This window comes from Enterococcus sp. 5B3_DIV0040 (assembly GCF_002140755.1).
GTDB classification, from domain to species: domain Bacteria; phylum Bacillota; class Bacilli; order Lactobacillales; family Enterococcaceae; genus Enterococcus_D; species Enterococcus_D casseliflavus.
In genome coordinates this window covers 1,721,244-1,773,401 of sequence record NZ_NGLC01000001.1, presented here as the reverse complement: position 1 = coordinate 1,773,401, position 52,158 = coordinate 1,721,244, and the positions used below count along the sequence as shown (strand labels likewise).

53 protein-coding genes (1 of these 53 cut by a window edge) are annotated in these 52,158 nt (G+C 41.2%); 43 read left to right on the top strand and 10 right to left on the bottom strand.

The annotated features are described in order from the left end of the window. Nucleotides 1-82 precede the first annotated feature (82 nt). Nucleotides 83-643 carry a TetR/AcrR family transcriptional regulator gene (locus A5883_RS08405; protein ID WP_086338320.1) on the bottom strand — a complete coding sequence of 187 codons (561 nt, stop codon included), beginning with the start codon at nucleotides 641-643 and terminating at the stop codon, nucleotides 83-85. Between the two features lie 130 nt (nucleotides 644-773). On the opposite strand from A5883_RS08405, the gene A5883_RS08400 reads away from it, so the two are divergent. After that, entirely contained in the window at nucleotides 774-1,748 is a 975-nt protein-coding gene (locus A5883_RS08400) for an NAD(P)H-dependent flavin oxidoreductase (RefSeq protein ID WP_086338319.1), read from the top strand. Between the two features lie 571 nt (nucleotides 1,749-2,319). Here the strand turns inward: A5883_RS08400 and A5883_RS08395 are convergent. After that, nucleotides 2,320-2,997, bottom strand: a complete 678-nt coding sequence (locus tag A5883_RS08395; RefSeq protein ID WP_086338318.1) for a response regulator transcription factor — start codon at nucleotides 2,995-2,997, stop codon at nucleotides 2,320-2,322. A gap of 18 nt (nucleotides 2,998-3,015) precedes the next feature. After that, nucleotides 3,016-4,161, bottom strand: coding sequence for a sensor histidine kinase (locus A5883_RS08390; protein ID WP_086338317.1), 1,146 nt, complete (start codon nucleotides 4,159-4,161; stop codon nucleotides 3,016-3,018). 244 nt (nucleotides 4,162-4,405) lie between these two features. On the opposite strand from A5883_RS08390, the gene A5883_RS08385 reads away from it, so the two are divergent. Genes A5883_RS08385 through A5883_RS08370 form a run of 4 tightly spaced genes read left to right on the top strand, consistent with a single transcriptional unit; the run spans nucleotide 4,406 to nucleotide 8,072 of the window. Continuing rightward, nucleotides 4,406-5,635: an efflux RND transporter periplasmic adaptor subunit gene (locus tag A5883_RS08385; RefSeq protein WP_086338316.1), complete on the top strand. Its 1,230-nt coding sequence runs from the start codon at nucleotides 4,406-4,408 to the stop codon at nucleotides 5,633-5,635. Next, nucleotides 5,619-6,293, top strand: a complete 675-nt coding sequence (locus A5883_RS08380; protein ID WP_086338315.1) for an ABC transporter ATP-binding protein — start codon at nucleotides 5,619-5,621, stop codon at nucleotides 6,291-6,293. Before A5883_RS08385 ends, A5883_RS08380 begins: the two co-directional genes overlap by 17 nt. After that, nucleotides 6,290-7,495 (top strand): ABC transporter permease, encoded by a 1,206-nt coding sequence (locus A5883_RS08375; RefSeq protein ID WP_086338314.1) that lies wholly within the window; start codon nucleotides 6,290-6,292, stop codon nucleotides 7,493-7,495. Before A5883_RS08380 ends, A5883_RS08375 begins: the two co-directional genes overlap by 4 nt. A gap of 16 nt (nucleotides 7,496-7,511) precedes the next feature. Beyond that, nucleotides 7,512-8,072 (top strand): hypothetical protein, encoded by a 561-nt coding sequence (locus A5883_RS08370; protein ID WP_176323963.1) that lies wholly within the window; start codon nucleotides 7,512-7,514, stop codon nucleotides 8,070-8,072. A gap of 71 nt (nucleotides 8,073-8,143) precedes the next feature. Here the strand turns inward: A5883_RS08370 and rlmD are convergent, their stop codons facing one another. After that, nucleotides 8,144-9,520, bottom strand: coding sequence for a 23S rRNA (uracil(1939)-C(5))-methyltransferase RlmD (gene rlmD / locus A5883_RS08365; RefSeq protein ID WP_060792780.1), 1,377 nt, complete (start codon nucleotides 9,518-9,520; stop codon nucleotides 8,144-8,146). Nucleotides 9,521-9,634: 114 nt separating this feature from the next. On the opposite strand from rlmD, the gene recX reads away from it, so the two are divergent. The 4 genes from recX to A5883_RS08345 all read left to right on the top strand — a co-directional run bounded on the left by recX (nucleotide 9,635) and on the right by A5883_RS08345 (nucleotide 13,323). After that, on the top strand, nucleotides 9,635-10,429 hold the full coding sequence (recX, locus tag A5883_RS08360; RefSeq protein WP_176323962.1) for a recombination regulator RecX: 795 nt from the start codon (nucleotides 9,635-9,637) through the stop codon (nucleotides 10,427-10,429). Then, nucleotides 10,422-11,573, top strand: coding sequence for an A/G-specific adenine glycosylase (gene mutY, locus A5883_RS08355; RefSeq protein ID WP_086338311.1), 1,152 nt, complete (start codon nucleotides 10,422-10,424; stop codon nucleotides 11,571-11,573). The genes recX and mutY overlap by 8 nt, the downstream gene beginning before the upstream one ends. 93 nt (nucleotides 11,574-11,666) lie before the next feature. Beyond that, the gene (gene ntdP / locus A5883_RS08350) at nucleotides 11,667-12,200 is read left to right on the top strand and encodes a nucleoside tri-diphosphate phosphatase (RefSeq protein ID WP_005225863.1); all 534 of its coding nucleotides are present in this window, start codon (nucleotides 11,667-11,669) and stop codon (nucleotides 12,198-12,200) included. 160 nt (nucleotides 12,201-12,360) lie between these two features. Further along, on the top strand, nucleotides 12,361-13,323 hold the full coding sequence (locus tag A5883_RS08345) for an N-acetylmuramoyl-L-alanine amidase (protein WP_086338310.1): 963 nt from the start codon (nucleotides 12,361-12,363) through the stop codon (nucleotides 13,321-13,323). A 67-nt stretch (nucleotides 13,324-13,390) separates the two neighbouring features. Here the strand turns inward: A5883_RS08345 and A5883_RS08340 are convergent, their stop codons facing one another. Then, nucleotides 13,391-13,825 carry a GNAT family N-acetyltransferase gene (locus tag A5883_RS08340; RefSeq protein WP_086338309.1) on the bottom strand — a complete coding sequence of 145 codons (435 nt, stop codon included), beginning with the start codon at nucleotides 13,823-13,825 and terminating at the stop codon, nucleotides 13,391-13,393. Nucleotides 13,826-13,969: 144 nt separating this feature from the next. On the opposite strand from A5883_RS08340, the gene A5883_RS08335 reads away from it, so the two are divergent. The 8 genes from A5883_RS08335 to A5883_RS08300 all read left to right on the top strand — a co-directional run bounded on the left by A5883_RS08335 (nucleotide 13,970) and on the right by A5883_RS08300 (nucleotide 23,184). Further along, a complete protein-coding gene (locus A5883_RS08335; RefSeq protein ID WP_010748066.1) occupies nucleotides 13,970-15,085 on the top strand; it encodes an AI-2E family transporter in 1,116 nt (371 codons plus the stop codon). Between the two features lie 112 nt (nucleotides 15,086-15,197). Then, nucleotides 15,198-16,574, top strand: a complete 1,377-nt coding sequence (locus tag A5883_RS08330) for a hemolysin family protein (RefSeq protein WP_005225867.1) — start codon at nucleotides 15,198-15,200, stop codon at nucleotides 16,572-16,574. A gap of 239 nt (nucleotides 16,575-16,813) precedes the next feature. Further along, the gene (locus A5883_RS08325; RefSeq protein WP_086338308.1) at nucleotides 16,814-17,830 is read left to right on the top strand and encodes a lipoate--protein ligase; all 1,017 of its coding nucleotides are present in this window, start codon (nucleotides 16,814-16,816) and stop codon (nucleotides 17,828-17,830) included. An 11-nt stretch (nucleotides 17,831-17,841) separates the two neighbouring features. After that, the gene (locus A5883_RS08320) at nucleotides 17,842-18,567 is read left to right on the top strand and encodes a methionine ABC transporter ATP-binding protein (protein WP_086338307.1); all 726 of its coding nucleotides are present in this window, start codon (nucleotides 17,842-17,844) and stop codon (nucleotides 18,565-18,567) included. After that, nucleotides 18,554-19,222: a methionine ABC transporter permease gene (locus tag A5883_RS08315; RefSeq protein ID WP_086338306.1), complete on the top strand. Its 669-nt coding sequence runs from the start codon at nucleotides 18,554-18,556 to the stop codon at nucleotides 19,220-19,222. Before A5883_RS08320 ends, A5883_RS08315 begins: the two co-directional genes overlap by 14 nt. Nucleotides 19,223-19,227: 5 nt before the next feature. Then, entirely contained in the window at nucleotides 19,228-20,043 is an 816-nt protein-coding gene (locus A5883_RS08310) for a MetQ/NlpA family ABC transporter substrate-binding protein (protein WP_016610206.1), read from the top strand. Between the two features lie 191 nt (nucleotides 20,044-20,234). Beyond that, a complete protein-coding gene (locus A5883_RS08305; protein WP_005225872.1) occupies nucleotides 20,235-21,815 on the top strand; it encodes a peptide chain release factor 3 in 1,581 nt (526 codons plus the stop codon). Between the two features lie 670 nt (nucleotides 21,816-22,485). Continuing rightward, nucleotides 22,486-23,184 carry a hypothetical protein gene (locus tag A5883_RS08300; RefSeq protein WP_086338305.1) on the top strand — a complete coding sequence of 233 codons (699 nt, stop codon included), beginning with the start codon at nucleotides 22,486-22,488 and terminating at the stop codon, nucleotides 23,182-23,184. A 181-nt stretch (nucleotides 23,185-23,365) separates the two neighbouring features. On the opposite strand, the gene A5883_RS08295 is transcribed toward A5883_RS08300, so the two are convergent. Both A5883_RS08295 and A5883_RS08290 read right to left on the bottom strand, forming a co-directional pair. Further along, nucleotides 23,366-24,424 (bottom strand): WxL protein peptidoglycan domain-containing protein, encoded by a 1,059-nt coding sequence (locus tag A5883_RS08295; RefSeq protein WP_086338304.1) that lies wholly within the window; start codon nucleotides 24,422-24,424, stop codon nucleotides 23,366-23,368. A gap of 19 nt (nucleotides 24,425-24,443) precedes the next feature. Beyond that, on the bottom strand, nucleotides 24,444-24,932 hold the full coding sequence (locus A5883_RS08290) for a hypothetical protein (protein ID WP_086338303.1): 489 nt from the start codon (nucleotides 24,930-24,932) through the stop codon (nucleotides 24,444-24,446). 1,028 nt (nucleotides 24,933-25,960) lie between these two features. Between A5883_RS08290 and A5883_RS08285 the strand changes: the two genes are divergently transcribed. Both A5883_RS08285 and A5883_RS08280 read left to right on the top strand, forming a co-directional pair. Continuing rightward, entirely contained in the window at nucleotides 25,961-26,428 is a 468-nt protein-coding gene (locus A5883_RS08285; protein ID WP_086338302.1) for a hypothetical protein, read from the top strand. Nucleotides 26,429-26,983: 555 nt separating this feature from the next. After that, nucleotides 26,984-28,303, top strand: coding sequence for a helix-turn-helix domain-containing protein (locus A5883_RS08280; RefSeq protein ID WP_254907853.1), 1,320 nt, complete (start codon nucleotides 26,984-26,986; stop codon nucleotides 28,301-28,303). 162 nt (nucleotides 28,304-28,465) lie between these two features. Here A5883_RS08280 and A5883_RS08275 read toward each other — a convergent pair whose 3' ends face one another. Further along, nucleotides 28,466-28,777 (bottom strand): DUF1827 family protein, encoded by a 312-nt coding sequence (locus tag A5883_RS08275; protein WP_005225878.1) that lies wholly within the window; start codon nucleotides 28,775-28,777, stop codon nucleotides 28,466-28,468. Between the two features lie 148 nt (nucleotides 28,778-28,925). Further along, nucleotides 28,926-31,190, bottom strand: coding sequence for an ATP-dependent Clp protease ATP-binding subunit (locus A5883_RS08270; RefSeq protein WP_176323961.1), 2,265 nt, complete (start codon nucleotides 31,188-31,190; stop codon nucleotides 28,926-28,928). Between the two features lie 270 nt (nucleotides 31,191-31,460). On the opposite strand from A5883_RS08270, the gene A5883_RS08265 reads away from it, so the two are divergent. From A5883_RS08265 to A5883_RS08230, 7 genes are all read left to right on the top strand, one after another. After that, complete coding sequence (locus A5883_RS08265) at nucleotides 31,461-31,652, top strand: hypothetical protein (RefSeq protein ID WP_005225880.1); 192 nt, start codon at nucleotides 31,461-31,463, stop codon at nucleotides 31,650-31,652. A 160-nt stretch (nucleotides 31,653-31,812) separates the two neighbouring features. Further along, nucleotides 31,813-32,079 carry a phosphocarrier protein HPr gene (locus A5883_RS08255; protein ID WP_003126335.1) on the top strand — a complete coding sequence of 89 codons (267 nt, stop codon included), beginning with the start codon at nucleotides 31,813-31,815 and terminating at the stop codon, nucleotides 32,077-32,079. Continuing rightward, on the top strand, nucleotides 32,079-33,806 hold the full coding sequence (ptsP, locus tag A5883_RS08250; protein ID WP_005225882.1) for a phosphoenolpyruvate--protein phosphotransferase: 1,728 nt from the start codon (nucleotides 32,079-32,081) through the stop codon (nucleotides 33,804-33,806). The genes A5883_RS08255 and ptsP overlap by 1 nt, the downstream gene beginning before the upstream one ends. 265 nt (nucleotides 33,807-34,071) lie before the next feature. After that, the gene (locus A5883_RS08245; protein WP_086338299.1) at nucleotides 34,072-35,082 is read left to right on the top strand and encodes a glycosyltransferase; all 1,011 of its coding nucleotides are present in this window, start codon (nucleotides 34,072-34,074) and stop codon (nucleotides 35,080-35,082) included. 31 nt (nucleotides 35,083-35,113) lie between these two features. After that, entirely contained in the window at nucleotides 35,114-36,346 is a 1,233-nt protein-coding gene (locus A5883_RS08240; protein WP_086338298.1) for a glycosyltransferase family 4 protein, read from the top strand. 74 nt (nucleotides 36,347-36,420) lie between these two features. Continuing rightward, on the top strand, nucleotides 36,421-37,296 hold the full coding sequence (locus A5883_RS08235) for an NAD(P)-dependent oxidoreductase (RefSeq protein ID WP_016610191.1): 876 nt from the start codon (nucleotides 36,421-36,423) through the stop codon (nucleotides 37,294-37,296). A gap of 83 nt (nucleotides 37,297-37,379) precedes the next feature. After that, nucleotides 37,380-37,610 carry a YkuJ family protein gene (locus A5883_RS08230; protein WP_005225886.1) on the top strand — a complete coding sequence of 77 codons (231 nt, stop codon included), beginning with the start codon at nucleotides 37,380-37,382 and terminating at the stop codon, nucleotides 37,608-37,610. 68 nt (nucleotides 37,611-37,678) lie between these two features. Here the strand turns inward: A5883_RS08230 and A5883_RS08225 are convergent, their stop codons facing one another. Continuing rightward, a complete protein-coding gene (locus A5883_RS08225; RefSeq protein WP_086338297.1) occupies nucleotides 37,679-38,620 on the bottom strand; it encodes a GIY-YIG nuclease family protein in 942 nt (313 codons plus the stop codon). 320 nt (nucleotides 38,621-38,940) lie between these two features. On the opposite strand from A5883_RS08225, the gene fabT reads away from it, so the two are divergent. The 17 genes from fabT to yhbY all read left to right on the top strand — a co-directional run. Further along, a complete protein-coding gene (gene fabT / locus A5883_RS08220) occupies nucleotides 38,941-39,381 on the top strand; it encodes a fatty acid biosynthesis transcriptional regulator FabT (RefSeq protein ID WP_008378199.1) in 441 nt (146 codons plus the stop codon). A 9-nt stretch (nucleotides 39,382-39,390) separates the two neighbouring features. Continuing rightward, nucleotides 39,391-40,353 (top strand): beta-ketoacyl-ACP synthase III, encoded by a 963-nt coding sequence (locus A5883_RS08215; RefSeq protein ID WP_086338296.1) that lies wholly within the window; start codon nucleotides 39,391-39,393, stop codon nucleotides 40,351-40,353. A 52-nt stretch (nucleotides 40,354-40,405) separates the two neighbouring features. Beyond that, the gene (locus tag A5883_RS08210; protein ID WP_005225890.1) at nucleotides 40,406-40,630 is read left to right on the top strand and encodes an acyl carrier protein; all 225 of its coding nucleotides are present in this window, start codon (nucleotides 40,406-40,408) and stop codon (nucleotides 40,628-40,630) included. Between the two features lie 123 nt (nucleotides 40,631-40,753). Further along, nucleotides 40,754-41,677, top strand: coding sequence for an ACP S-malonyltransferase (gene fabD / locus A5883_RS08205; protein ID WP_074536437.1), 924 nt, complete (start codon nucleotides 40,754-40,756; stop codon nucleotides 41,675-41,677). Between the two features lie 9 nt (nucleotides 41,678-41,686). Further along, nucleotides 41,687-42,424 (top strand): 3-oxoacyl-[acyl-carrier-protein] reductase, encoded by a 738-nt coding sequence (gene fabG, locus A5883_RS08200; protein ID WP_008378189.1) that lies wholly within the window; start codon nucleotides 41,687-41,689, stop codon nucleotides 42,422-42,424. 12 nt (nucleotides 42,425-42,436) lie between these two features. Next, the gene (gene fabF, locus A5883_RS08195; RefSeq protein ID WP_005235583.1) at nucleotides 42,437-43,675 is read left to right on the top strand and encodes a beta-ketoacyl-ACP synthase II; all 1,239 of its coding nucleotides are present in this window, start codon (nucleotides 42,437-42,439) and stop codon (nucleotides 43,673-43,675) included. Then, the gene (gene accB / locus A5883_RS08190) at nucleotides 43,676-44,146 is read left to right on the top strand and encodes an acetyl-CoA carboxylase biotin carboxyl carrier protein (RefSeq protein WP_086338295.1); all 471 of its coding nucleotides are present in this window, start codon (nucleotides 43,676-43,678) and stop codon (nucleotides 44,144-44,146) included. A 4-nt stretch (nucleotides 44,147-44,150) separates the two neighbouring features. Further along, nucleotides 44,151-44,579: a 3-hydroxyacyl-ACP dehydratase FabZ gene (gene fabZ / locus A5883_RS08185; protein ID WP_005225895.1), complete on the top strand. Its 429-nt coding sequence runs from the start codon at nucleotides 44,151-44,153 to the stop codon at nucleotides 44,577-44,579. A gap of 7 nt (nucleotides 44,580-44,586) precedes the next feature. After that, the gene (locus A5883_RS08180; RefSeq protein WP_005225896.1) at nucleotides 44,587-45,951 is read left to right on the top strand and encodes an acetyl-CoA carboxylase biotin carboxylase subunit; all 1,365 of its coding nucleotides are present in this window, start codon (nucleotides 44,587-44,589) and stop codon (nucleotides 45,949-45,951) included. 12 nt (nucleotides 45,952-45,963) lie between these two features. Continuing rightward, nucleotides 45,964-46,833, top strand: a complete 870-nt coding sequence (gene accD, locus A5883_RS08175) for an acetyl-CoA carboxylase, carboxyltransferase subunit beta (protein ID WP_005225897.1) — start codon at nucleotides 45,964-45,966, stop codon at nucleotides 46,831-46,833. Further along, a complete protein-coding gene (locus tag A5883_RS08170; RefSeq protein ID WP_015509573.1) occupies nucleotides 46,826-47,611 on the top strand; it encodes an acetyl-CoA carboxylase carboxyl transferase subunit alpha in 786 nt (261 codons plus the stop codon). Before accD ends, A5883_RS08170 begins: the two co-directional genes overlap by 8 nt. 190 nt (nucleotides 47,612-47,801) lie before the next feature. Beyond that, nucleotides 47,802-48,647 carry a transporter substrate-binding domain-containing protein gene (locus A5883_RS08165; protein ID WP_005225899.1) on the top strand — a complete coding sequence of 282 codons (846 nt, stop codon included), beginning with the start codon at nucleotides 47,802-47,804 and terminating at the stop codon, nucleotides 48,645-48,647. Between the two features lie 22 nt (nucleotides 48,648-48,669). Next, nucleotides 48,670-49,359, top strand: coding sequence for an amino acid ABC transporter permease (locus A5883_RS08160; protein WP_005225900.1), 690 nt, complete (start codon nucleotides 48,670-48,672; stop codon nucleotides 49,357-49,359). Between the two features lie 16 nt (nucleotides 49,360-49,375). Continuing rightward, the gene (locus A5883_RS08155; protein WP_005225901.1) at nucleotides 49,376-50,101 is read left to right on the top strand and encodes an amino acid ABC transporter ATP-binding protein; all 726 of its coding nucleotides are present in this window, start codon (nucleotides 49,376-49,378) and stop codon (nucleotides 50,099-50,101) included. A gap of 359 nt (nucleotides 50,102-50,460) precedes the next feature. Then, nucleotides 50,461-50,985: a YqeG family HAD IIIA-type phosphatase gene (locus tag A5883_RS08145; RefSeq protein ID WP_005225903.1), complete on the top strand. Its 525-nt coding sequence runs from the start codon at nucleotides 50,461-50,463 to the stop codon at nucleotides 50,983-50,985. Between the two features lies 1 nt (nucleotide 50,986). Continuing rightward, nucleotides 50,987-52,105 carry a ribosome biogenesis GTPase YqeH gene (yqeH, locus tag A5883_RS08140; protein WP_086338294.1) on the top strand — a complete coding sequence of 373 codons (1,119 nt, stop codon included), beginning with the start codon at nucleotides 50,987-50,989 and terminating at the stop codon, nucleotides 52,103-52,105. Nucleotides 52,106-52,120: 15 nt separating this feature from the next. Next, nucleotides 52,121-52,158, top strand: the 5' end (the start) of a protein-coding gene (gene yhbY / locus A5883_RS08135; protein ID WP_005225905.1) for a ribosome assembly RNA-binding protein YhbY. It continues 274 nt past the right edge of the window; only the first 38 of its 312 coding nucleotides appear in the window; the start codon lies at nucleotides 52,121-52,123; the stop codon falls past the right edge of the window.

Genomic DNA, 52,158 nt, shown 5'->3' with positions numbered 1-52,158 from the left:
TAGTGCCGCTCTATTTTTGAGGGGTTTCTTATGAAATTATAGGATCATGATAGAGACTTGAAGATTGCTTCCATGAAGTTTCTTATTTATAATACTCTTTTTTGGATTGATTAAAGACCGTATGATGGAGTATATCTTGTGCTTCTTCCAAAGATAAATCGGTTGTCAACCAAAAGTCAATAAATCCACATATTCCACTAGAAAAATAGACAACTAAGGGAATATTAGGACTAACGTTGAATGGTTTGGTATGTTCTATCATTGATTCAACCATGGTATGACTAAGGCATCTTAAAAAGTTCATCTGGTTTTGTTTCAAAAGAATACTGACAACTTTTTTATTTCTGTCAATTGCTTGAAGTATTTGATCAGTATACTTTCTGGACTCATTTTCACCAATTTTGTTTAGAGATTTGACAACGGGCTGGCAACTTTGCTGGATATTATCAGTGATTTCACGGACAATACTGCTTAATAAATGTTCTTTTGTTTCATAATGTAAATAAAATGCATTGCGTGAACAATCTGCTAGCTGACAAATCTCAGTAACCTTGATTTCCGCGTAAGATTTAGTTTCTAGTAATTCCAAAAATGCCTCTCTAATTATGCGTTCGCTTCTAGCAAACCGTTTATCTTGTTTCATTTTTCTCCTTGTTCGGTGACATTACTAACTATTATGTCACATAAATGACATTTTTCGTCAATTTGACTCTTGTGAAATTTAAGAGACAGATGTAACTTAAATATAAATGAATGATAAAGAGGTGTCAACTATGGTAAAAAGCGTTACGGAAGTTTTAGGAATAAAAAAACCGATTATCCAAGGTCCTATGAGTTGGCTGACAAATGGTGAATTTGTTGGTGCAATAAGTAAGACTGGAGCTTTAGGAGTATTGGGGATAAATGCTGGTCAAACAGAAGCCGCAACCACGATTGATAAAACGATTGAAAATATGCGAAAGGAAGTACGAATTGCCAAAAGTATTACGAATAACCCAATCGGAATTAATGTTGTTCCAATGGTTGAAGGATTTGATATGTATACGCAACCTATGCTTGAAATGATGGTTGAAGAAGGTGTTGAAGTTGCTGTTATGGTGGGGCAATTTTCAAAAGAATGGACGCAAAAGTTTAAAGCAAATGGTATTAAAATTGTTTATCGTGGGGCTCCAACTGTTGAGGACACTAATGTAGCAATAGAAGGTGGTGCTGATGTAATCGTAGCAACAGGTTTCGACGAGGGTGGGACAGTTCCAGATCAAGTTATTGGCACGTTTTCAATAGTACCTTTAATAGTTGATGTAGTGAAGGGAAGAGTGCCTGTATTAGCAGCCGGAGGGATTACAGATGCTCGAACGGCAAAAGCAGCGCTAGCATTAGGAGCGGATGGTATTTTTTCTGGAACCGCATTTCTAGCATCAAAAGAATCTCCATTAGCTGATAATATAAAACATCAATTAATATCGTCGAATGCAACTGATATGTTATTGTATCGGACTGTTCCAGCTTATTATCGCTCTTTACCTGGGTTGCTTCCTTATAAATTAGTTGCAATGGATGAAGCAGGAGAAAGCCGAGAAGCTATTCTTCAGGCTTCTGGAGGGGGAAATGGAATGAGAGATGGAATGCTTTTTGGAAATCTAGAAAAAGGGTTTGCATCAGTCGGTCTAGGAATTTCAATGATCCATCAAATTAATCCTGTTAAAACAATTGTAGATCAATTTATGCAGGGAATAATGAATAGCTGATGTTGTTTTTTTGTTAGATAAACTAATAACAAAAAAGAAAAATCAGGTAATAGTTTTATTGCAATGAACTTTGCTTTTCCTTATACACAGAAATTGAGTTGACAACAAATAAAACGCCAAGCAAAAACTAGTGAATAGGTTTTGCTTGGCGTTTTTTTCAAATCATGTGATTAGGATCAAATGTCGAAGAGCCCTTATTTCTGTACACTCTTTTTAATTACCGTAATTTATATGTATTACTCTATTTTTGTGTTCATAAACTCGTAACTAAATCATTGTTCAATTAAAATTTAGATTTATGAGTATTAGGACAAATATTGTATGTGGTCAGAAACTTAATAGTTTTTGATCCTGTTTTAATTTAGACATTTTACTTCTTTGGGATATTTTTACTCATTAGAAACGGTGATCTTTTCAATATAGTTGAGTGTTACGAGAAAGGGGGGGATCTGCGATGTTGTTTGTAGTTATTCTGATTTTAGGAAATGTGATCGCAGGAGCGATTGCGGTCAATTAGTTAATCAGAAATATCAAGGAGCCATAAAGCATAGAACCTAAAAATAAATTTATATCACATTTTATAGCCGATTCCCCAAACCGTTTTGATATAAGAGGACTTCTTGTGGGTATCGTGCATTTTTTCCCGAAGGTTTCGAACGTGGACCATGATGGTATTATTGGAAGACGTGTAATATTTTTCGCCCCAAACCTCTTGAAACATTTCCTCAGAGCTTACCACTTGGCCTTTTCGCTCCATCAATAATTTTAAAATGGAAAATTCGATGGGCGTCAGGGAAAGTTCTTCTTCTTGCAAGAAACATTTTCGCTTATTGACATCTAATTCCAACTCCCTCACGATCAATTTGTTTTGATCTGAGCCGTTGTATTGAGTCGAGCGGCGTATCTGAGCTTTCACCCGAGCGATCACTTCCAACGGACGAAAGGGCTTGGTGATGTAATCATCGGCACCAATTGTCAAACCAGTGATCTTATCGATTTCCTCAGATTTAGCTGTCAACATAATAATTGGGTAATGATGCTTCTTGCGGATGATTTTACACAGGTCAAAGCCTGTGATATCTGGCAGCATGACATCAAGAATCGCCAAAGAAAAGCTGTTTTGCTCGATCTGTACCTGAGCTTCATGACCATCTGCACAAGTGATGACAGAAAAATTTTCGTTTCGTAAATAAAAGGCAATCAAATCTGAAATTTCTTTTTCATCTTCAACTAAAAGTATCTTTTCCACTCGTATTGACCTTCCTTTTCAGTTAACTGACTTTCTAGTTTTTTCATGTTGATTTGTCGCTAAAGGCAATGTGACGATCATTTGAATCTCATTGTTCTTGCTAGCAGCTCGGATCGTTCCCTGATGCGCCAAAATAATTTCTTTGGCGATCGCCAATCCGAGACCTGCTCCACCTGTCTTGGTTGAACGAGCTTGATCCAGACGATAAAATTTTTCAAATAATGCCTCCAATTGTTCTTGTTCGATCGGCTCACTTTGATTCGCTAGGATAAAAGTTGCTGCTTGTTCGTCCACGGTTAGCTGCATTGTGATCGTGGTTTGATCAGGCGCATAGGCAATGGCATTTTTTAACAGATTGTTTAACACTCGCGCCAACTGTTCACTATCGGCTTTTAATTTCAAGCTCTCTGGTCCAGAGTAGCAGATGGTTTGTTCTTTTTCTTTCAGCAGCGGATAGAATTCTTCATGGATTTGCTTCAGTAAGAAGACGAAATCAAGTTCCCGTTGATACAATTGGATGTCTTGCAGATTAAAACGGGTGATGTCGAAAAATTCATTCATCAGCGTTTCCAAACGCTCAGACTTTTCTAAAGCAATCGTCAAGGATTGCGTCATTTGTTCATTGGTCAAGTTTTTCGTATCCAACAATAGATTGAGATAGCCGATCACTGAAGCTAAGGGAGTCTTTAAGTCATGTGCCAAATAGGTGATCAAGTCCTTGGTGCGCTGTGTTTCTTCCTTTAAAAGAGCCTCATTGCGGTTCATCGTATCTTCTATTTTTAATAATTCATGATCGATCGCTAGGCTGCCCGTCGAACTTGCTTCCGATTGAGAGAAAAAGAGCTGAATTCCTTCGGCGATCCTTGCAATTTTTTTCCTTGAAACATAACGATAACTAAAATAGCAAATCAAGGTAACGGCAAAAACGAGAAAGAAGGAGAATGCCAAGAACAATTGTTTAATAGGGCGCCAGTCGACAAAGGTACCAACGATCATCCCGCCTTCGCCATCACTTGTTTCTACAACGCCATCTGTAACAAGGTTTGACAAAAAATTATCCAGCACCATTTGAATGAGTCTCGTTTCCTTTAATAGCCATAAGGCTCCTACCAATAAGAAGAAGCCAACCAGAAAAAAGACAAATGAAGAATATTTACTACGCATGAAACAGTCCTTTCTAACTCGTTCTTGATTCTTTCTTGATTATAGCAAAGAGGAGTAGGAGCGAATAGCTAATTCTTCTTAAGAATTCTTCATATTAATAAAAAAAGAATGGAAAAATTCTATTTTCTTAAGAAATCTTCAGCAGATATTAAGAGAAACGTTCAAAACGCAAATTGATTCAATGGTTAAATAAAGGTGGTCATTCGATTAACCAATCAGGAAGGTGAGATGTTTGAGAAAGCATATGAACAAATCAAAAAAGAGTTTCATGATCATCAGTAGTTTACTGATCATCGGCAGTTTAGGCTGGACGAGTGCCTGGGGGATTGCTCGTCGTGAAGAACCTTCCATCACTCAAATAACTTTGCAAGATCTGCAACCGAGAGCAGATTTTTACTTAGTAGGAGTCGTTGAACCAGCAAGAACGGTTGAAGTCAAGGTGGATAGCTCAAGAGGATCAGTTGTTGAGAAAAAAGTAGAGGCAGGGGATCAAGTCAAAGCAGGGCAAGCTCTTTTTGTTTACTCTAACCCTGAGGGGGCTTTGGCCATTAAAGAAGCAGAACAGGCGACGGCAAATCGCTCGAGAGCTGTGGAACAAGCAAGACGGCAAACGAATCAAAAATGGGAACAATACAATAAGGTCACGAATCAGCTGGAGGAGACGAAACAAAAAATTGCCAGTGCGGAAGAAGAGGACAAAGAAGGGCTGGAAGATCGTAAAACCGATTTGGAAATGCAGCAAAGTCAATTACTGCTAGAAGCGCAAAACTTGGAAAGCAGCATTGGCGATGCCGAATTAGAGCTGGAACGGGCAGAATTAGAACTACGTTCAGTCAAAGAGCAACATGGCTCAGACGTCGTGGAAGCCGAAATTGATGGAATCGTTAAAGACGTGGACGAGCGACAAATGAATCGAAGCGCAAGTGAAGCGGCTCCAGAGAATCCTTTTATGACGATCGTTGATACCAGTCGGCTCTTTTTAAAAGGGACTGTGGATGAATTTCGCCGCAATCAACTTGAGCCTGGTCAAAAAGTTGAACTTAGAGACCGTAATGGCGGCAGTCAGCGATGGACTGGAAAGATCACCCGAGTTGGGGATATGAAAGAGCCTTCTGTAGTGGTTGAAGAACAAGGCGCAAACCCTAATTTGTCGCAATTTAGTTTTGAGGTCGTTTTAGATGAAAGTGAAGAGCCACCTAGTATTGGCATCCATTGTTTTGTAGAACGCATTGAGGAAGAGCAAACCGCGATCAAGCTGCCCAAATCTTTCGTATTTTATGAAGAAGATAGGCCCTTCATCTACGTCGTTGAGGACCATAAAATCAGTAAACTGTCCGTGGAAATCATGGAAGATGAAACGGATGAAGCCATGTATCTGTTAGAAAGTGAACTGGATATGCAAGTGGCGCTCGTCTTCCCAACAGTTCGGATTCAAGAAGGAATGGATGTGAGACCAAATGATCCAACTGATTGATGTCTACAAAACGTTCCCACAGGGCACTAGCGAAATTCAAGTTTTGAAAAAAATCAACTTAACAATCAATACTGGCGAGTTTGTTTCCATCATGGGCCGATCAGGATCAGGCAAGTCGACCTTGATGAATATCATTGGCTGTTTAGACACGCCAACAATGGGCAGCTATCTACTTGATGGTAAAAATACCAGTCAAATGAGTGAAGATGAACTGTCCGAAATCCGCAATCAAAAAATCGGCTTCGTGTTTCAAAATTTTGAACTGTTGCCCAAACTATCCGTTTTACAAAATGCTGCCTTACCGCTCTTGTATGCTGGTGTCAATCAGGAAGAACGAACGACTCGAGCAATTCACGCCTTAGAAAGTGTCGGATTGAGGGATCGGATCGATTTTAGGATCAATCAGTTGTCAGGGGGGCAAAAACAACGAGTAGCGATCGCTCGGGCATTAGCAGGAGAAGCAAATGTGATCTTAGCGGATGAGCCGACGGGTTCTTTAGATACCGCTAATAGTCATGAGATCATGGCGCTATTTACTAAGCTGAACCATCTAGGAAAAACAGTGGTTTTGATTACCCACGAACAAGAAGTCGCGGACTATGCAAAGCGGCAAATCGTCATTAAAGATGGTGAAGTTGTTGAGGAGGGCACAAGATGACCGAAAATATTCGCTTAGCCATTCACGCAATCTACCAGCATCGTTTGCGTTCCTTGTTGACGATGCTAGGAATCATTGTCGGGATTGCCTCCATCATTTCCATTGTGAGTATCATCAACGGAAATACTGAGAACATGAAAAAGCAGCTGATTGGTGGTGATACTAACTCGATGCGGATCGAATATGACGCCAGAAGTGCTTTTTTAGCGGGCGAAAGCGGCAGAAATGATCGTTTGCCTGATTACGCCCCGCAACTATCAGAAGGAGAGCTGCAAAAGTTGCTGACCATTGATCACGCCAAGAACGTTAGCTTGTTCTATGAAGCCAATCTGACAGTTTTCCAAAGAGACCAGCAAACCGATACGATAGTGCTAGGCATGGATCGCGGGTTCTTTGAAATTTTGCCCCATACGATCCTTGCTGGCAGAGCAATGACTGAAACCGAATTGCAGACACAAAAACAAGTTGCGGTGATTACGAAAGATTTGGCGGAAATTTTTTTCTCGTATCGTGATCCTATCAATCAACTGATTGAAATCAATGGGACACCCTTTCGCATCGTTGGCGTAGCTGTTTCTGACACGGAGCAACTGTCAGGGAAATATGTTTTCATCCCTCGAGGCAGCCAAAGTTTCGTCGAAGGAAAGCTCAACCAAAGGCCAACAGTGCTGTTTCAGGCGACGAATGCGGACGTCTTAGAATCAGCAGTCGTCCAAGCCAGCCATGAATTGACCAAGAGTATTCCGCCTTCAGATTTTGTTTTTTCCATCCGCAACTATGATGAAGTGCAGAAAATGACCGATGATATCAATCGATCGAATATGATTTTACTGGGGGGGATTGCTAGCATTTCCTTACTCGTCGGTGGGATCGGTGTAATGAATACGATGCTGGTCAGTGTGACAGAGCGTACCAGAGAGATCGGTTTGAAGAAAGCATTGGGTGCCAAACGTAAAGTAATTTTGCAGCAATTTTTGACAGAAGCAATCGTTTTATCGGTGATCGGCGGGCTGATTGGCATCTTCGTCGGTCTGTTGATCAGTCTGATCGCCTTGCGTCTGTTAGAGTATCCGATGACGATCTCATTGTTATCCATTTTGATCAGTGTGTCATTTTCAATGCTGATCGGTACTATTTTTGGTTACTTGCCCGCTTATAAAGCGTCGAAGTTAAAACCGATCGAAGCATTACGCTATGAATAAAAGGAAGGTGTTTTTTATGAAAAAAAGTCAAACAGCAATTATCTTGTTTGTGGCATTACTTAGTGGTTGCGGTGTTGCTGCGAATGACCCACAGACAAACAACGACAACGTACCCATCAACAACCAAATCAATACGCCGCAAACGCAAACACAATCGAGTCAAAGTGGAGACGAGACCCAAAATAATGACGATCAAACCGATCAGACAAAAGCACAACAAGTGACTCAGACAGATGCAGAGCGAGCGAATGAGGAATTGGCACAAGCAGATGAAACGGGCACACTCATTCTTATTGATGGTGATCGTTTTGAGATGGAGTTGACCAACATTTCTCAAGGAACAGGGGAAGACGGCGAAGTCTTTGATATGGCGATCGCATCTGAGGAAAGATTATCCTTTACGATTACTAGCGAGACTGAGATAAAAGTAATTCTATATGATGCACAATCGCATAATTCTCGAATCGTGGAGGGGTCTCGTGCGGATCTGCATCTTGAACGATCGGTAAGTCTTTATGGGCAGCGAGTAGGGGACACCTTTATTGCCACGAAAGTCCTCGTCTTACAAATCAATTAATCGTTATGCTTAAAAGACAACGAAAACAATATTCGCCTGACAGATCACAAGATGATTTGTCAGGCGAATGATTATTTGCGGGTCAATTTTACCACTACTTCGCAGCGGGCGGTTTGTGGAAACATATCTACTGATTGCAGATATTTTACGTGAAACACTTTGGCTAATTGGACCAAGTCTCTTGCTAAAGTAGAAACATTACAAGATATATAGACCATCTTCTTCGGTGGTTGTTTCAGCAAAGCTTGCAATAATCGTTCATCCAAGCCTGTCCTTGGCGGATCAACAATGATGCTATCAGGTTTGAAGCCTTCATTAAACCATTTTGGTAAGAGCTCCTCAGCAGTTCCCGTTTCATAATGGGTATTTTGGGCACCAATGCGGCGTGCATTTTCTTGGGCATTTTCAATTGCTTGAGGAATAATGTCCATGCCGCGGACTTCTTTGGCATATGGAGCCACGCTCAACCCAATCGTTCCCACACCGCAATAGGCATCAACGACTGTTTCATTTTTGCTCAAGTCAAGGGCTTTTAACCCTTCTTGATACAAGATGCTGGTTTGCTGTGGATTCAGCTGGAAGAATGCGCGGGCGGACAAGTCGAAGGTCAGTTCATTCAACCGTTCTTCGATCGCTTCTTTGCCCCAAAGATGAATCGTTTCCTCTCCCATGACGACGGACGTTTTTTTGTTTTGCACATTTTGCATGATGGAAACGACTTGCGGCAAGCGCTGATTGATCTCGCGAATCAGCGCATTTTTTTGCGGCAGTTTGACAGAGTTGGTAATAAACACGACTTGAACTTCGCCAGTCGCGATCCCGATACGAACCATCAATGTCCGTAGAATCCCGCTGTTCTTGCGTTCATCGTAAATCGGGATCTGGTATTTATTCAACAATTGGACGATGCCGTTGATCACTTTTTGCGTATCTTGTTCTTGTACGAGGCAATCATCAATGGCGACTAAGCGATGAGACTCCATTTCGTATAAACCCGCTTCGATTCGTTTGGTTTGACTGTTGTAACGCAATTGAAATTGTGCTTTGTTGCGGTAATGCCAAGGAACATCCATGCCTAAAGTATCCCTTAGTTCAAACTGTTGGTAGCCTTTTGGCTTAAATTTTTCAAGTGCTTGTTTCAATAGGTCTTTTTTGAAGTCTAATTGTTTGTCGTAGACTAAGTGCTGCAATTGGCAGCCGCCGCACCGGTCGTAAAACTTGCAGGGTGGTTGGATGCGATCGCTGCTTGGCTTGATGATTTTGGTCATCTTAGCTTCAGCAAAGCGGGGAGATGCTTTGGTGACTTCGGCAATGACCTGTTCCCCCGGTAGAACACGGGGAACAAAGATGATCAGCTTTTTGTAATACCCGATGCCTTCTCCGTTGATCCCCAAGCGTTTGATCGTTAGTTGTAGTTTTTGTCCAAGCTGGACTTGTGTATTTGCCATGTGAACTCCTTAAAAAAAATAGTCAGTTCATTTTACCACATTTTTTCAGCTTGATTAGAAGGAATTTCATCGTAGTTGTGGTAAAATAGAATGTACGTTCGCGAGGTGAAGAAGATGAATACAATTATTCGTATCAATAAAGGAAAAGGACCATTTTATGAAGTGGCGACATCAGAAGGTGAAACGCTGCGGGTCTCAGAAGATCTTTTGGTCCGTTTTCGGCTATTAAAAGGCAAGGAACTGAGTGAAGAAGAATTAAAAGAAATCAAAAAAAGTGCGGGGGTTGATTTAGGATTGCAGCAAGCCATGAACTATATCAGCTATCAGCTGCGTTCTGAAATGGAAGTCCGTACCTATTTGAAAGACAAAGAAATCGAAAAACAAGACCGAGACTTAGTCGTTGAACGTCTGAAAGAGCTGAATTTGATCGATGACAAAAACTACGGAGAAAGCTACATTCGCACCCAAGTCCGCATGAGTGATAAAGGACCCGTGGTCATCAGTCAGCAATTGAGAAAAAAAGGATTAAAAGATTCCGTGATTCAGGAAGTATTGCCTTTGTATACCGAGGAAATGCAGTTTGAAGTCGGTTATCATACGGCTGAAAAATCGATGCGTCGTTTTCACAACAAAAGCCATAAAGAAATGATCCAAAAGATAAAAATGCATTTGATGCAAAAAGGTTTTCATCAAGGAGTCATTCAGATGATTTTGGATGAATTACCGATGGAAAAAGATGAGGACCAAGAAAATGAAGCGCTCCAAAGAGAAGGGGCCCGACTTATGCGGCGGCATCAGCGGTTACCGTTGATGAAACGAAAAATGAAAATCAAGCAAGGCCTTTATCAAAAAGGGTTTGCCATCGATGATATACAACGATTTTTAGATGAGGAAGTAATGGATGAGTAAGCAATGGGAAACTTGGGATGAAGAAAAAATCAAGACGTTCCAAGAAACATTTTTAACTTGGTATCATAAAGAAAAACGCAATCTGCCTTGGCGGGCGACCAACAATCCGTATGCAATCTGGATCTCAGAGATCATGCTTCAACAAACACGAGTGGAAACAGTGATTGGCTATTTCTATCGTTTTATGGAACAATTCCCGACGATCCAAGACTTGGCGGCAGCCGAAGAACAAAAGCTTTTAAAAGTTTGGGAAGGTTTAGGTTATTACTCTCGTGCCCGTAACCTTAAGGCTGCCGCCCAGCAAATCGTTGCCGAATTCGACGGAGAAATGCCCCAATCAATTGAAGAGATTCGCTCATTAAAAGGAATTGGTCCCTACACAGCTGGAGCGATTGGCAGTATTGCTTTTGGCTTGCCAGAACCGGCAATCGATGGAAATGTGATGCGGGTCGTCAGTCGGTTATTTTGTATCGAAGCAGATATTGCGAAAGCTAGCAGCCGCAGACCATTTGACGAGGCGATGAGAACAATCATTTCCCCCGATGAACCTGGTGAGTTTAATCAAGCGTTGATGGATCTTGGCTCACGAATCTGTACACCCACTACACCGAAATGTGAAGAGTGTCCCATCAGTCAGTATTGTCTTGCTTATGCGGAGAATCGACAAACAGACTTTCCAGTGAAATCGAAAAAAGCAAAGCCAAAAGATGTCTATTACATCGCAGGCGCCATCGAAGATCAAGGCTCGTTTTTACTCGTGCAGCGACCTGAAACAGGCTTATTGGCTTCTATGTGGCATTTTCCTTTGGTAGAAGTGACGAAAGAACAGTACGAGGCTCTGCAGCGAACATGGGCAAAAGAGGAGCAACTGCAGTTGGACTTGATTGCCGAAGATGATGCGCTCGAGATTTTTCCTGATCTGCCTGTCGTTTGGCAAAAACGACATTTTGGCGAAATCACTCATATCTTTAGTCATTTGAAATGGCACGTCCTTTTATTTTACGGCAGAAAACGTGGAGAGCTCACGTTACAAGACAGCGAATGGGCAGCAAAAGAATCCTTTCAAAACTATGTTTTCCCAAAACCCCAGCAGAAATTGGTGGATCAATTAAAGAAATATCAGAAACTCGATAAAGATTTCTAGGCAAAGCTTTCTTTTATTGCTATAATATTAACGATGTCGGTGTAATGAACACCCAAACAAAACGCAAGTTTTCTTGCTGAGGGAAGGGTTGCTATGCGAGTTCCAAAAGAAGGAGAGTTTGTCAGCATTCAAAGCTACAAACATGACGGCAATTTGCATCGAACGTGGCGGGATACGATGGTCTTAAAGACCAGTGAATTCTCAGTGATAGGGGTCAACGATCATACATTAGTGACCGAATCAGATGGAAGACGCTGGGTTACCCGTGAACCAGCAATTGTATATTTTCATAAAAAATACTGGTTTAATGTTATTGCAATGATTCGAGAAAAGGGGGTTTCCTATTATTGTAATCTTGCTTCACCGTATTTACTTGATGAAGAGGCATTGAAATATATCGATTATGACCTTGATATCAAAGTATTTCCTGATGGCGAGAAACGTTTACTAGATGTGGATGAGTATGAATTGCACAGTAAGATTATGCAATATCCGCAAGACATTGATTTTATCTTGAAAGAAAATGTCAAAATTTTAGTAGATTGGATCAATAATGGCAAAGGACCCTTTTCGCAAGGGTATGTGGACATTTGGTATGATCGCTACAAGCAGTTGTCTCAAAAATAAGTGAAATGGGTCGGATCGCTCATTTTTCCCGAGAAACTTCAACCATTTCGGTTGAAGTTTTTTTGTGCTGTGAGAGGGTTGCTTCTAGCAGTTGCCTTTAAGTTCTGTTTAAGCTGCTAGTCCCATGATAGAAAGACCAAGAAAAAAGTGGGGGAAGCAAATGAAGAAAAAAGGGAAGCTTGTTATCGGTACTACCATGATTCTACTTTTTGCGGCAGGTTTTGCTGTGTTGAGAAATGATCATTTTGTTCAAGAAGAGACCCAAGAAAGCACGGCTCAAACCGAGTCGGACGCGCAAGCAGAAGAGGTCGCACAAACGGCAAGCATGTTCCAAATTTACGTGGATCCCTCAGAATACGATGCAGCGATTGAAAGTGAGAACGATTATGTATCGATCTATCAGACAACAAGTCAAGAAACCGTCATCGGGAAGATCCACCGTGGAAGTTGGGCAACCGTACTTAGTCAAACAGAAGAGATGGTTGAAATCCAAACTGACGATGGAATAACGGGTTACATTGAAAAGCATTCTGCATCCATCCAAGAAGTTCCACTTTCGGAGACTCCAAAAAAATTGTCAGACTTTATAGTCGTTCTTGATGCGGGGCACGGCGGCGAAGATTCTGGGGCACTGTCAACGGATCAAACGATCATGGAAAAAGATTTGACGTTAGCCACCGTCCAAACCATCGGCGAAGTACTGACCCAAGCGGGAATTCAAGTCAGATATACACGCACCGAAGATCGCTATTTAGCGCTGTCTGAAATTACTGCAGCTTCACTCTCGGAGGAACCAGATCTATTTATCAGCATTCATTTCGACAATTCAGAGCTACCAAACGGCAATCAAGGACTGACAACTTACTATTACTATACTGGGGCAAAAGAGATGGCAGAAACGATCACTTCCAGTTTGAGTAGTTCAGTGGCATTGAGTTCCAACGGCACTCGTTTTGGTAACTATTATGTTTTACGAGAGCAATATATTCCAGCAGTTTTGTTGGAGTTAGGCTATTTGAACAGTGACACTGATTTAGCGGTGATTACAAGTGAAGGCTATGATCAAAGGGTGGCGCAAGCGTTGCTGACAGCGATTGAAGAGATCGTTGAAGCAGAGGAATAAAAAGCAGCGACCCCAAAACAGAGGAAGAATCTGTTTTGGGGTCGCTGCTTTAAGTAATCACTGCTCGTTAAAAGGTTTTGCTCATTTTGATATGGGGCATATCCGCGTCTAAAAAGACATCGCCTTCAGGCTGATAGCCTAACTTCAAGTAAAATTCTTTGGCAGTTAACTGTGCCCCTAACGTGACTTTTTTGATTCCTTGTTTTTGAATGAAAGCTTCCGCTCCCTCGATCAACTGCCTGCCGTAGCCTGAACCTCGATGAGCAGCTGGCACCGCCATTCGCTGTAATTTCATCTCATGATCAGAGATCGGTAAAAAACGTAAGGTTGCGACTGCTTCATTGTCATCGTCATATAAGACGAAATGAACAGCCAATGCCTCATTTTCATCTACTTCTAATGCTAATGGAACCCCTTGCTCTTTCACGAACACTTGATTTCGTATTTTCAATGACGCCAAATAGATCTCACTTAGCGTATCTTTTGTTTGTGCGATATGCATAAAAAAACTCACCTCAGCTATGATTTCTCCGTTATTTTTATTAGTATACCACTTTTTTTACAAATTTCTTTTTTTTTGCGGCTAAAGTCGCAAGCTTTTTTTTACAAAATCAACTATAATGTTATAAAAAAGGGAGGGAATCTTTTGTTCGACAAATTCAAACAATCAAAACTGTTCTTTTGGTCATTGGAAGCATTGGTTTTAGTGACACTCGTGTTTGTGTTAAGTAAAGTCAATTTTCTATTTGCACCGATCGGCACGTTTTTTTCTACTTTATTTGCACCAGTATTGATTGCTGGCTTTCTGTATTATTTGCTAAATCCAATCGTCCTATTTTTGATGAAAACCACAAAAATAAAACGACTGTTTGCTGTCATATTGGTTCTATTGTTATTAGTAGCAGCAATCATCTTGATTTTCGTCAGCGTTATTCCTAATCTGGTGAGTCAGATTACTTCATTGGCGGAAAATATTCCAACATTTGCCAAAAATATGGAAAGCTGGATCTCAAGAATCGCAGATGATCCATTTTTCAAACAAATCGATATCGCGCAGCAGTTAGAAAACCTAAATCTTTCTTATGGTTCTTTGCTGCAGCAGTTTCTTAGTGGGTTATCCACTAGCTTAGGATCGATCGTCAGTACGATTGCTTCCGCGACGATGATCATCGTTACAGTCCCATTCATCCTTTTCTATATGTTGAAGGATGGAGAAAAGCTAGTTCCTAATCTGAAAACAGTCTTTCCAGAAAGAAGACGAGATCAGATTGTTGGGTTGCTAGGTGATTTAAACAAGACACTATCCAATTACATCAGTGGGCAAGCGATCGAATGTATTTTTGTCGCTACCTTCACGTTTATTGGGTACTGGATGATCGGCGTCAACTATGCCTTTCTTTTTGGGGTGATCGCAGGGGTCACAAACTTGATTCCTTATTTAGGTCCGTATCTTGGCTTGATTCCAGCAGTCTTAGTAACGGTCTTTGATGAACCGTTCCGCGCATTGCTGTGCTGTGTCGTGGTACTAGTCGTCCAACAATTAGATGGAAATGTTATCTACCCGAATGTGATCGGAAAATCATTAGCGATCCATCCATTAACGATCATCTTGGTTTTATTGGTCGCTGGAAATCTGGCAGGTTTGCTGGGAATTTTCTTAGGAGTACCGTTTTACGCAATTTGTCGGACGATCGTGGTCTTTATTGTTCGTCTGATCAAAGATGACAAAATCAAGAAAAATCAAGAACGGTTGATCGAGTAATCAATGACTGGTGTTTTTTATTGCAAAGAAAAAAACTTTGTGATAGGATTTTATCGTGGGCTAAGCCCGCGATTTTTTTTAGAATATGAAAAAATAAGGAGAGAATGCTATTATGAATGCTGACCCCGAGAGTCAGTCGCTTCTAGCGCAAATTTTATTATTGATCGTTTTGACATTGATCAACGCTTTTCTAGCGGCCTCTGAGATCGCAGTCGTCTCAGTCAACAAAAACCGTGTGGAGCAAAAAGCGGAAGAAGGAAATGTCAAATCACAAAAATTATTGAAAATCATTGATAATCCAACAAATTTCTTGTCAACGATCCAAGTTGGGATTACCTTGGTGAATATCTTATCTGGGGCATCTCTGGCAGATACCTTGTCGACCCGTCTGGCACCTTTATTAGGTGGAGGAACGGCGGCTAAAAGCTTAGCGAACATTATCGTTTTAGCGATCTTGACCTATGTGTCGATCGTTTTCGGTGAGTTGTATCCAAAACGTATCGCCATGAACAAATCAGAAGAAGTTGCCCAGTTCACTTCTGGTGTGATTCGAACGATCGGGATTATTGCAAAACCCTTCGTCTGGTTCTTATCTGCTTCAACAAGCTTATTGGCGCGGATCACTCCAATGGAATTTGACGATGAAGACACAAAGATGACCCGTGATGAAATGCGGTATATGTTGGAAACAGAAGGAGTCTTCGAAGAAGATGAATTAGAGATGCTGCAAGGGATCTTTTCATTAGATACGAAAGTCGCCCGTGAAGTCATGGTTCCTCGAACCTCTGCCTTTATGGTGGATATCAATGACTCAGTAGAAGAAATTTTGACTGAAATTTTAGCAGAAAATTATTCTCGTATTCCTGTATATAATGAAGATAAAGACAAAGTCGTTGGGATTTTGCATACCAAAAATCTTTTGAAATGTGCCTACAAATACGGCTTTGAAACAATGGACATCAAGCAGATCTTGCAAGAACCATTGTTTGTTCCAGAAACAGTCTTTATCGATGATTTGCTTTATGAATTAAAGAAAACCCAAAACCAAATGGCGATCTTGCTTGATGAATACGGCGGAGTCGTTGGGTTAGTTACGTTAGAAGACTTGCTTGAAGAAATCGTTGGTGAGATCGATGATGAATCCGATGAGGTCGAAGAGCTTTATGAAAAAATCTCTGATAAAGAATACGTGATCCAAGGTCGGATGCTGATCGATGATTTCAATGAAGCTTTCAATATGAGCTTGCATATGAGCGACGTCGATACGATGGCAGGCTACTTGATCACTGCTTTAGGAATGATTCCAGATGAAGGAGAGAAACTTTCCTTTGAAGTGGATAACGTGAAATTGATTTCTGAAGAAATGGAAGGATCACGTGTCTTGAAGATCCGTGTAATCTTCCATGATCCAGAAGAAGGCGAAGTGGAACCAGAAGAAGAACGCCGCTATTTCCGCAAAGATTTTGAGGAAGATGAGCCTCGCCGTTAAAGTTCCGCATGAATGAAATGAGAAAGACCAAGGCAACTGCTTTGGTCTTTTTTGTTCCTTTTTTTTACTTATTCCCCTTGATTTGTTTGTAAGAAACGGTTACGATAAATCTAATCAATAATACAGTTTAAAAACAGATAAAAAAACACGTGTATCTTATCGTTAAGCAGTTTGATTGCAATTTTCCGTAAGAAAAGCGAGAATATCCATAGAAATCTAATAAGAACGAGGGGCTTGAAATGAAATTTTACCGTATGCTTAGTGAGGATATCCGTTACAATTTGGCAACTGAAGAGTATTTAATGAATAACGTAGATGTTTCAGAACCTTGTCTTCTGTTATACATACAAAAACCATGTGTTATAATCGGCAGAAATCAAAATGCGTATCAAGAGATTGATTTTGACTATTTAAGGAGTCGCAATATCGTGTTGACTCGCAGGACATCTGGCGGTGGAGCAGTTTATGACGATCTAGGCAACATGAGCTTTAGTTTTGTCACCAAAAAAGATGCCACGAGTTTTGGTGACTACCAAAGTGCAACCCAACCGATCATGAAAGGCTTAGCGGCAATGGGAGCCAAGGAGGTAGAAGTACATGGCCGCAATGATCTGTTCATTGATGGGAAAAAATTTTCTGGCAATGCGATGTATACAAAAAAAGGTCGAACGTATTCTCATGGCACATTGATGTATGATGTGGATCTAGAAGAATTAACAAAAGTTCTACACGTTGCCCAAGAAAAAATTGCCTCTAAAGCAACGAAATCCGTACGGAAAAGTGTGACGAATATTAAACCGTATTTGGCAGAACAATACCAATCAATGGATACCAAGGCATTTCGAGACACACTCCTTTGCCGAATCTATGAAGTAGAATCGATTGATGAAATCAGTGAGCAAGAGATCGTCTTGACGGATGCGGATCGCCAAGCGATCCAAACGTTGTTTGAAGAACGTTACGCGAACAATGAGTGGATTTTTAATGAAGCGCCTGCTTTTGAATGGCAAAAAAGAAAGCGGTTTGCGCAGGTTGGGATCGCTGAAGTCGATTTTACTGTCAACAAAGGCAAGATTGCAGCGATTCAAATTACCGGTGATTTTTTTGGACAAAAAGAGATCAGTGAACTTGAAGCGATGCTGCAAGGTATTGATTTTGAACAAAACACCATCAGCCGCTTGCTAAAGGATATTGCCATCGAGCAATTTATCCATCAGATGACTAACGCTGAATTTCTTGCGTTGCTGTTTGATTAGGAGGAAAAAAGATGCTAGAAGCCATCAACATCACAAAGCGTTACGATCGAAACGTCCTAGATGGTCTCTCTTTTGCTGTTCAGCCGGGGGAAATTGTTGGGGTCGTCGGCAAAAGCGGCTCGGGGAAATCAACGTTGCTTCGGCTTTTGAACTTAATTGAGACACCTGACAGTGGGGAGCTGCTCTTTGACGGGAAACGAATCGATCCCTTAAACAAAAAGCAACTGCTACATGCGCAGCAGGAAATCGGCATGATTTTTCAAAATTACAATCTGCTACACAATCGAACCGTTTTTGAAAATGTCTATTTGCCCTTGAAGTTAATGGGGAAATCATCGGAGAAGGTGTTGGAGATGCTTTCATTTGTTGGGATGGAAGACAAAGCCGACAGTTATCCAGCCAAGTTGAGCGGTGGGGAGAAACAACGAGTAGCTATCGCACGGGCGTTGATCCGTGAGCCGAAAATCTTGCTGTGTGACGAACCCACTAGTGCGCTGGATGAAGATACGAAAGCCGATGTACTTGCTTTACTGCAAAAAGTTCAACAGACGTTTCAGCCAGCAGTCATTTTCGTTAGTCATGAGCTAACCGCAGTCAGACAAATTTGTCAACGTGTGTTTGTATTGGAAGATGCCGTCTTTGCGGCGGAATTTGTCAATCATCCGCAGCCAATTGTCCGCGAAGAAAGCTCTTATGTGGACAAAGTGGAGAGGAGTTTGTTGCATGACGATCAGTGAGAGTATTTTGTATTATCTGCCTGAATTACTTCAGTCTTTGAAAGAAACAGCGATCATGATGGGGATTTCGATGCTCGCAGCCATTGTCTTAGGACTACCGCTAGGTGTCTGGCTCTTTCTTAGCCGCAGTCGTGGAAAAAAAATCTCATTTCTTTATGAGGGTTTGAATCTCGTTGTGACGATCATCCGCTCGTTTCCGTTTCTATTATTTGTCGTAGCGTTGATCCCACTGACACGGATGCTTTTAGGCAGCTCATTTGGACCGATTCCCGCCAGTTTCCCTTTGAGCATCGTTGCTATGAGTATTTTTGCTCGTTTGACGGAGCAAGTACTGCTGGATGTCCCAGAAGAAGTTTCTTTTTTGGCGAAATCCCTTGGTGTCAGTCAATGGCAATACGTTTGGTCGTTTTTGCTGGTGGAAGCTAGAAGCGGCTTGATTTTGTCTTTAACGACGACAGCAGTCAGCATGGTTTCTTATTCAACAGTGATGGGGATCGTCGGCGGTGGTGGTATCGGCGATTTTGCGATCCGCTATGGGTACCAGCGTTATGAGTATGGCGTGATGTATTTTGCAATTATCATCATGATTCTTTTGGTCTTTATCCTGCAAGGGATTGGCAATCAAGCAGCAAGAAAACTTGATAAACGAAAATAGGAGGAATGAAAGTGAAAAAAGGATTTGTTTTAGGATTGAGTGTGTTGGCATTAGGTGTATTGGGGGCTTGCGGTACGGGTTCGGATGAGGCGAGCGAAGAGAAAATCATCAAGGTCGCTTCGCAAACGACGCCAATGACCGATGTCGTAAAAGTTGCAGCGGAAGCAGTGGAAGATGGCTGGGAAATCCAGTTGGTCCAAGTCAATGACAATATCCAGTACAATGAGCTGCTGAATAATGACGAGGTCGATGCCAACTTTGCGCAACATGAACCATATATGCAAATGTATAATGAAGAAAAAGATGCAAACCTAGTGGCATTAGATAAAATCTACAACGCAAAAGTCGGTTTTTATTCCAAAGAGTATACGGATATCAATGATATTCCAGAAGGAACAAAAGTTGCATTGCCGAATGATGTGTCTAACGAAGGTCGAGCGTTAGCGATTTTAGCAGAAGAAGGATTGATCACCCTTAAAGAAGGCGTTGGTGTTAATGGAACACTTAAAGACGTTACCGAAAATCCCAAAAACTTTGAATGGTTATCTGTTGATTTACTGAATCTTGCGGAAGCCTATGATGAGCCGAATGTATCCTTGGTATACAACTACCCAACCTATATTGCGAAAATCGGTTTGAAACCAGCCGATGCCCTTTTCTTAGAAAAAACGATCGATGATCGCTTTGCTATCTCATTGGTTGCTCGAGAAGACAATCAAGATTCTGAAAAAATCGCCGTTTTGCGCCGTGCCATGACTAGCGATAAAGTTCGCGAATTTTTAGAAAACGACCATAGCGATACCTTATTGCCAGCATTTTAATTTATTTCTATCAAATGGAAAGAACGCCCTTTGCCTAACTCTGTAAAAGAGAGTAGTCGAAGGGGGTTCTTGTCTTTTTTTGCTTTTTTATCACCCTTATCCATGATATACTGATTTGGTCAGAAAACTAGCGACAGGTTAAAATAGACACTGTTCGCATTGTAAATACAAGAAATGGAGCAATAGAATCAATGGATAATCCAAAATTAAAACAACAAGTAGATAGTCGCCGTACCTTTGCGATTATTTCCCACCCGGATGCGGGGAAAACAACCATTACAGAACAATTATTATTATTCGGTGGCGCGATTCGCCAAGCCGGTACGGTCAAAGGAAAAAAGACTGGGAATTTCGCAAAGTCCGACTGGATGGAAATTGAAAAACAACGGGGGATCTCCGTTACCAGTTCCGTTATGCAGTTTGATTACCAAGGCAAACGGGTCAATATTTTAGATACCCCTGGGCATGAGGACTTTTCTGAAGATACCTACCGTACCTTGATGGCGGTGGATAGTGCCGTCATGGTGATCGATAGCGCAAAAGGGATCGAAGCGCAAACGAAAAAACTCTTCCAGGTCGTAAAAAAACGCGGTATTCCGATCTTTACCTTTATCAATAAACTCGACCGTGATGGCCGCGAACCATTAGAATTATTAGAAGAACTAGAAGATCTTTTAGAGATCGAATCATTTCCAATGAATTGGCCGATCGGCATGGGGAAAGGCTTGGAAGGACTGTATGATATCCATAACCAACGGGTCGAATTTTACCGTCCAGACAATCACGGTGGGGAGCGTTTAGTTGCCCTAGATGAAAATGGACAATTTCCTGCAGATCATCCATTTGCCGAAGATGGGCTGTTCCAACAAGTTTTAGAAGAAGTAGAATTACTGCAAGAAGCTGGTGATGCCTTTGATACAGAAAAAATCGCACGAGGCGATCAAACACCCGTGTTCTTTGGTTCCGCCCTTACGAATTTCGGCGTGCAGACCTTTTTGGAAACCTTCTTGTCCTTTGCACCAGCGCCTTACGGTCACAAAACTTTGGCTGGTGATGAAGTCAGTCCATATGAACCAGAAATGTCTGGGTTTGTGTTCAAGATCCAAGCAAATATGAACCCTGCCCATCGTGACCGGATCGCCTTTGTCCGTATTTGTTCAGGAACCTTTGAACGAGGCATGGACGTGACGCTTGAGCGTACTGGCAAAAAAATGAAACTCAGCAATGTGACACAATTTATGGCAGACACCCGAGAAAATATTGAAGAAGCAGTCGCTGGGGATATTATCGGGGTTTATGATACGGGAAATTATCAAATCGGCGATACGATCTATGAAGGAAAACTAAAAGTTGCTTACGAAGAGCTGCCATCATTTACTCCGGAACTCTTTATGAAAGTCACTGCAAAAAATGTGATGAAGCAAAAATCTTTCCACAAAGGAATCTATCAGTTGGTCCAAGAAGGGGCTATCCAGTTGTACAAGACGTATCTTAGTGATGAGTATATCATCGGTGCTGTCGGGCAACTGCAATTTGAAGTTTTCCAATATCGCATGATGAATGAGTACAATGCCGAAGTCATTATGACCCCAATGGGCCACAAGATCGCCCGTTGGATCGATCCGAAAGACTTGGATGAGCGTATGAGCTCAAGCCGTAACATTTTAGCGAAAGACCGTTTCGACCAGCCATTGTTCTTATTTGAAAATCAATTTGCAATGCGTTGGTTCGCAGATAAGTACCCAGACGTCGAATTGAAGAGTTTGATGTAAGAGTCGTTTCCCGCGAGACTGTCTAGGTAGGTGCAAGTTTGTACGTTAGGCTAATCATTTTTAATTGAACGATCGTAGAAAGTTCTTTCTTATCAAAATGGATAAGAAGGGGCTTTTTTTTGCTGAAAACATGCTTTTGATACAGAAGGAAGGTTGCGTGATTGGGGGGAATCGTCCAATGATCAGACAATTATCCTAATTCATAACCATTCTTTTAAAAGAAGATAAATTGAGTCGGAAAAAGAGCGTAGTATTAAAGGTGACCACAAGGAAATGCACTTGAAATGAATAGAAAAATATCATAGGCACATTTGATGATTCAGGAAATTTTCTCCTTGTTTGAAAGTAGGGGGAAAGCAGAGAATAGATTGCCAGTGATAGAGGTCGTTTAATCATTTGATCGAGGACATGTTCTTTTTGTCAGATGCTACTAGTGAAGCCTAAACTTTCTTTATCTGAGCATGAATCGGTGATAGCCCTTGAAACTTCATTTGAAGCACTTCTAACAGATGGTTTAAGTTTTCAGTTGGTGAACCATGGCTTCGGGAAGCCAAAATGAATTAGTCTTATTGCTAGTCTACTAGTTATCTATCTATCTATCGATTTTGCTAAAGCAAATGATTATTTATCAAATAAAAGTGATTTCTGAAAGCAGAAAGGGGACCATGTAGTGCTAAAAAGTTTGTTATTCATATTTTCGGCGATATTTTTCTTTCCAACAATAGAGGCTGTAGCTGATGAGGTTTCCGAAACGTTGATTTTTGATTTGAACACGATTGACTTTAAGGACGAAGACTATTATCTGTTGAAAACCACACAAGATCTTCAGCTGTCTGTCGATAGCAACGGCAGTGAAGGTACTTTTGACGTAACGATCACGGCTATCGGAGAAGCATTTTCAGCAGAGCTAAACAGTGTGAACGGTTCGGAAGAGTTGATCATTCAGATTGAGGATACTGATGAAGCATCAATGATTCTTAACGTAGCTGCAACATTGAACATAAAGGAATACCTTGATTCCAACTCTGAGTACTACCTATCAGTCACTTTTACAGCAATTGATGATTCAGAGACCTTTACGAAAGATATAAAAATGAATCAGTTGGATGAGGAAAAAGAAGAGACATCGGATGAAAACTTGACAGATGAAGACCAAGAGGATGAAAAGCAAGAAGACGATGGCATTGAAGATGAATCTGAACGCCCAGAGGAAGAAGACTCATTAGAGAATGATTCATTCAGCCAAGAAGAATCACTTGAGGATATCAATGATGATACTGTCCATGAGGATCGTTTAGAGGAAGAGTGCCAGTACGAGATAGCGACAATTTTTATAAAAGAAGTGATTTTTGATAAAAGATATGTTTAAAACTAGTGTAGGAAAAACCGCTTAGCTGAATAGGAGCGGTTTTTTTGCACATCTTTTTCTAATACTAGGTGAAAAGTGCTTTTGCTGAATAAGTTTGCGACTAATTGGTGGTACTAAAAAAAGGAGCTTTGAAGCGACCTCCAAAAGTTAGTCCTAAAAGCTAACTTTTGGGGTCACAACACTAGCCCTCTCTTTTTCTTTTTGATTTAAAAATATAGATGACTGCAGCTGCCAACGCTGCAACGAGAACAAAGATGATCCAGATAAGGATTTGATTATTTGTCTGAACATCGGCAGTGTTCGTTGGAGGGTTCTCTTTTTTGAAGTTATCCATGTCTTCTTTCTCATAAGAAAAAGTAGTCGTGATCGCTTTTCTAGTTGTTTCTATTGTCAAACGGTATTCGCCTTCAATAAGTTCACTATTGTCTAGTAAAGGGATCTGCATTCTTGATTTGGTTAACGGCGTTAAAAGAACGGAATCTGCTAATTCCCCAGAGGCAATTATTTCTCCATTGGGGTTTATTAATTCATAGAGCGCATTGTTTAAGTTGCCTAAAATAGGATTATAGTTGAGGGCATAAAATTGTAGATTTACCGTGTCCTGAAGAGCAACAAAGGAGAAGTCTTCATAAACGACGTCTTTGATCTCTTCCACTTCACTAAAAAGTAAGTTGATAAAAATGATAGACTCGTAGGCAGACGCAATACTAATAGAGTCTTCAGCTGTTTGAACACCTAATATTTGCTTAAAATTAATTCCACCCATTACAGTACCTTCAAGCTCTATGTCGTCTGGAACATTTATGGTAATGCTGACACCAACAGATTCATTAGGGGCAATTTCTATTTGATTCTCCTCGTCTATAGCATCTGAAGCGATAGTAACATAATTTGAAAAGTCGTATTTATCATCGAGAAGGTTCTCTGTATTCGAAGTGTACAAAATAGAGGATTCTCTTGAAATAGCAGTTGAAGCAAAGGGAGTGACCGCTATTGATGAATCACCAGCTCCAGTGTTTTCCAGTTTAATTTCAAATGTATACTTTTTATCAACATCAGAAGGAAGAGTAAGAGTATTTCTTGATGTTTCATGTTCAGTATCACTAAGTGATAGTTTTAAAGTATTCGTCGTCTCATTCGCTGTTGCAATACTTATATTTATATTTGCGATTATTGTCAATATGAGGAAGAACACAGAAACTCTTAGAAAAGAGTCTCTGTGTTTTGATATTTTATCCATATGCTATCCTTTTTAAGAATTAAAGTTGTTGACCATTGCCTGAGTCAGTAGTATCTGATGCAGTTACTGTGATAGTGGGTGTGCCATCTAGCAAAGCAGTTTGACGATTGAATGTGAAGTCAACGGGCTCGCCTTCTGTTGAACGAGCGATAGGGTCTGCAGTTATTGCTGTCAAAGAGATTTCTTTCAGTGAATTTGAGAAGTAGATACCATCAGATCCAGAAGAAACTCTAATGGTAACGCTCATAGGGTCACGGGTCAAGTTTGTTAATGTTCCACCAACGTTTTCAATAGTTCCTTCCTGAGTTCCATCCAATAAGTCTTCACTAATTTCGAATTCATTTAAAGTCAAGGTGTTAAATGTAAAGCTAACACCATTTTCTGGTTCGGTGATAGTAACAGCGATTGGGGGAGCGGTAACCGGGTCTCCAATAGTCGCTGACGCAGTGATTCCTCCTACTAGTAGTAAAGATGTTGCCAATGTAGTACCCAAAATAACTTTCTTCATAATAAAACCTCACTTTAATTTTTGCAGATGAATTACTGCTTAAATAAAGTATACAATGATGGTGTATTATGTTATTATCCGTTTTTTCGCTATTTTTAATGAAAAAGTAGAAAGTATTTTATTAATCTGATTTTTTTATACAATAATTTAATTAAATATTCTAGTGGTCAAATGATGTTGATTATCAAGTCGACCTATCTTTCTGTCTACGAATTATCAATTCGGTAATAATCACTATGAAAGTAAATTTGTTGCAGGGTTATATTTTGGCTTTTATTTTAAGTCAAAGCCTTCTCAGAGTTGAAAGAATTGTCGTTCCAACTAGGATTGGACCTAAAAAGAAATATAATATTATTCGTAGTCTCTGAGAATTTTTTTTGGGTCAGTAGTATCAGTAAAAGTAGTTCTGAAAATTCATGTCTGATATTTCTTCAGTGAACCCCTGCAATTCAATAGAAACCAACTTTCTATCATTTTTAATAAACTATTTTGGCAGTAGCTTTACGCGTATGAACAGTTGCGTAGGGTGGGGATTGAAAAGTATGATTCTATATGTGCGTTCCTATTGGATAGGTATATCAAAGTTACTTATTTAAAAAATATCAATTAACGTTTTCATTCAATTTATAATCTGCGCCTTTAAATCTTCTAGCTTCACGCAACAGACACATCAAGGGTTACTCCTGTTTTGATAAACGTTCATGTTTGTTTTATTATGATGATATCTCAAAAACTAACTGTTTGGGATGGCTATCTCATGAACCCTAGATTTTAATAGGAAGCATAATTTTTTAGGAATATACAATCAGACTCTTTGAAGAAAGCTTTGAAAGAGTTTTTTTGTCCTTCTTAATTTTATGAAGTTGCCCTCGTTTCTAATCGTCAGGTCTTTTAGTTAGTAGAAAGAAAAAGAGTGACAATGATTATTTTATTTGTAGTTTTTTTGAAAAAAAGACGATAAAAATCAGCTGGTTCTTACTATATCCTTAATAGCAGAGGATCAAAGTTCTTTTAAGGAGTGAATCAAAATGCTGCAAACCAGAATAAATTTCAGTGGACAAAAGAATGCTACCATGTTGACTGTGCGCTTTTTCAGCAACAAGACGAACACGATTTTAGAGAGAAATTTAATTGTGGATCAAGAGGATGATCGGCAATCGGTTCTTGACTACTTAGCAGAATCACTAGGGGAAATCAACATCTTGCAATACTCTTCGAAAAACGTTTTGTGTATCGCTGAACGTTCAAGGCTAGAAAAAGCAGGAGGCACGCATCGATTGGAACATTTTTGGGGAGATGTCATCAGTTATATCGTTGAGTGCGTGGATAAATCGGGTATTCATTATGATTTGCATGTCATTGGCAATGTTGAGTCGGATGATGAAGAAATTATGCGGTCAATTAATGAGATGAGCGATGAATTGTCGATTATCAACATTTATGAATACAAAGATTGCTGGCTAAAAAGAGAAGATATTTTATTACAAGCTCTTTGAAATGAACTTGATTCCTCAAAGAAGTTTGTCCAGCTAGAAAATGATTTTATTCTCCAAGTCACTTACCAATCAATGAAAGAATACGAATTTTTTCTAAGTTTATGGAAACCGCTAATTCACAGGATCTTTTTTATGGTTTCCAACACTTTTTTGTTACAAAAGGTAAGAATCGTTTCACAAGTTTTTCTCACCCGTTCTGTTTTAAAGAAGCGGGGATTTTTCTGAAGTTTTTATTAAAATTGTCCGTTTAATGAAAAAAGAGGCTCAAATTTAAGTTTATTTTACTATAATTGGAAACTAGGATACTTTTTAAATAAGGCGGGTAAAAAATTTTGGAGTATATAGAAAAGTTGTATAGGTTTTATTTAACCAAAAAACAGGTAGATCTGTCTCTTATACACATCTAGATGTGTATAAGAGACAGTAGAAAAGTTGTATAGGTTTTATTTAACCAAAAAACAGGTAGATAAATTAACTATTATTAGAAATATCATTTTGGAGAAGCAGCTGTCTCTCGATAAAATATGTGAAACGATAAACAAATCTTTGTATCAGGTGAAAATTTTGATCAATGAAATCGCCGAAGATATGAGAGAGTTTACGACCTTTGACGAGTCTATTTTTTTGCTGAAAAAGAGAACCGTTTATTTGTCACGAGAATTAAACGAAGAACAAAGCCTGCATATTTTTGTGAATCTAAAGAAGAAGTATTTCTTAGAATCTCCTTATTATCGTCTATTATCCTATTTGTTAAGAAAAAGAAAGACCCGTATGGTGGACATCTCAGAAGAATTGATTTTTAGTATTTCTTATTGTTATAAATTGATCAGCTATCTGAAAAAAATGCTGGTTATCCAAAATGTCCCGATTACTATCAATAACAATACAGATTCCATTGATCTGACAGGGGCAGAGCCTTGTGTGCGGATGTACCATTATTTAGTTGAGATCATGGCTTGCAATGTTTACATCAATCAGCGCACCCGTGCAAGCGTTGAATTAGCTGCGAAAGAATATGAGCCGTTGAAAACTACTAAAGTGAAGCACGACATTATGTTTTCAATCATTGAAAATGCGGTGTTGAGGGGCTATATCGTCAATGAATTAGACGAAGCTTCCATCGCTATTTATGAGCAAATCAAGCAACTCAATGGGGAAAAGCAAGTGATCAAGCTGCTGCCGATCAGAAGTCAGAAAGATATCGAGAAAGAACAGATTTTTTATCATTTCTGGGTTTTTCTCTTCATACCTGAAACGATCTCGGATCAAGAGAAACTTCTTTTGGGGAAACAGCTGCGAAACCTCTCGGGGAATCCATTGGTCGAATTTTCTGCCGATGTTGTGGCTGTCTTGTCGCAAAAGTATGATCTTTCCAAAGCGATCGAAGCGTTTCTTACCTATGAATTAGTGATGAATACATGGGGCTGTCTTCATCTCTTTTTGGATAGTTTTGTGTCTACTGAAGATTTGTCCTCTACGAACGAACGCGTATTAGAGGTGGAGGAGCTGATTGCGACCGTCTTGCAGCGCCATTCGTTTGTAATAGAAAAAGAAGCCCTTTTCTTAAGGAAAATCGCTCAAATTACAGCATCTTATTTACCTATCCAAAAAGAGGAACCGATTCGCATTGGTATTTCTCTTTTGAACCATCCAGAATATATTCCGGTCATTAAGAACAAACTATTGAAAATTTACAATGAAAATGTGATTCACTTTAGTTCGAACTTAGGAGACTCAGACATACTGGTTTCTGATGGCGTGCTGATCCATAATGAGTCGCAGAAATTTACATTTTTTGGCAATGTTCATAGTACCAAGGATTGGCATAATCTCCATGTGATGATCCAGTCGATGATTTCTAATAAATATACTTGAAAAAGAGAGCGTAAGGCTCTCTTTTTTTGCTTGACTATCAGGTAGCGTTGGTCGAAGTACTAGGCGAAAGAAGGAGGAGAGAAGACAAAAAAAGATATCTATAAAAGAGGGCTGCGACAGTCACCTTTTATAGATATTTTTTAAACACGTGATTAGGCAAAGCTAACGTGAGGAAGACAACGTTTTTTTGATGGAGATTTCTACCACTTCGGGCATTTGGATCACAGAGATCGTAGCAGGATCATAGGAGCCATCAGGTAATTTTTTCAAGAAGTAATTTTTGATTTCTTCTACTTCCGTCGGGCGAATATTTCGTTTTTTATTGATCAGCAAAATTTCATTGTGGTTCGGCGCTGAGGTAAAGATCACGGTCGTGTCTCCGGCAGTGTAAACCTTTACAAGTTCTGCGTCGGTATTTTCAAGTTGATTCAATACTAGTCGAGAATGGCTGTTTGTAACGTTGATTAATTTCACCAGACTCACCTCACATTCTATGTATTTATTAATAACATTATAGGTCGTTTTTTTTCAAAAGAAAAGCCAGACAACTCGGAATTACCCAATTTTTTGGCAAAACATGGTTGTCTGGCAAAACGAACGGTTTGGTCACCGTTTTGACACGTTATTGCTCATCTGTTTCCGATGATTTTTCCTCTTCAGCAGAAGGTGTTTCTTCAGGAAGTGCAGAGGATTCAGCTGAAGTTACAACGATTTTATCGGAATCCTCCAATTGTGCTTTTAATTGACGAACTTGAGGATGCTCAAGATAATATTCAGCAATACCGTCTTCGATTTGATCTTGGATGGTCCTGCGCAATGGGCGAGCACCCATCGTTGCACTGTAACCTAGATCGACCAGTTTTTCTTGCACGTCTTGTGGAACATCGATATGCAATTTTTGATGACTAAGTGTTTGATTGACATCATGCAGCATAAGGGACACGATCGATAACAAGTTTTCCTTGCTTAGTGCCTTGAATTCGATGATCCCGTCAAAGCGATTGAGAAATTCTGGCGTAAAGTAATTGTTTAATTGATTTAACACGGAACGAGTGATGCCTTCACGCGCTGCGCCAAAGCCGACGTTGGCTTCAACTTTGCCAGTTCCAGCATTACTTGTCATGATGATCAAGGTATCTTTAAAGCTGACTGTACGTCCTTGGGCATCCGTCAAACGACCATCATCGAGAATTTGCAAGAACATATGCAATACATCAGGATGGGCTTTTTCCACTTCGTCTAATAAAATTAGGCTATATGGATTCCGACGAACTTTTTCCGTCAATTGACCCGCTTCTTCATAGCCAACGTAACCAGGAGGAGAGCCAATCAGTTTGGATACACTGTGTTTTTCCATGTATTCTGACATATCGAAACGAATCATCGATTCTTCAGAACCAAACATCTCATAGGCTAATTGTTTTGCTAATTCGGTTTTCCCGACACCGGTTGGCCCGACGAATAGGAAAGAGCCGATCGGACGATTTTGTTTGCCTAAACCGACCCGATTTCTGCGGATCGCTTTGGCTACTTTATCGATCGCTTCATCTTGTCCGATAACTTTAGCTTTCAAGTCATCCGCAAGATTTTTCAATTGCGTTTGTTCTTTTTCTTTCAATTCACCAACTGGAATATTTGTCCGTTCTTCAACAATTTGTTCCATGTCTTTTTCGGTAATGACTGGCGTTTCTTCTTCGCTGATTTGGCGTTCCTTCATTTTTTGCAATTTATTGATTTGATCGCGATAGTAAGCAGCTTTTTCGAAATCTTCTTCTCGAGAGGCAGCTTGTTTTTGCTCTTCCGCTTCTTGTAATTTCTTTTCGATCGTTTTTGGATCAACGATTTGGATCGTTAAGTTTTTCTTAGAACCTGTTTCATCTAGTAGATCGATTGCTTTATCAGGCAAGAATCGGTCTTGGATGTATCGGTTAGAAAGGGTAGCGGCAGCTGCGATCGCTTCATCAGTATATTTCACATGATGATAATCTTCATAACGTGGTTGCAAACCTTTTAAGATACGGATCGTTTCTTCCACAGAAGGTTCATCCACACGTACTGGTTGCAAACGGCGTTCTAAAGCTGCATCTTTTTCGATGATGCGGTATTCATTTAACGTCGTTGCTCCGACCATTTGTAGTTCTCCACGAGCAAGAGCTGGTTTTAAGATGTTTCCAGCATCCATATTTCCGTCGCCAGCTGCACCAGCGCCAACGATTTCATGGACTTCATCAATAAACAAAATCACGTTTTCTGCTTGCTTGATTTCTTCAATCAATTTTTGGATGCGTTCTTCAAATTGTCCACGAATACCTGTGCCTTGGACAAGAGACGCAACGTCCAAACGAATGACTTCTTTGTCCATTAGTTTTTGTGGCACATCGCCATCGACGATTTTTTGGGCTAACCCTTCAACGACGGCAGTTTTCCCAACCCCGGGTTCACCAATAAGCACAGGGTTGTTTTTTGTTCGACGATTAAGGATCTCAATCACTCGTTTGATCTCTGAATCACGACCAACGACTGGATCGACTTCGCCATCACGAGCCATTTGGGTAATATTGATACCGTATTCTCCTAACAGACCTGCAGGTGCTTGGTTATTGCGTGGAGGCTGACCGCCGACAAAACCGTTACCGCCGGTTTGCGTCGGAGGGGTTTGTTCATAAGGGGTATTTCCTTGCTGCATCTGGCGAGACATTTGACGAAATAGATCATCAATATTGCCGAATCCAAAAGGATCTTGCGCCATTGCAGCTGCAGCATTCCCAGATTGAGCTTTTAATTTTTGGTAACAACTTTGACAATAATCGAGTTGTTTTCTTTGACCATTGACACTGGCATATAAATGAATAGACGCTTCATTTTTGCCGCAATTTTGACAAAGCATAGATTCACGACCTTTCATATTTGTTCCAACACCCTTATTTTACGGCGCTTTTTTACACTTGTAAAAGAAAAGGGGCTGTGTGCATAGAAACGGTCATCTTCGAGGTAATGTGTTATTGACCTTTACTGACCATAATTCTATTATACTAACTTTTTGTCAGACTGCAAGAATTTTACTCGTAAAAATTTTTGCCGCTCTTTCATTAGCAGAAGCGTCTTTTAAATAAAAAGTAATTCCATTATAATAGAAAGAAAGAGGTGAGAATTGACGATGGAGAACAGAGATTTTGCTTCAGAAATAACGCGTTTGCGCAATGGAGAGATCCAAGAATTGATTGTCCAACAGCCAGAATTCCTGGCGTTTAGAGATGTCTGGCTCCAGTTGGAAGATCGGTCTTCTTTTGTCGGAGAAGCGGGCTTAAATGGGAAGATCATCTACCGTTATGTGCAAGAAAATAAATAGGACATTTATTTCAATCGTTTATTTAAGAGAAAACGGTTGTCTATCGAGGAAAAAAATGGTAATCTTAACAGTTGAAAGGGCGATTTTTTTCGGGTGTCATTGCATGCATGGAAATTTTGCCTTCACACAAAAAAACGTATCATAAAGGAGATTGATCAATATGGAAAAGAAAGATTTTCACGTAGTTGCTGAGACAGGGATTCACGCACGTCCAGCTACATTATTGGTTCAAACAGCAAGCAAATTCAACTCTGATATCAACTTAGAGTACAAAGGTAAATCAGTAAACCTTAAATCAATCATGGGCGTAATGTCATTAGGCGTTGGCCAAGGTTCTGATGTAACTATCACTGCTGAAGGTGCTGACGAAGCAGATGCAATCGCTGCAATCGTAGAAACAATGAAAAAAGAAGGTTTGTCTGAATAATGGTTGAGATGCTAAAAGGAATTGCTGCTAGTGATGGTGTAGCCGTTGCGAAAGCCTACCTGTTAGTACAACCTGATTTATCTTTTTCAAAAGTATCAGTTGAAGATACTGCAGCAGAGGAAGCACGCTTAGATGATGCGTTAGCGAAGTCAACAGCGGAATTACAACAAATCCGTGACAAAGCAGCGCAAACTTTAGGTGAAGCAGAAGCACAAGTATTTGATGCTCATTTAATGGTTCTTTCAGATCCTGAGATGATTGGTCAAATCAAACAAAACGTGACAGATAACAAAGTCAATGCAGAAGCTGCGTTGAAAGAAGTTACTGACATGTATATTGGTATGTTTGAAGCAATGGATGACAATGCTTACATGCAAGAACGTGCAGCTGACATTAAAGATGTCGCAAAACGTATCTTGGCGCATTTGCTGAATGTGACTTTGCCTAATCCTTCAATGATCAACGAAGAAGTAGTCGTTGTTGCGCATGACTTGACACCAAGTGATACTGCACAATTAGACCGCAACTTTGTAAAAGCTTTTGTAACAGATATCGGTGGACGTACTTCTCATTCCGCTATCATGGCACGTTCTCTTGAAATCCCAGCAATTGTTGGAACAATGGAGATCACTGCAAAAGTGAAAGCGGGCGACATCTTAGCTGTTAACGGTATTATCGGTGACGTTATCGTCAACCCGACAGATGACCAAGCAGCTGAATTTGTTGAAGCTGGGAAAGCCTACGCAGAACAAAAAGCAGAATGGGAAAAATTGAAAGATGCTGAAACAGTTACCGCTGATGGCAAGCACTTTGAATTAGCTGCGAACATTGGAACGCCAAAAGATTTAGAAGGTGTCCACAACAATGGTGCAGAAGCAGTCGGTTTATACCGTACTGAATTCTTGTACATGGATTCTCCTGATTTCCCAACAGAAGAAGACCAATACAAAGCATACAAAGCAGTTTTAGAAGGAATGGCTGGCAAACCAGTGGTTGTCCGTACAATGGATATCGGTGGCGATAAAGAACTTCCTTACCTAAAATTGCCTCATGAAATGAATCCTTTCTTAGGCTATCGTGCATTGCGTATCAGCTTATCTGAACTTGGGGATGACATGTTCCGTACCCAACTTCGTGCGTTGTTACGTGCTTCTGCTCACGGCAACTTACGTATCATGTTCCCAATGGTGGCAACATTGAAAGAGTTCCGTACTGCGAAGAAAATGTATGAAGAAGAGCGTCAAAAATTGATTGACGAAGGCGTTGAGGTTTCTAACGAGATCCAAGTCGGAATCATGATCGAAATTCCAGCAGCTGCTGTCTTAGCAGACAAGTTTGCGAAGGAAGTTGACTTCTTCAGTATTGGTACCAATGACTTGATCCAATACACCATGGCTGCAGACCGCATGAACGAGCGCGTGTCTTACTTGTACCAACCATACAACCCATCAATTTTACGTTTGATCAAAAACGTGATCGATTCAGCGCATGCTGAAGGCAAATGGGCTGGTATGTGTGGAGAAATGGCGGGCGATCAAACTGCTGTGCCACTTCTTGTAGGTATGGGCTTAGATGAGTTCTCAATGAGTGCAACATCTGTTCTGAAAACACGTAGCTTAATGAAACGCTTGTCAACGACTGACATGCAAGAATTAGCAAAACGTGCTTTAGAAGATTGCGATACAATGGAAGAAGTTGTTGAGCTAATCGAACAGTATGTAAACTAATCATTTCTAGGCAACAAGCAATTTTGCTTGTTGCCTTTTTTTTGTTATAAGAAGCCTTCTTGTTCGACTTGACTTGCAACAGCCTGCTCGTTTTTTCAGAAAACGAACAATTTTGTCATATCTTTGTATAAAGCTATGATTCCGTAGGTTTTTCACGTATCATGATTAAATGGGGAACAAAATCTAGGACCATGGTAGGAGTATGTCTCCGATTGCCTATGGTATACTAATATCAGATATAAGCATTTCCAAGGAGGAATCATCTTTGAAAGTACTTCTTTATTTTGAAGGAGAAAAATTATTAGCTAAATCAGGTATCGGTCGAGCGTTGGCCCATCAGCAACGAGCACTGACATCTGTCGGGATTCCTTTTACTCTTGATAAAAATGATGAGAACTATGATATCCTTCATATCAACACGTATGGTATCAATAGTATGCACATGGTCAACAAAGCCAAAAGACAAGGGAAAAAAGTGATTTACCATGCCCATTCTACTGAAGAGGATTTTCGGAATTCATTTATCGGCTCAAACCAGCTTTCGCCATTATATAAAAAATATTTGATCAATCTTTATTCTAGAGCCGATCAGTTGATCACCCCGACTCCTTATTCGAAAGAACTTTTGGAAGGGTATGGTATCCAAGTACCGATCGAGGCAATCTCAAACGGCATCGATCTTGACAAATATCAGCCGGATCAAGAGAAAGAAAAAGCCTTTCGCGAGTATTTCAATCTCTTACCAGATCAAAAAGTCATTATATCCGTCGGTTTATTTTTTGAACGAAAAGGCATTCTTGATTTTGTAGAGATAGCTAGACAGTTGCCTGAGTATACGTTTATCTGGTTTGGTCATACACCAATGATGACGATTCCTAAACAGATCCGCGACCTCGTCAATGAAGACCATCCAGAAAATGTGTTGTTTCCAGGTTATATCAAAGGAGACATTATCGAAGGCGCATATTCCGCTGCCGATTTATTCTTCTTTCCTTCTTATGAAGAAACAGAAGGGATCGTAGTCCTTGAGGCGTTAGCCAGTCGCCAAAATGTGCTCGTTCGAGATATTCCTGTTTATAAAGGGTGGCTAAGTAATGGGCACAATGCATACATGGAAAAAACCAATGAAGGATTTATTGAGAAAATCAAAGGAATCGTGGAGGGCACGTTGCCACAATTGAGTGAAGCGGGTTATGAAACAGCAAAGCAAAAGAGTATTGATGAAATTGGGTTTAAATTACAAGAGGTTTATACAAAAGTGATGAATACGGAATGAAGAAACTAATGTAAAGTTTGGAGGTACCGTTTTGAAAATCGGATTTTTTACAGACACCTACTTCCCCCAGGTAAGTGGTGTGGCGACATCGATCAAGACATTGAAAGAAGAGCTTGAGAAAAAAGGCCATAAAGTGTATATCTTTACAACGACCGATCCAAATGCTGATCTGGACGAAGAAGATATCATTCGCATGCCAAGTGTCCCGTTTGTGTCTTTCAAAGATCGGCGAATCGTGGTTCGCGGCATGTTGTATGCCTATTTGATCGCCAAAGAATTAGAATTGGAATTGATCCATACCCATACAGAGTTTGGTTCTGGGATGTTGGGGAAAATGGTGGGGCGTAAATTGCAGATTCCTGTGATCCATACCTACCATACAATGTATGAAGATTACTTGCACTATATCGCAAACGGAAAGGTCTTGCGGCCATCTCACGTGAAATATCTTTCACGGCTATTTGCCAACCACTCGACAGGTGTTGTTTGTCCAAGTGAACGGGTCATCGATACGCTGAGAGGGTATGGTGTGGTTTCACCAATGCGGATCATCCCCACAGGGATCGAAGTTGAGAAGTTTCGCCGACCGGATATTACAACTGACATGAAAAAAGAATTGCGGGAGAAATTGGGCATCACTGAGAATCAACCCATGCTGCTTTCCCTCAGTCGTATTTCTTATGAAAAAAATATCCAAGCAATCATCGACGGCATGCCAGAAATTTTAACGAAGATTCCTGATGCGCAATTAGTGATCGTTGGGAAAGGTCCGCATAAAGAAAAATTAGAAGAAAAAGTGGTGGATATGGCTTTATCTGACCATGTTCAATTTGTCGGTGAAGTGGCAAATGATAAAGTGGCGATCTATTACCATGCTGCCGATTACTTCGTCAGTGCCTCCACATCAGAAACACAAGGACTGACTTACACGGAAGCAATGGCTGCTGGAACACCGTTAGTCGTTGAAGGCAATGACTACTTAAACACCTTGATCGATGATCCGTCTTTAGGCGTCACCTATGAGAGGGATCGGGATTTCGCAAAAGCATTTATTGATTATTATGAACGAAAGATTCCTGCTGATCCCGAAGTTCTTGCTAGAAAAATGTACGAGATCTCGGCATTGCGCTTCGGTGAGTCGATGCTATCTTTCTACCATGACATGGTCGCTTATTATGAAACAGAACGCATCGAAAAAGAAACCGAGCAGACGCTAGAAAAATTCAAAGTAAAATTAAAGGCCTTTCGCCGAACGATCGATTAAACAGAAAATTTTCGCAAGTTCATGTTTTTAGCGTATACTAAAGACATGAACTTTTTTATTTTGGAGGGATCTGCATGAAATTAGGATTTATCGGTACTGGTGTCATGGGTCAAGCGATGGTTGGTCATCTCTTGGCTGCCGGACATACAGTGAATGTTTACAATCGGACGAAAGAAAAAACAGATGAACTCGTTGCGAATGGAGCAATTTGGTGTGACACCCCAACAGAAGTTGCATCAGAAAGTGAAATCATCTTTACAATGGTTGGTTATCCATCCGATGTTGAAGAGGTTTACTATGGGCCTCAAGGGATTTTTCAAACGGCTGTGACGGGCAAAACATTGGTGGATTTTACCACCAGTACACCTGATTTGGCAGAACGAATCTACCAGACAGCGAAGGAAAAAGGAGCAGCGAGTATCGATGCGCCAGTTTCTGGTGGTGATCTTGGTGCGAGAAACGCCACGCTAACGATTATGGTTGGTGGCGATGAAGAAGCTTACCAACAAGTAAAACCACTTTTTGAAGTATTAGGAAAGACGTTTCAACTTCAAGGAGGGGCAGGGAAGGGTCAGCATACGAAAATGGCCAATCAGATCATGATTGCCGGAACCATGACGGGGATGACAGAAATGCTGGTCTATGCGAATCAAGCCGGTCTTGATTTACCACGAGTGATTGACACGCTTTCTGGCGGTGGGGCAGCCAATTGGTCCATGACGAATTACAGTCCTCGTATCCTAAAAGAGGATTATTCTCCAGGCTTTTTTGTCAAACATTTCATCAAAGATTTGGGGATCGCTTTGGATGAGGCCAAGAAGATGGGATTGGATTTGCCAAGCACCGCTTTAGCTAAAAAATTGTATGATCAGTTAGCTGAAAAAGGCTTCGAAAATGACGGAACGCAGGCGCTGATTAAACTTTGGTGGCAAGATGGAAAAAAATCTTAAAATGACAAAAAAAATACGAAAAATCAATGCAAGATAGAGGATGTTTTGATACAATATAACGGACAGAAAAAGGAGGCTTACGAATGAAAAGTTCGCAATTAGTCGCTATCATCAAACGTTTAGAAGCGATGGTCGAAGCGCAAGACAATGAAGTTCAAGTACGTCGTTTTGAAAAAGAAGGCGTCGAAAAATGTACCGTTACTTATGACAATTCGACAGAAACGTTTGAATTAACGGAAGCAGAATCAAGTCAATCTTATCAATTTGATAATGTTGATATTGTAGCCATGGAAATCTATGATTTGATCCAATAAGAATGAGTGGGACATTCGTCGTCGCTTTCTCATTTCTAAACAGCAAGCCTACTTGGGCTTGCTGTTTTTTATTTATCTGCTGCTTTTTCTTGGCGATACAAGTGATTAAGGATGATCCCTAATGGATCGAGATCTTCCGGGGCTAAAGGAAGCGCAGCGCTTGCTGGCGGGAGTGGCTGGAATGTTTCCTCGGGAGAAAGAACTTTTGTTTGGATCAACTTTCCAAAGCTAACTTGATAGTATTTGATTTGAGTCGTCTGTGATCCTGGCTCCTCTAAGTCAAGGAGAATAGAAAAAATCACTTCTGGTTCTTGAATAAACTGATTGACCCTCACGATTTCTTGGTAAAAGCTTTGTGCTAAATGGATCTGGCGCTGCAGTACACTAGCTTGTTCAAACAATAGGTGATCAATCAGATATGACAAGCGTTTTTTAAGGAGTGAAAAACAGTCGGTCTTCTTTCCTGCAAAAAAACAGCCGATCTCCCGCCACTTCTGTTCCAAGGGATACGCATCCATTTGAGGGAGCTGCTTACGTAAGGTCAATAGCGTCAGTTCGTTGACAGTCGGCAATTGAAAGGTTTCTGACAATAATTGAAACAATGTTGGCAATTTTTTTGTTTGCCGAAAGGGGCCATAACTGCCAATTTGTGGTGTTTGAGTGATCGTGAAGGTATGATTCGTCAAGTCAACAAAGCAATAGTTGGCTGAATGGTTCATTTGTCGGTTGTAGATAGGATGAAAAGCTTGGATCAAACGACATTCAAGTAATAGTGCATCCAATTCTGTATCTGTTTCGATCGTTTCAAAATCAACGACATTATAAACAAGTCGAAGCACCTTATTGGCATGCTGCTGATTTTTTCGGAAGTAAGAAACGACACGCTGTTTCAATGATTTGGCTTTTCCTACATACAAGACTTCGTTGTGCTGATCTTTCATTAAATAAACACCAGGCTTTTCAGGCAGTGCATTTGCTTTGTTTTTTAGAAACTCTTTGTTCGGATTCATCGATCGTTCCTCTCCTTCCTTCAAAGAGTAGCAGATGAAGCGTAAGAGAGCAACGATTGCTGGTCATCGACAAGAAAAAATTAGAAATAGAGTGGAAGCAACGCAATGATAAACTTTGACATTCAAAGGAAATTTCTCTATAACGGAAACGGATTATTTTGTCAACTCGCAGCTTTTAAAATCTTAGAAAATCAATTCTTAAATAAAAATGCGCTTAAAAATAAAAAAAGTTCGAAAAAATTCTTGCATTTCTCAATAACTTCCGATATAGTTTGACTATCAAATGATTTGATTATCAAAGTATTCGGATGGTGAAGGTTATGGAACCCAATTTAGAAACAGTTAATGACTACTTAGTCAGCGTCTTTAATGACATCTTAGTGATTGAAGAATCTGAATTGAAAAAATCTCAATTCAAAGACCTTTCAATTACCGAAATGCATACCATCGAAGCCATCGGGATGTACAAAAAAAAGACCACGACTGAAGTTGCCAAAGAGCTTTCGATCACTGTTGGGACTTTGACCATCGCGATCAATCGTTTGGTGAAAAAAGAATATGTAGAACGGATTCGCAGTGAAGATGATCGGCGAGTCGTCAAACTAGGTTTGACGAAAAAAGGAAAACTCCTTTATCGTGTTCATCAGCATTTTCATCGTGAGATGGTGAAGGGTGTCTTGAGTCAGATGTCTCCTGAAGAGGAACAGGCACTGTTGAAAGCACTGAAAAATCTGCATGACTTTTTACAAGATTATAAGTGAGAATAATGGATGAATATGTTTGGAAAAATTACCGCGACTGCAAGTTATGTTCCAGAAAAAATCGTAACAAATGATGATCTATCAAATTTGATGGATACTTCAGATGAATGGATCCATTCTCGCACGGGAATCAAACGAAGAAGAGTCGCTGTCGGCGAAAACACTTCAGACCTTTGTATTCGCGTCGCTCAAACGCTCTTACAAGATGCTCAGCTTTCAGCAGAAAGTCTAGATTTTATCTTGGTAGCGACGATCACACCGGATTTCAATACACCGGCGGTTGCTTGCCAAGTCCAAGGGGCGATTGGGGCAGTCAATGCCTTTGCTTTTGATATCAGTGCAGCATGTGCTGGTTTCGTGTATGCATTGTCTATGGCTGAAAAACTGATTCGAACGGGCGCTAAAAAAGGATTGGTCATCGGTGGAGAAGTACTTTCAAAAGTCTTGGATTGGAACGACCGTTCGACGGCTGTTTTATTCGGAGATGGTGCCGGCGGTCTATTGCTGGAAGCATGTTCAGAGCAGCATTTGCTCAAAGAGTCTTTAAAAGCAGATGGGACGCGAGGCATGTCTTTAACATCTGGTTTTCGAACGAATGAGAATCCTTTTTCACAAAACGCTCCGGCGTATAGTGCTTGTATGCAAATGATTGGACGAGAAATCTTTGATTTTGCGACACGTGATGTGGTCGCCTCGATCAATGATCTGACACAAGATGAAGCAATCGATTATTTTTTGCTTCACCAAGCAAATTCACGTATTTTAGACAAAGTTGCTCGCAAGCTGAAGCAGCCCCGTGAGAAATTTTTGCAAAATATGCAAGATTATGGCAATACTTCGGCAGCCTCGATTCCGTTATTGCTAGATGAAGAAATCAAACGAGGTACACTGTCACTTGGCAGTGGTCAAAAAGTGGTGTTCTCAGGTTTTGGCGGCGGATTGACATGGGGAACTATGTTAGCCACCTTATAACTTGTTCACGAAACAAAATTACTATTGAAAAACACATTGGAGGAATATACACATGGTATTCGAAAAAATTCAAGAAATCGTAGCAGAAGAATTAGGAAAAGAAAAAGAAGAAATCAAATTGAACACAAACATCCAAGAAGATTTAGAAGCAGACAGCTTGGATCTTTTCCAAATCATTAACGAGATCGAAGATGAATTCGATGTGAAGATCGAAACAGAAGATGGTATCACAACCGTTGAAGATCTAGTTAAATATGTAGAAAAACAACAAGCATAAAACAAAGGCTAGGCAGACAGCCTAGCCTTTCCTTTTTAAGAACGTGTTTTTGCTGATTCATAGACGAACTGCAAGAAGCCATGTTCTCCAACGACAACGATCAAAGTAATGAAGGAGTGCAAGATGAAGACAGCCTTTTTATTTAGCGGTCAAGGCGCACAGTACCCCCAAATGGGAGAAGAGCTCTATCACCAAGAAGCCATCGTTCGTGAGACGTTTGAACAAGCCAGCACCATTCTAGGATATGATATGGCCGAGCTATGCTTTACTGAAAACGAACGTTTAAACCAGACGGAATATACGCAGCCTGCCATCTTAACGGTAAGTACGGCTTTTTGGCGACTTTTGGATGCGCAAGGAATCAAAGCAGATGCTGTTGCTGGCTTGAGTTTAGGCGAATATACAGCCTTAGTCGCTAGTGGTGCGCTTGATTTCCAGACAGCAGTCGCATTGGTGCAAAAGCGCGGTCGGTATATGGCAAGTGCGGCGCCAGCAGGTATTGGGAAAATGGTCGCTGTGATGAACACACCTGCTGAAACGATTGAAGAAATCTGTAAAGAAGCCAGTCAAGTGGGGATCGTGACACCAGCGAATTACAATACGCCGCAGCAGATCGTCATTGGCGGTGAAGCGCCGGCAGTGGATAAAGCGGTGGAATTGTTACAAGCTGCTGGAACCAAACGGGTGATTCCTTTAAATGTCAGCGGTCCTTTCCATACTGCTTTGTTGGAACCCGCATCGCAGCAATTAGCACAGGAATTAGCTCAAATCACCTTTGATGAGTTACAAGTACCTGTCATCAGCAATACGACCGCGCAGCCAATGCAGCAAGACCAAATCAAGGAACTGTTGACGCTACAAGTGAAATCGCCAGTGCGTTTTTACGAAAGCATTGCGACACTGAAGCAGCTTGGCATCCAACAAGTCATCGAGATCGGACCAGGAAAAGTATTGAGCGGTTTTATGAAGAAAATAGACAAAGAAATACAGACTGCGCGTGTAGAAGATAGCCAAACGTTGGCAGATACACTAGCCCGATTCAACTAGGAGGAATTTATGGATCTGCAAAATAGAAACGTCTTTGTAACTGGTAGCTCGCGAGGGATCGGTTTTACCATCGCGGAAGCCTTTGCCAAAGAAGGAGCGAATATCGTTTTAAATGGACGAAAAGAAATTCCCCAGTCACTGATCGATCGCATCACCAGCTACGGCGTGAAATGTGTAGCGATCAATGGGGACATTTCTGATTTTGATCAAGCGGCAGCCATGCTTTTAGAAGCAGAAGCGGCAGTCGGACCGATCCACATTTTAGTCAATAATGCCGGGATCACGAATGATAAATTATTGTTGAGAATGAAACCCGAAGATTTTGATTCAGTGATCAAAATCAATTTGACTGGTACCTTCAATATGACGCAGCACGCGTTGAAAAAAATGATGAAGCTGCGAGAAGGCCGCATCATCAATTTGACGAGTGTGGTCGGCTTGACGGGAAATATCGGGCAAGCCAACTATGCGGCAAGTAAAGCTGGCGTGATCGGTTTTACGAAATCTGCCGCTCGTGAAGGTGCCGCTCGGGGGATCACCTGCAATGCGATCGCCCCAGGATTTATCGAAACAGAGATGACTGAAGTGCTGTCGGATAAAGTCAAAGAACAATCATTGGCAAATATTCCATTACAGCGTTTTGGTTCCACACAGGATGTTGCGCAAACAGCAGTCTTTTTAGCAAAAAGCCCCTACATCACTGGTCAGGTGATCAGTGTAGACGGCGGGATGGCAATGCAAGGGTAGGAGGAAGAATAGATGAATCGAGTAGTAGTTACAGGATACGGCGTCACTTCTCCAATCGGAAATGACCCAGAAACATTTTTAGCAAGTTTACAAAACGGGACCAACGGCATCGGCCCGATTACAAAATTTGACGCAGAAGCAACAGGGATCTCAGTTGCCGCTGAAGTCAAAGATTTTCCGTTAGAAAAGTACTTCGTTAAAAAAGATACGAAGCGGATGGATCTTTTTTCCATTTATGGAATTTATGCGGCGTTAGAAGCGATGGAAATGGCGAAGTTAGATACAGAAACCATTGATGTGGATCGTTTTGGCGTGATGGTTGGTTCAGGGATCGGCGGCTTGCCAACGATTCAAGACCAAGTAATTCGGATGCATGACAAAGGAGCAAATCGGGTATCACCAATGTTCGTACCGATGTCGATCGTAAATATGGTTGCCGGCAACATTGCATTACGGGTAGGTGCGAAAGGCATTTGTACGACGACTGTTTCCGCCTGTGCTTCTGGTACCCATTCAATCGGTGAAGCTTTTCGGAACATCAAGCATGGCTACGCAGATGTCATGATCGCTGGTGGTTCAGAAGCGACGATCTGTGAAATCGGTATCGCTGGTTTTGCGTCTCTGACGGCGTTAACCACTGAATCAGACCCTGACAAAGCTTCCGTTCCGTTTGATAAAAATCGTAGTGGGTTTGTCATGGGTGAAGGCGCTGGCGTCTTCATTTTAGAATCATTGGCGCATGCGCAAAAACGGGGGGCAACGATTTTAGGTGAAGTCGTAGGGTACGGTGCGAACTGTGATGCCTACCATATGACTGCGCCAAATCCTGATGGATCAGGTGCTGGAAAAGCAATGAAATTGGCGATGCAAGAAGCATCGATCACCCCAGCTGAAGTTGGCTACATCAATGCCCACGGTACAAGCACGCCTGCCAATGACAGTGCAGAAGCGACATCGATCCAATACGGATTGGGCGAAGACTATAAAAAACCATATGTCAGCAGTACAAAGTCAATGACTGGTCATTTGCTTGGGGCGGCTGGTGGAATCGAAGCCATTGCTTCACTATTAGCATTACAACATCAATTTATTCCACCAACCATCAACGTGACAGAACAAGATCCTGAGATCGACTTGAACGTTGTTATCAATCAAAGCCAACCAGCAGAATTGACCTATGCCATGAGTAATTCACTTGGGTTTGGCGGTCATAATGCAGTGATCTTGCTGAAACGTTGGGAGGAAGCGTAATTGGAAACACATGAGGTAAAAGAGCTGCTCAGCCAATTCGATCAATCGACGTTAACTGAGCTTCAATTAAAAAAAGAGACATTTGAACTTTATTTTAATAAAAATACGACAAGTGGGCTACAAAATGCATCCTCTGCACCTGCAGCGAATGCTGCGCCAACTCCTGTTGCACCAACGCCTGCTGTCTCAGCAACACCGGACACAGTAGAAACGGCAAAACCTGTCTTAGAGGGCAAAGAAGTTGTCTCTCCATTAGTGGGTGTCGTTTATTTGAAACCAAGTCCTGATAAAGACAACTTCAAACAAATCGGCGATCACGTGAAAAAAGGCGATATTCTCTGTATCGTTGAAGCGATGAAAGTCATGAATGAAATCGTCAGCGACGTCGATGGCGAATTAGTTGAAGTCTTGGTTGAAAGCGAACAAATCGTTGAATACAATCAACCATTATTCCGTGTGAAAGAAGGGTAAAGCAATGAGCGCATTAACGATTCAAGAAATCAAAGAAATCATCCCTCATCGTTATCCGATGCTTTTAGTGGATCGGGTAGAGGAGTTAGAAGAAGGCAAACGGGTCGTTGCGAAGAAAAACGTTACTATCAATGAGCCGTTTTTCCAAGGTCATTTTCCCCATGAACCAGTGATGCCCGGAGTATTGATCGTGGAAGCAATGGCGCAAGCAGGTGCTGTGGCATTGCTATCATTGGAAGATTTTCGTGGGAAAACTGCCTATTTTGGCGGTTTAGACAAAGCGAAATTCAGAAAAAAAGTAACACCAGGCGATACCTTGATCTTAGAAGTAGAAATAATCAAAGTGAAATCTGCAGCTGGCATCGGCAAAGGAATTGCCTATGTTGATGGGAAAAAAGTGGCGGAAGCAGAATTGACTTTCATGATTGGATAGGTGAGACATGTTTTCTAAAGTATTGATCGCAAACCGTGGCGAAATCGCCGTACGTATCATTCGCGCTTGTCGCGAATTAGGTATTCAAACGGTCGCCGTTTATTCAGAAGCAGATAAAGAAGCGTTGCATACAGAGCTTGCCGATGAAGCGATTTGTATCGGACCTGCCAAAGCAGCCGACTCTTATTTGAATGTACAGCAGATCCTAAGCGCTGCGATCGTCACAAAGGCTGAGGCGATCCATCCTGGATTTGGCTTCCTTTCAGAGAATAGCCGCTTTGCTGCGATGTGCGAGGAATGCAATATCGTCTTTATTGGGCCAAAGAGTGAGACTATCGATGCAATGGGAAACAAAATCAATGCAAGACGCTTGATGATCGAAGCAGAAGTACCGGTCATTCCCGGAAGCAAAGGCGCGATTTCTGATGTGGAAGAAGCTTTAACGATCGCTGAAGAGATTGGTTACCCAGTCATGCTCAAAGCAGCGGCCGGCGGTGGCGGTAAAGGGATACGGAAAGTCGCCGATAAAGAAGCGTTGCCGCATCATTTTGCTTCGGCGCAGCAAGAAGCAAAAGCGGCATTTGGCAACGATGAAATGTACATTGAAAAAATCATTTATCCTGCTCGACACATAGAAGTGCAAGTGTTAGGTGATTCTTTTGGTAATATTATCCACCTTGGTGAACGCGATTGCTCGCTACAACGCAACAACCAAAAAGTGTTGGAAGAATCCCCTTCTGTGGTGATTTCTGAAAGCAAGCGAGCAGAACTAGGCGAAGCAGCGGTACGTGCCGCACAAGCGGTAGGGTATCGTAATGCTGGCACGATCGAGTTTTTAATGGCGGACACTGGGGAGTTTTATTTCATGGAAATGAACACTCGAATTCAAGTGGAACACCCGATCACCGAAATGGTGACAAACATTGATTTAGTCAAAAAACAACTTGAAGTCGCTAGTGGCGAACCGCTAGGCTTGACGCAAGCAGACATCAAGATGACGGGCGCGGCGATCGAATGTCGGATCAATGCAGAAAATCCAGCCTTCAATTTTGCACCGTCACCAGGCAAGATCAACAATTTGTTTTTACCAAGTGGCGGCCTAGGCGTTCGTGTAGACAGTGCCATGTATTCTGGCTACACGATTCCACCTTATTATGATTCTATGATCGCTAAAGTGATCGTTCACGGCGAGAACCGTTTCGAAGCGTTGATGAAGATGCAGCGGGCGTTAGCCGAATTAGTGACCGATGGTGTCATTACGAATGCAGAATTCCAAATGGACTTGATCAGTCACCCGAAAGTGATTGCGGGAGACTATACAACCGCCTTTTTACAAGAGGAATTTCTGCCAAATTGGACACCTGAACAATAGGAGGGAAGATGAGTGGCTTTATTTAAGAAGAAAAACTACATTCGCATCAATCCTAATCGAGGTCAGCTGCCAACGAACGAACCAGTCGTACCAGATAATCTTTGGGCGAAATGTCCTAGTTGCAAACGAACGCTTTATACGAAGGAGATGGGGGCAGAGAAAGTCTGTCCTCACTGCGGGTATAATTTCCGAATCAGTGCCTGGGAACGGATCGCTATCACGATTGATGAGAAAAGTTTTGAAGAATGGGACACAGATGTAACCACAAAAGATCCTCTTGATTTTCCTGGATATTTGGATAAAGTCGCACAAATGCAAGAAAAAACTGGGTTGCATGAGGCTGTCCTCACAGGAGAAGCAAAAGTTCAAGGATTGCCGTTAGCGATCGGGATCATGGATGCGAATTTCATCATGGGCAGTATGGGAACGGTCGTGGGGGAGAAGATCACCCGTTTGTTTGAACGTGCGATCGAAAAACAGCTACCAGTTGTTCTTTTTACCGCTTCAGGTGGTGCGCGGATGCAAGAAGGAATTTTGTCACTGATGCAAATGGCAAAAATCTCTGCCGCGGTAAAACGCCACAGTAAAGCTGGCTTGTTTTATCTAACGGTTTTAACGGACCCGACAACCGGTGGCGTCACCGCTAGTTTTGCGATGGAAGGGGATATCATCCTGGCAGAACCGCAAGCCTTGATCGGTTTTGCTGGACGACGTGTGATTGAACAAACCATTCGTCAGGAACTACCTGAAGACTTTCAAAAGGCAGAGTTTCTGTTAGATCATGGCTTTGTCGATCAAATCGTTCCGCGGACGAATTTGCGGGAAAAAATCCACCATTTGATTTCTTTGCATACGCGGAAAGGATGGGATCGTAATGACTAGAGCAGCCCACGAAATCGTTGAACTCGCTCGCAGCAAAGACCGTTTGACGGCACTGGATTACTTTGACGGCATTTTTTCTGAGTTTGAAGAGTTTCATGGAGACCGTCTGTTTGGCGAAGATGAAGCCGTTGTTGGCGGCATTGCTTGTTTAGATGGCAAGCCAGTGACCGTGATCGGTATTCAAAAAGGCCGTAATCTGCCTGAAAATTTACGCAGAAACTTTGGCTCGCCACATCCTGAAGGCTATCGCAAAGCGTTACGCTTAATGAAGCAAGCAGAAAAATTTCAGCGACCTGTGGTCACATTGATCAATACAGCAGGGGCGTTTTGCGGTATTGGCGCGGAAGAGCGCGGAGAAGGCGAAGCGATTGCCCGTAACTTGATGGAAATGTCCGATTTAACGGTACCGATCTTGGCAATCATCATTGGTGAAGGCGGCAGCGGCGGTGCCTTAGCACTGGCATTAGGCGATGAGGTTTGGATGATGGAACATTCGATCTATGCCATTTTATCTCCCGAAGGCTTTGCTTCGATCCTATGGAAAGATGGCAGCCGTGCCAAAGAAGCTGCTGGCTTGATGAAGATCACAGCTCAAGAATTATATGAACTCGGTGTTATTGAAAAAGTGATTGCTGAAACCCATGAAGAGGCCTTTTTACCGAAAGAGCAATTGATGGAACAGATGAAAGCGGCAATTTCAAAGAAACTTGCCGAACTTTCTACCTTGCAAACAGATGAATTGCTTGAGGCAAGGTATCAACGTTTTCGCCGATTTTAAAAACTAGGATATCCACTCTGATTAGAGGATGGGTATCCTAGTATTTTTTTATTAAAAGTGTTATTGAATAAATCGTACAAATGGCGAAGTTTTTAGTTTAAAATTTAATTATTCTGTGCTATTATGTATACATTCTGAATATAAGAAGATTATATTGCATAAATATTTGTTTTGAAGAGGAGCGTTTTTAATGAAAAAATTATTTGGAGCACTTGTTGTATTGACGGGGATTTTGGTTTTAGGAGCTTGTGGGAATGGCGGCTCATCGAGTACTGGAAGTTCTAGTGCCAGCGGTTCGGCGGATAATCAATTGGAAGCCATCAAAGCAGCTGGTGTGTTAAATGTGGCAACTTCTGCTGACTTTGCCCCGTTTGAATTTCATGCCTTGATCGATGGCAAAGATACGATCGTGGGCGCAGATATCGATATGGTCAATGAGATCGCTGATCGTCTTGGTGTCGAAGTGAATATTTTGGACCTTGATTTCAATGCTGTTTTGACTGCTTTGCAACAAGGGAAAGCCGATATCGCTGTTTCAGGCATCTCAGCAACTGACGAACGTAAACAGACTTTTGATTTCACCGATAACTATTTTACACCAGAACAAAAATTAGTTGTTAATAAAAACAATGAATCGGCATTTGATTCAATCGAAAGCTTGTCTGGCAAAAAAGTAGGCGCTCAAAAAGGCTCGATCCAAGAAATGATCGTTCAAGATCAATTAGCTGATTCGCAATTGGTTTCCATCGCCAAAGTTCCGAATCTAGTCAATGAATTGAAACAAGGCTCGATCGACGGTTTGGTCCTTGAAAGTGCGGTTGCTGAATCGTATGTTGCACAAAATGATGACCTCGTGATCACTGATGTAGCATTAGAAGCATCTGAAGGCGATTCTTATGCAATTGCTTTACCTAAAGGGAGTACCGAATTACAAGAAGAACTAAACAGTATTTTGAAAGAATTGATTGAAGATGGTACAATCGATGAGTATGTACAAAAGAACACAGATCTAGCCAACGAAAATGCGGCGCAATAGATAGAACGGAGTAGACACAATTATGGATTTATCCTTTTTAGCGATATATTACCCTTATTTTCTTTCTGGTGTGGTGATCACCATCGTGATCTCTATCATCACCGTGATCTTTGGAACGATTCTAGGGGTGATTTTCGCCCTAATGAAATTATCAAAAGTGACGCCTTTGCGCTGGTTTGCTAATGCGTATATTGAAGTCATCCGCGGCACACCGATGCTGGTGCAGATATTGATCGCTTTTGGTCTTTTGCAAGGAATGTTTGCCTTGCCGACGGTCTCGATCGGCGTGTTGAGTCTTGATTTTGGGCGGCTATTTCCTGGGATCATTGCGCTCTCGCTTAATTCTGGGGCATATGTTGCTGAGATCGTCCGAGGGGGAATCAATGCCGTTGATTACGGTCAAACAGAAGCGGCTGGTTCTTTAGGGTTGCGGCCTTTTCAAACGATGCGTTATGTCGTATTGCCACAAGCACTACGCAACATTTTGCCGCCACTAGGCAATGAATTTATCGTTTTGATTAAGGATTCCTCTTTGCTTTCAACGATCGGCATCTACGAGCTGATGAACAGTGCGCAGATCGTTGTCACCAGTTCTTTCCAACCATTAACGCCTTTCTATGTGGCGGCGGTCATTTACTTCATCTTGACGTTTACGACTTCGCGACTATTGAGTTTATGGGAAAAGAAACTAGGCAAAGGCTATCGTCGTTAAAAGGAGAAGACAAGCTATGATGTTAGATATTCAAGATTTACACAAAACCTTTGGCAGCAATCAAGTGCTAAAAGGGATCACAACGACGATCGATCAAGGAGAAGTCGTTGTGGTGATTGGGCCATCTGGGTCAGGAAAAAGCACGTTTTTACGCTGTTTGAACCTATTAGAAGTACCGACAAGCGGAAAAATCTTTTTTGAAGGAACCGATATTACCGATCCAAAGAATGATTTGTATAAGATGCGTGAAAAAATGGGTATGGTATTTCAAAATTTTAATCTTTTTCCGAATATGACGGTTTTAGAAAACATTACTTTGTCCCCGACGAAGGTCAAGAAGGTAGCAAAATCGGCGGCTGATCAGTTGGCAAAACAACTACTAAATGATGTTGGCTTACCAGACAAAGCAAAAGCCTATCCTCAAAGTCTTTCTGGTGGACAAATGCAACGAATCGCTATCGCACGTGCCTTGGCGATGGAACCAGACGTGATGCTCTTTGATGAACCGACTTCAGCGTTAGACCCTGAAATGGTTGGCGAAGTATTGTCCGTCATGCAGCGTTTGGCTCAGCAAGGAATGACGATGGTCATCGTCACTCATGAAATGGGCTTTGCGAAAGAAGTCGCGGATCGGATTTTATTTATGGATCAGGGAATCATTATGGAGGAAGGAACGCCAGAACAGATCTTTGATCATCCGAAAAATCCACGAACCATTGATTTTTTGAGTAAAGTATTGTAAACTGCGAGAAGTTCGCAGTTGTTAGTGATAAATTTGGACCTTTCCTAAGCATCCTTTCAGTAAAAGGATGCTTTTTTGACGGAAAAAAGACTACTTTAAAGAAGTGATAGGACAAACGGTTGTCTTGGCAGGTTCCTTTTTCAGTTCTTTTACAAGAAACCTGCAGAAACTGGCGCACTTGCTAGTATTCAAAAAGATTCTATTGTATAATTACAGGTTGAAGAGGTCTGATCTTGATAGAAACCATCTGCGTGATTGTAGGCAGATCGGACTGTTTCTTTTTAAGGATCGACAATTTGGATCGATGACTAGTCGCCGATTTTTAATACGTGAAGAAATCATGCAGCAAAGGAGATTTTATGTTTTCAAATTATAAACCGACTTGGATGGTCGATGCGATTTATAAAATCACCCCTAGCCAACTAAAGGCACAGGGGATCAAAGGGATTTTGACCGATCTTGATAATACCTTGATTGCTTGGAACAATCCTGACGGAACCGAAGAACTAAAAAACTGGCTACTGGAAATGAAAAATGCTGGGATACCGGTAGTTGTCGTTTCCAACAACAATAGTGAACGAGTGGCACGGGCAGTTGCGCCCTTTGGCTTAAAGTACGTACACCGCGCATTAAAACCTTTTTCAAGAGGGATCAAACAAGGCTATCAGCAATTAGGCTTGAAAAAAGAAGAGGTCGTGATGATCGGCGATCAAATCATGACGGATGTACGAGGTGCCAATCGTGCCGGTGTTCGCAGTATTTTAGTGAAACCAGTGATCCCAACGGATTCTTGGAAAACCCAATTTAATCGAGCCGCAGAAAGAAAAATCATGAACTATTTATTGAAGCACAACCCAGAGTTAAAATGGCGTGGAGGAATTTAATATGACAGAAGGAATCGAAGAAATTCACTGTATCGGCTGCGGGGCAGTGATTCAGACAACGAACCCCAATGAATTGGGCTACACCCCGCAATCCGCATTAGAAAAAGGACTTGAATCAGGAGAAGTCTATTGTCAACGCTGCTTCCGTTTGCGCCATTACAATGAGATCCAAGATGTTTCCCTTACCGACGATGATTTTCTGCGTCTACTGAATGAAGTCGGGGAAAAAGAAGCCTTGATCGTTAATGTCGTTGATATTTTCGATTTTAATGGTTCATTGATCCCAGGACTGCACCGCTTCGTCGGCAATAATCCTGTTTTATTAGTGGGCAACAAGGTGGATATTTTGCCAAAATCTTTGAAAAAATCGAAGATGACCCAATGGATGAAGGAACGTGCTCATGAAGCTGGTTTAAGACCAGTGGATGTATTATTGACGAGTGCCAAGAAGCCAGGTGAAACGGAAGCTTTACTGCAAGCGATCGAAACGTATCGTGAAGGACGCGATGTCTATGTGGTGGGTGTGACGAATGTTGGAAAATCAACATTGATCAATCAAATCATCAAACAAACAGCGGGGATCAACGAATTGATCACGACTTCGCGTTTCCCAGGAACCACATTGGATAAAATCGAGATTCCATTGGATGACGGACACTTCTTGATCGACACACCAGGAATCATTCATCGTCATCAAATGGCGCATTATTTAGGTAAAAAAGATCTAAAAATCGTGGCACCAGCCAAAGAGATCAAACCAAAGGTGTATCAGTTGAATCCAGAACAAACCTTGTTCTTAGGAGGACTTGCCCGATTTGATTTCATTCAAGGAGAACGCAGTTCATTTATTGCTTATGTAGCAAATGATGTGGCGATCCATCGGACCAAATTAACGAAAGCCGATGAGTTTTATGAGAAACATGTTGGTGGGCTGCTGCAGCCGCCGCGAGCAGATGAAGTGGCGGATTTTCCTGAACTCGTCCGTTTCGAATTTTCAATCAAAGAAAAAACCGATATCGTTTTTGCTGGACTTGGCTGGATCACGATCACCAAACCGTGTGTCATCGCTGGGTGGGCGCCAAAGGGTGTCGATGTGCTTAGACGTAAAGCATTAGTATAAGGAAGAAGGAAGAATATGGACTTACGAGGAAAACAAAAAAGATTTTTACGAAG

Bases quoted from the DNA above. Each gene is read 5' to 3' on its own strand.
- A5883_RS08155 (WP_005225901.1), top strand. From the start codon at position 49,376: ATGATGTTAGATATTCAAGATTTACACAAAACCTTTGGCAGCAATCAA.
- A5883_RS08210 (WP_005225890.1), top strand. From the start codon at position 40,406: ATGGTATTCGAAAAAATTCAAGAAATCGTAGCAGAAGAATTAGGAAAA.
- A5883_RS08310 (WP_016610206.1), top strand. From the start codon at position 19,228: ATGAAAGTGAAAAAAGGATTTGTTTTAGGATTGAGTGTGTTGGCATTA.
- A5883_RS08295 (WP_086338304.1), bottom strand. From the start codon at position 24,424: ATGGATAAAATATCAAAACACAGAGACTCTTTTCTAAGAGTTTCTGTG.
- A5883_RS08270 (WP_176323961.1), bottom strand. From the start codon at position 31,190: ATGCTTTGTCAAAATTGCGGCAAAAATGAAGCGTCTATTCATTTATAT.
- rlmD (WP_060792780.1), bottom strand. From the start codon at position 9,520: ATGGCAAATACACAAGTCCAGCTTGGACAAAAACTACAACTAACGATC.
- A5883_RS08235 (WP_016610191.1), top strand. From the start codon at position 36,421: ATGAAATTAGGATTTATCGGTACTGGTGTCATGGGTCAAGCGATGGTT.
- A5883_RS08380 (WP_086338315.1), top strand. From the start codon at position 5,619: ATGATCCAACTGATTGATGTCTACAAAACGTTCCCACAGGGCACTAGC.
- A5883_RS08320 (WP_086338307.1), top strand. From the start codon at position 17,842: ATGCTAGAAGCCATCAACATCACAAAGCGTTACGATCGAAACGTCCTA.
- fabD (WP_074536437.1), top strand. From the start codon at position 40,754: ATGAAGACAGCCTTTTTATTTAGCGGTCAAGGCGCACAGTACCCCCAA.
- A5883_RS08340 (WP_086338309.1), bottom strand. From the start codon at position 13,825: ATGCATATCGCACAAACAAAAGATACGCTAAGTGAGATCTATTTGGCG.
- A5883_RS08230 (WP_005225886.1), top strand. From the start codon at position 37,380: ATGAAAAGTTCGCAATTAGTCGCTATCATCAAACGTTTAGAAGCGATG.
- A5883_RS08405 (WP_086338320.1), bottom strand. From the start codon at position 643: ATGAAACAAGATAAACGGTTTGCTAGAAGCGAACGCATAATTAGAGAG.
- A5883_RS08390 (WP_086338317.1), bottom strand. From the start codon at position 4,161: ATGCGTAGTAAATATTCTTCATTTGTCTTTTTTCTGGTTGGCTTCTTC.
- A5883_RS08285 (WP_086338302.1), top strand. From the start codon at position 25,961: ATGCTGCAAACCAGAATAAATTTCAGTGGACAAAAGAATGCTACCATG.
- A5883_RS08305 (WP_005225872.1), top strand. From the start codon at position 20,235: ATGGATAATCCAAAATTAAAACAACAAGTAGATAGTCGCCGTACCTTT.
- A5883_RS08180 (WP_005225896.1), top strand. From the start codon at position 44,587: ATGTTTTCTAAAGTATTGATCGCAAACCGTGGCGAAATCGCCGTACGT.
- A5883_RS08400 (WP_086338319.1), top strand. From the start codon at position 774: ATGGTAAAAAGCGTTACGGAAGTTTTAGGAATAAAAAAACCGATTATC.
- A5883_RS08290 (WP_086338303.1), bottom strand. From the start codon at position 24,932: ATGAAGAAAGTTATTTTGGGTACTACATTGGCAACATCTTTACTACTA.
- A5883_RS08170 (WP_015509573.1), top strand. From the start codon at position 46,826: ATGACTAGAGCAGCCCACGAAATCGTTGAACTCGCTCGCAGCAAAGAC.
- A5883_RS08215 (WP_086338296.1), top strand. From the start codon at position 39,391: ATGAATATGTTTGGAAAAATTACCGCGACTGCAAGTTATGTTCCAGAA.
- ntdP (WP_005225863.1), top strand. From the start codon at position 11,667: ATGCGAGTTCCAAAAGAAGGAGAGTTTGTCAGCATTCAAAGCTACAAA.
- mutY (WP_086338311.1), top strand. From the start codon at position 10,422: ATGAGTAAGCAATGGGAAACTTGGGATGAAGAAAAAATCAAGACGTTC.
- A5883_RS08145 (WP_005225903.1), top strand. From the start codon at position 50,461: ATGTTTTCAAATTATAAACCGACTTGGATGGTCGATGCGATTTATAAA.
- A5883_RS08330 (WP_005225867.1), top strand. From the start codon at position 15,198: ATGAATGCTGACCCCGAGAGTCAGTCGCTTCTAGCGCAAATTTTATTA.
- fabG (WP_008378189.1), top strand. From the start codon at position 41,687: ATGGATCTGCAAAATAGAAACGTCTTTGTAACTGGTAGCTCGCGAGGG.
- ptsP (WP_005225882.1), top strand. From the start codon at position 32,079: ATGGTTGAGATGCTAAAAGGAATTGCTGCTAGTGATGGTGTAGCCGTT.
- A5883_RS08375 (WP_086338314.1), top strand. From the start codon at position 6,290: ATGACCGAAAATATTCGCTTAGCCATTCACGCAATCTACCAGCATCGT.
- A5883_RS08385 (WP_086338316.1), top strand. From the start codon at position 4,406: ATGAACAAATCAAAAAAGAGTTTCATGATCATCAGTAGTTTACTGATC.
- fabT (WP_008378199.1), top strand. From the start codon at position 38,941: ATGGAACCCAATTTAGAAACAGTTAATGACTACTTAGTCAGCGTCTTT.
- A5883_RS08255 (WP_003126335.1), top strand. From the start codon at position 31,813: ATGGAAAAGAAAGATTTTCACGTAGTTGCTGAGACAGGGATTCACGCA.
- A5883_RS08165 (WP_005225899.1), top strand. From the start codon at position 47,802: ATGAAAAAATTATTTGGAGCACTTGTTGTATTGACGGGGATTTTGGTT.
- fabZ (WP_005225895.1), top strand. From the start codon at position 44,151: ATGAGCGCATTAACGATTCAAGAAATCAAAGAAATCATCCCTCATCGT.
- A5883_RS08345 (WP_086338310.1), top strand. From the start codon at position 12,361: ATGAAGAAAAAAGGGAAGCTTGTTATCGGTACTACCATGATTCTACTT.
- A5883_RS08225 (WP_086338297.1), bottom strand. From the start codon at position 38,620: ATGAATCCGAACAAAGAGTTTCTAAAAAACAAAGCAAATGCACTGCCT.
- A5883_RS08315 (WP_086338306.1), top strand. From the start codon at position 18,554: ATGACGATCAGTGAGAGTATTTTGTATTATCTGCCTGAATTACTTCAG.
- yqeH (WP_086338294.1), top strand. From the start codon at position 50,987: ATGACAGAAGGAATCGAAGAAATTCACTGTATCGGCTGCGGGGCAGTG.
- recX (WP_176323962.1), top strand. From the start codon at position 9,635: ATGAATACAATTATTCGTATCAATAAAGGAAAAGGACCATTTTATGAA.
- A5883_RS08160 (WP_005225900.1), top strand. From the start codon at position 48,670: ATGGATTTATCCTTTTTAGCGATATATTACCCTTATTTTCTTTCTGGT.
- fabF (WP_005235583.1), top strand. From the start codon at position 42,437: ATGAATCGAGTAGTAGTTACAGGATACGGCGTCACTTCTCCAATCGGA.
- A5883_RS08370 (WP_176323963.1), top strand. From the start codon at position 7,512: ATGAAAAAAAGTCAAACAGCAATTATCTTGTTTGTGGCATTACTTAGT.
- A5883_RS08265 (WP_005225880.1), top strand. From the start codon at position 31,461: ATGGAGAACAGAGATTTTGCTTCAGAAATAACGCGTTTGCGCAATGGA.
- A5883_RS08325 (WP_086338308.1), top strand. From the start codon at position 16,814: ATGAAATTTTACCGTATGCTTAGTGAGGATATCCGTTACAATTTGGCA.